The organism is Streptomyces sp. NPDC006551, from assembly GCF_040611675.1.
GTDB lineage: Bacteria > Actinomycetota > Actinomycetes > Streptomycetales > Streptomycetaceae > Streptomyces.
Window position 1 is genome coordinate 1 of record NZ_JBEXOT010000032.1, and the last position, 57,671, is coordinate 57,671.

Annotated in this window: 45 protein-coding genes and 1 pseudogene (1 of these 46 running past the window's edge); 24 read left to right on the forward strand and 22 right to left on the reverse strand. The window is 71.9% G+C overall.

What is annotated here, in order from left to right:
• From ABZY12_RS24635 to ABZY12_RS24660, 6 genes and pseudogenes are all read left to right on the forward strand, one after another.
• Positions 1-197, forward strand: a pseudogene (locus ABZY12_RS24635) (cyclase); the annotation flags it as partial.
• A gap of 177 nt (positions 198-374) precedes the next feature.
• Positions 375-2,129, forward strand: coding sequence for a PP2C family protein-serine/threonine phosphatase (locus tag ABZY12_RS24640; RefSeq protein ID WP_356893834.1), 1,755 nt, complete (start codon positions 375-377; stop codon positions 2,127-2,129).
• A 79-nt stretch (positions 2,130-2,208) separates the two neighbouring features.
• Positions 2,209-2,685 carry a hemerythrin domain-containing protein gene (locus tag ABZY12_RS24645; protein ID WP_356893836.1) on the forward strand — a complete coding sequence of 159 codons (477 nt, stop codon included), beginning with the start codon at positions 2,209-2,211 and terminating at the stop codon, positions 2,683-2,685.
• Positions 2,678-3,229, forward strand: coding sequence for a 2Fe-2S iron-sulfur cluster-binding protein (locus ABZY12_RS24650; RefSeq protein ID WP_356893838.1), 552 nt, complete (start codon positions 2,678-2,680; stop codon positions 3,227-3,229). Before ABZY12_RS24645 ends, ABZY12_RS24650 begins: the two co-directional genes overlap by 8 nt.
• Complete coding sequence (locus ABZY12_RS24655; RefSeq protein WP_356893840.1) at positions 3,226-4,233, forward strand: xanthine dehydrogenase family protein subunit M; 1,008 nt, start codon at positions 3,226-3,228, stop codon at positions 4,231-4,233. The genes ABZY12_RS24650 and ABZY12_RS24655 overlap by 4 nt, the downstream gene beginning before the upstream one ends.
• Entirely contained in the window at positions 4,230-6,356 is a 2,127-nt protein-coding gene (locus ABZY12_RS24660) for a xanthine dehydrogenase family protein molybdopterin-binding subunit (RefSeq protein ID WP_356893842.1), read from the forward strand. Before ABZY12_RS24655 ends, ABZY12_RS24660 begins: the two co-directional genes overlap by 4 nt.
• A gap of 6 nt (positions 6,357-6,362) precedes the next feature.
• Here ABZY12_RS24660 and ABZY12_RS24665 read toward each other — a convergent pair whose 3' ends face one another.
• The 7 genes from ABZY12_RS24665 to ABZY12_RS24695 all read right to left on the reverse strand — a co-directional run bounded on the left by ABZY12_RS24665 (position 6,363) and on the right by ABZY12_RS24695 (position 14,161).
• Positions 6,363-7,430 (reverse strand): PhlD, encoded by a 1,068-nt coding sequence (locus ABZY12_RS24665; RefSeq protein ID WP_356893844.1) that lies wholly within the window; start codon positions 7,428-7,430, stop codon positions 6,363-6,365.
• A gap of 83 nt (positions 7,431-7,513) precedes the next feature.
• Entirely contained in the window at positions 7,514-8,368 is an 855-nt protein-coding gene (locus tag ABZY12_RS24670) for a helix-turn-helix domain-containing protein (RefSeq protein ID WP_356893846.1), read from the reverse strand.
• Positions 8,369-8,947: 579 nt separating this feature from the next.
• A complete protein-coding gene (locus ABZY12_RS24675; protein ID WP_356893848.1) occupies positions 8,948-9,643 on the reverse strand; it encodes a hypothetical protein in 696 nt (231 codons plus the stop codon).
• 184 nt (positions 9,644-9,827) lie between these two features.
• Positions 9,828-10,853, reverse strand: coding sequence for a LacI family DNA-binding transcriptional regulator (locus tag ABZY12_RS24680; RefSeq protein WP_356893850.1), 1,026 nt, complete (start codon positions 10,851-10,853; stop codon positions 9,828-9,830).
• Positions 10,854-10,878: 25 nt separating this feature from the next.
• Positions 10,879-11,808, reverse strand: coding sequence for a carbohydrate ABC transporter permease (locus tag ABZY12_RS24685; protein ID WP_356893852.1), 930 nt, complete (start codon positions 11,806-11,808; stop codon positions 10,879-10,881).
• Positions 11,805-12,839, reverse strand: coding sequence for a sugar ABC transporter permease (locus tag ABZY12_RS24690; RefSeq protein WP_356893854.1), 1,035 nt, complete (start codon positions 12,837-12,839; stop codon positions 11,805-11,807). The genes ABZY12_RS24685 and ABZY12_RS24690 overlap by 4 nt, the downstream gene beginning before the upstream one ends.
• Positions 12,836-14,161 carry an extracellular solute-binding protein gene (locus tag ABZY12_RS24695; protein WP_356893856.1) on the reverse strand — a complete coding sequence of 442 codons (1,326 nt, stop codon included), beginning with the start codon at positions 14,159-14,161 and terminating at the stop codon, positions 12,836-12,838. Before ABZY12_RS24695 ends, ABZY12_RS24690 begins: the two co-directional genes overlap by 4 nt.
• 207 nt (positions 14,162-14,368) lie before the next feature.
• On the opposite strand from ABZY12_RS24695, the gene ABZY12_RS24700 reads away from it, so the two are divergent.
• The 4 genes from ABZY12_RS24700 to ABZY12_RS24715 all read left to right on the forward strand — a co-directional run bounded on the left by ABZY12_RS24700 (position 14,369) and on the right by ABZY12_RS24715 (position 19,686).
• Positions 14,369-16,390, forward strand: a complete 2,022-nt coding sequence (locus ABZY12_RS24700; RefSeq protein ID WP_356893858.1) for a beta-galactosidase — start codon at positions 14,369-14,371, stop codon at positions 16,388-16,390.
• 128 nt (positions 16,391-16,518) lie between these two features.
• On the forward strand, positions 16,519-18,108 hold the full coding sequence (locus ABZY12_RS24705; protein ID WP_356893860.1) for an arabinogalactan endo-1,4-beta-galactosidase: 1,590 nt from the start codon (positions 16,519-16,521) through the stop codon (positions 18,106-18,108).
• Positions 18,109-18,250: 142 nt separating this feature from the next.
• Positions 18,251-18,871, forward strand: coding sequence for an L-threonylcarbamoyladenylate synthase (locus ABZY12_RS24710; RefSeq protein WP_356893862.1), 621 nt, complete (start codon positions 18,251-18,253; stop codon positions 18,869-18,871).
• A 152-nt stretch (positions 18,872-19,023) separates the two neighbouring features.
• Positions 19,024-19,686, forward strand: a complete 663-nt coding sequence (locus tag ABZY12_RS24715) for a lysophospholipid acyltransferase family protein (RefSeq protein WP_356893864.1) — start codon at positions 19,024-19,026, stop codon at positions 19,684-19,686.
• A gap of 51 nt (positions 19,687-19,737) precedes the next feature.
• Here ABZY12_RS24715 and ABZY12_RS24720 read toward each other — a convergent pair whose 3' ends face one another.
• From ABZY12_RS24720 to ABZY12_RS24740, 5 genes are all read right to left on the reverse strand, one after another.
• Positions 19,738-21,534, reverse strand: a complete 1,797-nt coding sequence (locus tag ABZY12_RS24720) for an FG-GAP-like repeat-containing protein (protein ID WP_356893866.1) — start codon at positions 21,532-21,534, stop codon at positions 19,738-19,740.
• 96 nt (positions 21,535-21,630) lie between these two features.
• Positions 21,631-21,849, reverse strand: a complete 219-nt coding sequence (locus ABZY12_RS24725) for a DUF6296 family protein (RefSeq protein WP_356893868.1) — start codon at positions 21,847-21,849, stop codon at positions 21,631-21,633.
• Positions 21,850-21,991: 142 nt separating this feature from the next.
• Positions 21,992-23,008 carry an FAD-dependent monooxygenase gene (locus ABZY12_RS24730; RefSeq protein WP_356893870.1) on the reverse strand — a complete coding sequence of 339 codons (1,017 nt, stop codon included), beginning with the start codon at positions 23,006-23,008 and terminating at the stop codon, positions 21,992-21,994.
• Positions 23,005-23,613: an isoprenylcysteine carboxyl methyltransferase family protein gene (locus tag ABZY12_RS24735; protein WP_356893872.1), complete on the reverse strand. Its 609-nt coding sequence runs from the start codon at positions 23,611-23,613 to the stop codon at positions 23,005-23,007. The genes ABZY12_RS24730 and ABZY12_RS24735 overlap by 4 nt, the downstream gene beginning before the upstream one ends.
• A 12-nt stretch (positions 23,614-23,625) precedes the next feature.
• Positions 23,626-24,690, reverse strand: a complete 1,065-nt coding sequence (locus ABZY12_RS24740; RefSeq protein ID WP_356893874.1) for a 3-oxoacyl-[acyl-carrier-protein] synthase III C-terminal domain-containing protein — start codon at positions 24,688-24,690, stop codon at positions 23,626-23,628.
• A 148-nt stretch (positions 24,691-24,838) separates the two neighbouring features.
• Between ABZY12_RS24740 and ABZY12_RS24745 the strand changes: the two genes are divergently transcribed.
• Positions 24,839-25,702, forward strand: coding sequence for a UbiA family prenyltransferase (locus ABZY12_RS24745; RefSeq protein WP_356893951.1), 864 nt, complete (start codon positions 24,839-24,841; stop codon positions 25,700-25,702).
• 127 nt (positions 25,703-25,829) lie between these two features.
• Here ABZY12_RS24745 and ABZY12_RS24750 read toward each other — a convergent pair whose 3' ends face one another.
• Positions 25,830-26,717: an SDR family oxidoreductase gene (locus ABZY12_RS24750; RefSeq protein WP_356893876.1), complete on the reverse strand. Its 888-nt coding sequence runs from the start codon at positions 26,715-26,717 to the stop codon at positions 25,830-25,832.
• 121 nt (positions 26,718-26,838) lie between these two features.
• Positions 26,839-27,639 (reverse strand): RNA polymerase sigma factor SigF, encoded by an 801-nt coding sequence (locus ABZY12_RS24755; RefSeq protein ID WP_356893953.1) that lies wholly within the window; start codon positions 27,637-27,639, stop codon positions 26,839-26,841.
• Between the two features lie 253 nt (positions 27,640-27,892).
• Here ABZY12_RS24755 and ABZY12_RS24760 point away from each other — a divergent pair, with 253 nt between their 5' ends.
• Together ABZY12_RS24760 and ABZY12_RS24765 are read left to right on the forward strand one after the other, a co-directional pair.
• The gene (locus ABZY12_RS24760; protein ID WP_356893878.1) at positions 27,893-28,642 is read left to right on the forward strand and encodes a 1,4-alpha-glucan branching protein; all 750 of its coding nucleotides are present in this window, start codon (positions 27,893-27,895) and stop codon (positions 28,640-28,642) included.
• Between the two features lie 439 nt (positions 28,643-29,081).
• On the forward strand, positions 29,082-30,608 hold the full coding sequence (locus ABZY12_RS24765; RefSeq protein ID WP_356893880.1) for a SulP family inorganic anion transporter: 1,527 nt from the start codon (positions 29,082-29,084) through the stop codon (positions 30,606-30,608).
• Between the two features lie 57 nt (positions 30,609-30,665).
• On the opposite strand, the gene ABZY12_RS24770 is transcribed toward ABZY12_RS24765, so the two are convergent.
• Together ABZY12_RS24770 and ABZY12_RS24775 are read right to left on the reverse strand one after the other, a co-directional pair.
• Positions 30,666-31,505 (reverse strand): SDR family NAD(P)-dependent oxidoreductase, encoded by an 840-nt coding sequence (locus ABZY12_RS24770; protein ID WP_356893882.1) that lies wholly within the window; start codon positions 31,503-31,505, stop codon positions 30,666-30,668.
• Positions 31,506-31,629: 124 nt separating this feature from the next.
• Complete coding sequence (locus ABZY12_RS24775; protein ID WP_356893955.1) at positions 31,630-32,100, reverse strand: flavin reductase family protein; 471 nt, start codon at positions 32,098-32,100, stop codon at positions 31,630-31,632.
• 347 nt (positions 32,101-32,447) lie between these two features.
• Between ABZY12_RS24775 and ABZY12_RS24780 the strand changes: the two genes are divergently transcribed.
• Positions 32,448-33,842 (forward strand): FAD-dependent oxidoreductase, encoded by a 1,395-nt coding sequence (locus tag ABZY12_RS24780; RefSeq protein WP_356893884.1) that lies wholly within the window; start codon positions 32,448-32,450, stop codon positions 33,840-33,842.
• Positions 33,839-34,060, forward strand: coding sequence for a hypothetical protein (locus ABZY12_RS24785; RefSeq protein ID WP_356893886.1), 222 nt, complete (start codon positions 33,839-33,841; stop codon positions 34,058-34,060). The genes ABZY12_RS24780 and ABZY12_RS24785 overlap by 4 nt, the downstream gene beginning before the upstream one ends.
• A gap of 158 nt (positions 34,061-34,218) precedes the next feature.
• On the opposite strand, the gene ABZY12_RS24790 is transcribed toward ABZY12_RS24785, so the two are convergent.
• The 4 genes from ABZY12_RS24790 to ABZY12_RS24805 form a co-directional block, all read right to left on the reverse strand.
• The gene (locus ABZY12_RS24790) at positions 34,219-35,280 is read right to left on the reverse strand and encodes an enoyl-CoA hydratase/isomerase family protein (RefSeq protein ID WP_356893888.1); all 1,062 of its coding nucleotides are present in this window, start codon (positions 35,278-35,280) and stop codon (positions 34,219-34,221) included.
• A 263-nt stretch (positions 35,281-35,543) separates the two neighbouring features.
• Positions 35,544-37,730, reverse strand: a complete 2,187-nt coding sequence (locus ABZY12_RS24795; RefSeq protein ID WP_356893890.1) for a PAS domain-containing protein — start codon at positions 37,728-37,730, stop codon at positions 35,544-35,546.
• 98 nt (positions 37,731-37,828) lie between these two features.
• Positions 37,829-38,917, reverse strand: a complete 1,089-nt coding sequence (locus tag ABZY12_RS24800) for a magnesium and cobalt transport protein CorA (RefSeq protein ID WP_356893892.1) — start codon at positions 38,915-38,917, stop codon at positions 37,829-37,831.
• Between the two features lie 252 nt (positions 38,918-39,169).
• Positions 39,170-41,437 (reverse strand): collagenase, encoded by a 2,268-nt coding sequence (locus ABZY12_RS24805; RefSeq protein WP_356893957.1) that lies wholly within the window; start codon positions 41,435-41,437, stop codon positions 39,170-39,172.
• A 348-nt stretch (positions 41,438-41,785) separates the two neighbouring features.
• Here ABZY12_RS24805 and ABZY12_RS24810 point away from each other — a divergent pair, with 348 nt between their 5' ends.
• Positions 41,786-43,171: a serine hydrolase domain-containing protein gene (locus ABZY12_RS24810; protein WP_356893894.1), complete on the forward strand. Its 1,386-nt coding sequence runs from the start codon at positions 41,786-41,788 to the stop codon at positions 43,169-43,171.
• Positions 43,172-43,405: 234 nt separating this feature from the next.
• On the opposite strand, the gene ABZY12_RS24815 is transcribed toward ABZY12_RS24810, so the two are convergent.
• A complete protein-coding gene (locus ABZY12_RS24815; protein WP_356893896.1) occupies positions 43,406-44,326 on the reverse strand; it encodes a PfkB family carbohydrate kinase in 921 nt (306 codons plus the stop codon).
• Positions 44,327-44,527: 201 nt separating this feature from the next.
• Here ABZY12_RS24815 and ABZY12_RS24820 point away from each other — a divergent pair, with 201 nt between their 5' ends.
• From ABZY12_RS24820 to ABZY12_RS24850, 7 genes are all read left to right on the forward strand, one after another.
• A complete protein-coding gene (locus tag ABZY12_RS24820; RefSeq protein WP_356893898.1) occupies positions 44,528-45,625 on the forward strand; it encodes a chemotaxis protein in 1,098 nt (365 codons plus the stop codon).
• 60 nt (positions 45,626-45,685) lie between these two features.
• A complete protein-coding gene (locus ABZY12_RS24825) occupies positions 45,686-47,857 on the forward strand; it encodes a hypothetical protein (RefSeq protein ID WP_356893900.1) in 2,172 nt (723 codons plus the stop codon).
• 69 nt (positions 47,858-47,926) lie between these two features.
• Positions 47,927-48,865 (forward strand): universal stress protein, encoded by a 939-nt coding sequence (locus ABZY12_RS24830; protein ID WP_356893902.1) that lies wholly within the window; start codon positions 47,927-47,929, stop codon positions 48,863-48,865.
• Positions 48,866-49,008: 143 nt separating this feature from the next.
• The gene (locus tag ABZY12_RS24835; protein WP_356893904.1) at positions 49,009-50,133 is read left to right on the forward strand and encodes an aminotransferase class I/II-fold pyridoxal phosphate-dependent enzyme; all 1,125 of its coding nucleotides are present in this window, start codon (positions 49,009-49,011) and stop codon (positions 50,131-50,133) included.
• Between the two features lie 221 nt (positions 50,134-50,354).
• On the forward strand, positions 50,355-51,707 hold the full coding sequence (locus tag ABZY12_RS24840; protein WP_356893906.1) for a pectate lyase: 1,353 nt from the start codon (positions 50,355-50,357) through the stop codon (positions 51,705-51,707).
• 52 nt (positions 51,708-51,759) lie between these two features.
• Entirely contained in the window at positions 51,760-53,826 is a 2,067-nt protein-coding gene (locus tag ABZY12_RS24845; RefSeq protein WP_356893908.1) for a pectinesterase family protein, read from the forward strand.
• A 201-nt stretch (positions 53,827-54,027) separates the two neighbouring features.
• The gene (locus ABZY12_RS24850; protein ID WP_356893910.1) at positions 54,028-55,044 is read left to right on the forward strand and encodes a LacI family DNA-binding transcriptional regulator; all 1,017 of its coding nucleotides are present in this window, start codon (positions 54,028-54,030) and stop codon (positions 55,042-55,044) included.
• Here ABZY12_RS24850 and ABZY12_RS24855 read toward each other — a convergent pair.
• Complete coding sequence (locus ABZY12_RS24855) at positions 55,034-57,361, reverse strand: glycoside hydrolase N-terminal domain-containing protein (RefSeq protein WP_356893912.1); 2,328 nt, start codon at positions 57,359-57,361, stop codon at positions 55,034-55,036. The two genes, ABZY12_RS24850 and ABZY12_RS24855, sit on opposite strands and share 11 nt — an antisense overlap.
• Positions 57,362-57,638: 277 nt before the next feature.
• Here ABZY12_RS24855 and ABZY12_RS24860 point away from each other — a divergent pair, with 277 nt between their 5' ends.
• On the forward strand, positions 57,639-57,671 hold the start of the coding sequence (locus ABZY12_RS24860; RefSeq protein WP_356893914.1) for a GntR family transcriptional regulator. The gene runs 609 nt beyond the window's last position; only the first 33 of its 642 coding nucleotides appear in the window; the start codon lies at positions 57,639-57,641; its stop codon lies beyond the right edge, outside the window.

Here is a 57,671-nt window from a genome sequence, read left to right on the forward strand (position 1 = left end):
GCCGGGTCAAGGGCGATCTGAAGCGGTTCAAGGGCTTCATCGAGGAACGCGGGCTCGAGAGCGGCGGCTGGCGCGGCCGCATCACCCCCGGCGACGCCGCCCAGGGCATGTCCGGCTCACAGAGCTCGGGCCCCGGCCGTACCGTGCCCGGTCCCGGTCCTCTGCCGGTCGATCCGGACGACATGCGCCACGGCTGATCGCACCCGCCGCCCGGGACCCCCGTCGACCGTCGCCGACGGGGTCCCGGCGCGGGGAGCGGGGCCACGCGGCGGTCCTCGGGGTCCGGCGCGGCACCAGGACCCACGCTTCCCGGAGGCCCGAGGGCGTCGACGGCCCCGGGCGCCGCACCACCCCCCACCGCCCAGAGGTGCGCCATGAACGTTCCCCTCCCCGACGACGTGACCGAGCTCAAGGCGGTGATCGGGCGCGAGATCGCCGCCCTTCGCGCCGATGTGCGGCGCAAGACCGAGGCGCGCCAGCCCCCGCCGACCGCCCGGGATCGCGCTTCGCCCCTGCAGAGCGCGGCGATCCTGCCGCGCAAGCACGAGGACGCCCTCACCACCCCCTGTCTGTGCGGCACCGCCGACGCGACCGGGAACGCGGCCCTGATCGGGGAGGACCACGACCCGTGGTCGTGCGTCTGTGCCGCCCTGCCCGCCATCCCCGTGTCGGCCGCACTGCTCACGCCCGTGCGGGACGACGACGGCGGGATCGTCGACTTCGTCATCCGGGCCGGGAACCACATCCGGTCGGTCGAGTGGCTGGAGGCGCCGGGCCACCAGGTGGGCCAGCGGTTCATGGAGGCACGGCCCGGCGCGGCCGCGAGCGGACTCCTCGGGGCGCTCGCCGACGTGATGACCTCGGGCCGGCCCATGGACGGCCTGGTCGTGGACTACACGGAGGAGCGGCTGGGCCGGCTTCACCGCGCCCAGCTGTTGTACTGCGCCGCCGCCTGCGGCGGTGAGCTGGTCGCCACCTGGCGCCCGGTCCGCAGCCAGGCCGAGCTGCTCACCCTGGACGCCCAGCACCTCGCGTCCATGGGGTGGGGGCACTGGGACCTGCTGTCGGGGCAGGTGACCTGGTCGGAGGGGCTCAGCCGGATCTTCCGTACGGAAATGCGCATGCCGTGGTCGCTGACGGAGCTGTGCGACGCGCTGCTGCCCGCGGACACGACGGCGTTCGCCGAGTTCATCACGGCCGTCCTCGCGGGTGAGGAACCGGCGTGGACGCGGATCCGGTTCCTGGTGCTCGGCGAGGTACGCACGCTCGACCTGCTCGGGCGGCCGGTCGCGGGCACGGACGGCAGGCCGTGGGCCGTGCATCTGGTCGCCCGGGACCTCACGCCGCAGATGCGCAGCCGCCGCCGGCTGGCGGAGACGGAACGCGAGACGGAGCGGCTGCGCCAGCAGGCGGAGGCGGAACGTCGCGTCGCCGCCTCACTGCGCGAGGCGCTGCTGCCGACGCTCTCGGAGCAGCTGGCGGCCGTGGGGCTGACGGTGGCCGCCACGTACCAGCCGTCCGAACCGGACGCGGCGGTCGGCGGTGACTGGTACAAGTGCCGCCTGCTCCCGGACGGCCGGGTGCTGGTGGCCATGGGCGACGCCTGCGGCCACGGGCTCGACGCGGTGGCCCGCATGGCCCAGCAGCGCCACGCGCTGGCGGGACTCGCGCAGACCGGGTCCCCGGCCGGGGAGATCATGACGTGGCTGAACGAACTCGTCTGCAGCGACCCTTCGGGCCAGACGGCGACGGTGATCGCCGGCCACATCGACGAGGCCCGGGTCCTCCACTGGGCCGACGCGGGGCACCCGGCGCCGCTGGTACGGCGGGAAGGACACGCCTTCGCGCTCACCACCGAGCAACGCGGGCCGCTGCTCGGGGCGTTGCCGGGGTACGCGTACGAGACGTCGGCGTACCAGCTGCTCAAGGGCGATCTGCTGCTCCTGTACACGGACGGCATGGTGGAGCGGCGGGGCGAGGACATCACCGAGGGCATCGACCGGCTCACGAAGGCGCTGGGCGGGTCGGCGGGGCTGACGCCGCAGCAGACGATCGACCAGTTGGTCGCCGACCACGTCCGCTCGGGCCACGAGGACGACGCGTGTCTGCTGGCGATCCGGGTCGACTGACATACGACGGGCGTTCCGGGGGAAGAGAAGATTTCGGCAAATACGTCACAAAAGCGAACGAAAGGGTGAGGCGGGCGCCATGGACGGGATCGTGTTGCTGCGCGAGGACCACAAGACGGTCGAGAAGCTGTTCAAGAAGTTCGAGAAGACCGGTGACGACGCCCACGCGGAGCGACGGAGCATCGCCGACCAGGTGATCGAGGAGCTGACGGTGCACGCCTGGATCGAGGAGCGGATCTTCTATCCGGCGGCCCGCGAGGGAGCGCCCGACACGACCGATCACGTCCTGGAGAGCGTCGAGGAGCATCACGCGGTGGTGTGGATGCTCTCCGAGCTGAAGGACATGGACCCCGCCGACGAACGCTTCAAGGCGAAGATGACCGTCCTGATGGAGAACGTGCGCCACCACGTGGAGGAAGAGGAACAGGACTGGTTCCCCGAGGTCCGCAAGGCGCTGGGACGCAACCGGCTCGTCGAGCTCGGGGAACGGATGCTGGAGGCCAAGAACGCCGCCCCCCGCGATCCGCTCGCCGTCCCGAGCGCCACCGATGCCTGAGTCCGGCCTGCGGCAGGAGGCGGCCTCCGACGTCACCCTCCGCGTCAACGGGACGGAGCGGACGCTGCGGCTCGACAACCGCACCACGCTCCTGGACGCCCTGCGCGAGCACCTGGACCTCGTCGGCGCGAAGAAGGGCTGCGACCACGGGCAGTGCGGTGCCTGCACCGTGCTCGTCGAGGGCCGGCGCGCCAACAGCTGTCTGCTGTTCGCGGTGGCCTGTGACGGCTCGGAGGTCACCACGGTGGAGGGCCTGAGCGAGGGCGAGCGGCTGCATCCGGTGCAGGAGGCGTTCGTCGACCGGGACGCGCTGCAGTGCGGTTACTGCACACCGGGACAGATCTGTTCGGCCGTCGGAATGCTGGGCGAAGCCGCCGCGGGACACCCCTCGTACGTGACCCCGCCGGACGTGGGCCGCCTCTCCGGCGACGGCCCGGCCGCACTCGACGCCCGGGAGATCCGCGAGCGCATGAGTGGCAACCTCTGCCGGTGCGGCGCCTACCCGAACATCGTCGACGCGATCGAGGAGGCCTCGACGCCGTGAGGCCCTTCTCCTACCTACGCGCCGCGACGGCCGAGGAGGCGCTCGAGGCGTTCGCCGGCCACCCGGGCGCCCAGTTCCTGGGCGGCGGGACCAATCTCGTGGACCTGATGAAGCTCGGCGTCGCCGCCCCGGAGTTCCTCATCGACGTCAGCCGGCTTCCGCTGGACGGCATCGAGGAGACTCCCGACGGCGGTCTCCACATCGGGGCCACCGTACGCAACAGCGACCTGGCCGCCCACCCGGTCGTCCGCACGCGCTACACCGCTCTGTCGCAGGCCCTGCTCTCGGGAGCGTCGGGGCAGTTGCGCAACACGGCGACCACCGGCGGGAACCTGCTCCAGCGCACCCGCTGCCCCTACTTCCAGGACCCGGCCAAACCCTGCAACAAGCGGGAGCCGGGTACGGGTTGCCCCGCGCGCGACGGCGCCCATCGCGATCTCGCGGTGCTCGGGCACTCCGCCCACTGCGTCGCCACGCATCCCTCGGACATGGCCGTCGCGCTGGCGGCCCTCGACGCCGTGGTCCATCTGCGTGACGCGAGGGGTGAGCGCACGGTCCCGGTGACGGACTTCCACCGTCTGCCGGGCGACCGGCCCGATCTGGACTCGGTCACGCGCCCGGGCGAGCTGATCACCGGCGTGAGCCTGCCGTCCCGCCCGGCGGCCGCGTCCAGCGGTTACCGCAAGGCCCGTGACCGCGCCTCGTACGCCTTCGCCCTCGCCTCCGTCGCCGCCGTGGTGCGTGTCGAGGACGGTGTCGTCGCGGAGGCGTCGCTCGCCTTCGGAGGGCTCGCGCACCGGCCCTGGCGGGCCCGCGCGGCCGAGGAGGTGCTGCGCGGGGCGCCCGCCACCGCGCGGACGTACGCGCGGGCGGCCGACGCCGAACTCGCCGCGGCCGAACCGCTGCGCGACAACGCCTTCAAGGTGGCGCTCGCCCGGAACCTCGCGGTCAGTGTCCTCAGCGACCTCGCGTCCCGAGCCGAAGGAGGCCGGCCCCCGACATGACCGACGCACCGACCATCCCGGAAGTCCCCCGCGCCCCCACGGCGTCGGGCAGCGCCGTCCCGCGCCTCGAAGCCCGCGAGAAGGTCACGGGCGCGGCCCGTTACGCGGCCGAACACACCCCGCCGGGCTGCGCCTACGCCTGGCCGGTGCCCGCCACGGTCGCGCGCGGCCGGGTGGTGGCCGTCCACACCGACGAGGCGCTGACACTGCCCGGCGTACACACCGTTCTCACGCACACGAACGCGCCGCGGCTGGGCCCGTCCGACGACCCCACGCTCGCGCTGCTCCAGAGCGACCGGGTGCCCCACCGCGGATGGTACGTCGCCCTCGTCGTGGCGGACTCGGCGGAGAACGCCCGCGCCGCCGCCCACGCGCTGCGCGTCACGTACGAGACCGAAGAGCACGATGTGCTGCTGACCGCGGACCATCCACGCCTCTACACCCCGGAGGAGGCCAACGGCGGCCATCCGGCCGTACGCGAACGGGGCGACTTCGACGCGGCCTTCGCCTCCGCCGACGTCCGCGTCGACGCCACGTACACCATGCCGGCGCTGCACAACCATCCGATGGAACCGCACGCCTCCACCGCCTGGTGGGACGACGGCCGACTGACCGTGTACGACTCGAGTCAGGGCTCGACCACCGTACGGGACACCCTGGCGGGCCTCTTCGGGCTGCCGAAGGAGGCGGTGACCGTCACGTCCGAGCACGTCGGCGGGGGTTTCGGCGCCAAGGGCACGCCCCGCCCCCAGGTGGTGCTGGCCGCGATGGCCGCCCGCCACACCGGTCGCCCCGTCAAACTGGCACTCCCCCGCCACCATCTCGCCGCCGTCGTCGGCCATCGTGCCCCCACCGTGCAGCGCGTACGGATCGGGGCGGGCGCCGACGGCGTCATCACGGCGCTCGGCCACGAGGTCGTCACCCAGACGTCCACGGTCAAGGAGTTCGTCGAGCAGGCCGCCGTCCCGGCCCGCACCATGTACACCTCACCGTCCGGCCGCACCGCCCACCGGGTGGTGGCCCTCGACGTGCCGAGCCCCTCGTGGATGCGCGCTCCCGGTGAGGCGTCGGGGATGTACGCGCTGGAGTCCGCGATGGACGAACTCGCCGTCGCCGCCGGGGTCGACCCCGTGGAACTGCGCCTGCGCAACGAACCGGAGACCGAACCGGACAGCGGCCGGCCCTTCAGCAGCAGGCACCTCGCCGACTGCCTCCGGGAGGGGGCGCGGCGCTTCGGCTGGGAGCGACGCGATCCCCGTCCCGGCGTGCGCCGGGAAGGCGACCTGCTGCTCGGTACGGGAGTGGCCTCGGCCACCTACCCCGTCCTCCTCAGTCCCTCCACCGCCACCGCGCACGCCGCGCCCGACGGCACGTACACCGTCCGGCTCAACGCCACCGACATCGGCACGGGCGCGCGCACGGTCCTCGCGCAGATCGCCGCCGAAGCGCTGGGCGCCGGCCCGGAGTCGGTCCGGGTGGAGCTCGGCAGCAGCGCGCTGCCCGACGCGCCGCTCGCCGGCGGCTCCTCGGGCACCGCGTCCTGGGGCTGGTCCGTGCACAAGGCGTGCACCGCCCTCACCGAGAAGGTGCGCGCACACGCCGGTGAGCTGCCGGCCGAGGGCGTGTCCGCCTCGGCGGACACCGAGGAGGAGGCGGGCCGCGACTCCCCCTACGCACGCCACGCCTTCGGCGCGCACTTCGCGGAGGTCCAGGTCGACACCGTGACCGGCGAGGTCCGCGTACGCCGTCTCCTCGGTGTGTACGCCGCCGGCCGCATCCTCAACCCCCGTACGGCGCGCTCCCAGTTCATCGGCGGGATGACCATGGGGATCGGCATGGCTCTGACCGAGGGGAGCGGCATGGACGCGGCCTTCGGGGACTTCACGGAGCGCGACCTCGCCTCCTACCACGTCCCCTCGTGCGCGGACGTGCCCGCGATCGAGGCGCACTGGGTCGAGGAGCACGATCCTCATCTCAACCCGATGGGGAGCAAGGGGATCGGTGAGATCGGCATCGTCGGCACAGCCGCCGCCCTCGCGAACGCGGTCCATCACGCGGTGGGTGTGCGGCTGAGGGATCTGCCCCTGACCCCGGACCGGCTCCTGCCGCACCTCCCTGCCTGAATCCCGTCAGCCGGCGAGGTGGAGAAGGCGTCCGTGCACGGCGGCGAGCGTGAAGCCGGGGCCGAACCCGATCAGGATGCCCTCGGCGTCATGGGCGGGCGGGGCGTCGAACGTACGGGCGAGAACATCGAGGACGGCCGAGCCGCCGAGGTTCCCGTATTCGGCGAGAGAAGCCCAGGAATGCCTCAGGTCGCCGGTGGCCGGGTCGGGGTCCAGGCCGAGGCCCTGGGCGGCGTCGGTCAGGATCCGGGGCCCGCCGGGGTGCACGACGGCGAAGTCGAGCGGGCGTGCGTCGAGCCACTTGACGATCTCGGGCAGGCAGTCGTTCAGGGCGCGGGTCGCGGAGGTGGTGGAGTCGAAGGCGAGGCCCGCCGCGGACAGGCGACCCCGGTAGCGGTCGATGCTGTCGGGCAGGACGTACTCGAGAGCGTCGTCGAGACGGACGCTCGGCCCGGACCAGCGGGGCGTTCCGGTGGCGACGACGGCCCCGGAGCCGTCGCCGAACAGGGTCTTGTAGATCATCGATTCGCGGCTGGCGTCCGCGTGGTTGTACGTGGCCGTGGACAGGCACTCGGCCACGACGACGAGGACGTTGGCCCCGGGGTGGGCGGTGATGTCCCGATGGGCGTGGACCAGCGCCTGTGCCCCGCCGGCGCAGCCCAGGGTCCCCAGGGGGACCCTGCGTATGCCGGGTCTGAGGCCGAGTTCGTGGAGGAGATGGATGTCCAGGGAGGGCACGGTCCAGGAGGTGGTGTGACTGGTGACGACGCAGTCGATGTCCTCCGGCTCCAGTCCGGCGTGGGCCAGGGCCTGGCGGCCGGATGTGATGGCCAGCCGCAGGGCGTCCTCGTAGGCGGCGCGGTTGCGCTCCTCGATCGGCGCGGTACCGGAGACGGTGGGGGCGGACAGGGGGCGGGTGAAACGCCGGGTCCTGACCGTCGTCGCGCGGGCGATCCGCAGATACGACTCGAGCCGTGGCAGATCGGGGTGGGCGCGGCGGATGTCGTCGCACAACTCGTCGGTGCCGACGACGTGTTCGGGCAGCGCGATGGCGGGACGGGCGAGATGGGTCAAGGCTGACTCCCCTGGAGGACGGACACGCGTACGGGAACGGTATGCGAGGCGGGCGCGGCCGATTCCGCGGACGAACGACCGGTTCAGGACCTCAGCGGCGCGGTGAGGACGGGGTGGCGTTCGGTGAGGGACGCGCCGGGGGTGTAGAGCAGGAGCATGACGCGGGCGCCGGGTGAGGTGACGGGCTCGGAGACGCAGGTGGTGACCCAACCGGGGCCGTGGATGGCGTGGTTGATCGGCCGCTCGGATCCGTCGGGGTACGGGACGGGTGCGGTGGCGGTCTCGCGGTAGAGGGGCCCGGCGACCGGGTCCCGGAGCACCTCGGCCTCCAGGCGGGCGAGGGCGGTGTTGTGGGGCCGCATCTCCACGGCGTGGCGGAGCTGGGGCATGACGAGGGGGGCCCAGCGGGTGTCCCAGTCGATGAGGACCTCCGCGCGGGCGCGGGGATCGAGCAGCATCCAGCGCATGGTGTTGGCGGGCGGTCGGCTGCCGGGGAAGAGGTGGCGGTACTCCTGGTTGTGGGCGAGGACGTTCCACTCGGCGTCGTTGATGTAGGCCAGGGCGCCGGTGATCTGGTCGACGACCCGTTGCCACACTCCCGGCACGGACATGCCCGAATCACGGTGCAGGGTGAAGGGCGGGTTCTCGCGGCGGGCCAGCCGCCAGAGGAACGTCCACTCCTGCTCGTTCAGCCGGAGCACCTTGGCGACCGACCTGAGGAAATCGCTGCTGGGATTGGCCAGTTGTCCGTTCTCGAACCGGTTGTAAGTGCCCGGAGCGCGTTCCAGCAGTTCGTCCATCTGCTCCTGGGACAGTCCCGCCGCGCGTCGTCCGGGCCCGGCCATCCGTGGCGGAAAGCCCGCGGAGACCGGATCGATCGCCGCCCGGCGCTCCACGAGAAGTTGCTTCAACGGCTTGCGGGCGGTTGCCACTTTCACGGGACACACCTTCGCTCGTACGGACACCGACGACAGCGGCACGGCGGTGGCTGGACGAACCAATTATCTGCATCGCCACTCCCTGGAAAGCCCACCCCCCGAGCGACGAGACTCTGACCCACGGAACTCGCACCACTCCTCCGCGGCACAGCGCGATGACGGGTGAGGGTACCGGTGAGACCGCGGCCGGTGTCGACAATCGCCATGACGTAGCGTCCTCGGCACCAGCCGTAGCGGGCACACCAGAACGGCATCCCCCTGTCACCTGGCCCCCGCGACCGGCCCCGGGCGGCACCCTCGCCGCCATGGGCCACGGCGGCCCACGCAGCACCCTCGCTGCCGGGTCACCGGCCCGGGCGGCACCCTCGCCCCTGGGCCACCAGCCGGCCCGGGCCGCACCCCCGCCCCCGGGCCGGCCACCGACCGCTCCGGGCGTGTGACGAGGCTGCGGGGCCCGCTGGGGTCACTGGGAGTCCGCGTTCAGTGCCACTTGGCCGCAGCCGCCGCCGTCCTGGACGCATGCGGCGGCCCGGCACCGGCGCGGGGGGCGCGCCGGGGCCGGGCCGGTGAGCGGGAGTGTCAGCTCGTCACGGTGATCTGTTGGCTCGGGTCCGTGGTGTCGGTGATCTGGTAGGTGGCGGTGAAGGTCGCCGACTGGTTGCCCGTCGGGCAGAGGAAGCCGCCCGTGACGGTGGCCGGGACCGGGGCGTTGGTGATCGCCAGTGCGGAGGGCGCGCCGTTGGTCCAGGTGCCGGCGACGGAGGTCGGTCCGCTCGGCGAGGCGGTGATGGTGCAGCCGGCCAGGCCGCTGGTCCTGAGCACGACCCCGCCCTTGGGCATGGTCAGCGCGGCGGAGACGGGGGTGCCGTGCTGGGCGGAGAGCGACCAGGCGCCGTTGGTGGAGTTGCTGGTGACGGTCACGTTCACACCGCTGACGTTGGTCGTGCAGCCGCTGAAGGTCGGCGGGTTGATGGTGGCGCTGACCGGGCCCGCGGCGTTGTGGTTGGCGGGCGCGGCCGGGATCGTGTTGTTGGCTCCGGTCGTCGGCGACGACGCGGAGACCGTGCAGGTCATGGTGGTCGATCCCGCCGTGAAGGTGGCCTTGCCGGTCAGTTTGGCGGCGAACGAGTGCCCCGCGGGGGACACGGTGGTCGAAGAGGCCGACCCCTCCCCGGCGTTGGCGGTGGTGGCGCCGACGAGGGCGAGGGCCGCGGCGGTCGCGAGACCGGTCGCCGCCGCGAACAGCGTGCGCGTGCGTGACGTACCGATGGACATGGGGATCTCCTCGGACGGTAGATCGATGGTGGGGGTGCGAGGAGGTGCGGATGTGTGCGGGTGGTGCGCACGTGCGTGGGGGGGTGGGGGTGTGCAGCGCTGCCGTGCGAAGTGACTAGAGAGTAGGACCGACCGGTAGGGGTGTCCAGGTTCGTTTGCGCCACTCGGGGGACCCGCGCGAGGGTCAGGCCGATTCCCGGCGCACCAGCTCCGTGGGGAGGATGACCGCGGCCGGTTCCTCGCCGCCTATCCGGGCGAGCAGCGTGCGTACCATCTCGGTGCTGATCCGGTCCCACGGCTGACGGATCGTCGTGAGCGCGGGACGGGACGACAGCGCGGCCGGCGAATCGTCGAAGCCGCCCACGGCGACGTCGTCGGGGACCCGGCGTCCCGCTCGGGCCAGGGCGTCGAGCACGCCCTGGGCCATCAGGTCGGACGCCACGAACACGGCGTCGACGTCCGGTGCGCGTTCGAGGAGCAGAGCGCCGGCCGCCTCGCCGCTCGCGCGGCTGTAGTCGCCGGTCACGATCAGCGTCTCGTCGACGGGCAGTCCGCATTCGGCCAGCGTTTCACGGTAGCCCGCGAGCCGCTCGACGCCGCCGGGGGTGTCGGGCGGGCCGGCGACGGTGGCGATCCGGCGGCGCCCGGAGCCGTAGAGGTGGCGCACCATGTCCCGCGCTCCGTCGCGGTCGTCGGCGGCGACGTAGCCGACCTTGGCGGTCTGGCCCAGCGGCTTGCCGCAGGCGACGACCGGGACGCCCGCCTCGTGCAGCCGTGCCACCACGGGGTCGCCGGAGTGGCTGGAGACCAGGAGCACTCCGTCGACGTGCCCGGCCTCGATGTAGCGCAGATTCCGCCGCCGTTCGTCCTCGGTGCCCGCGATCATCAACAGCAGCGGGATGTCCTGGGCGGCGAGCGCCTGGGTGCAGGCCCGCAGCAGCACGTTGAAGTTGGGGTCCTCGAAGAACCGCTCCTGGGGCTCGGTCAGCAGGAAGGCGACCGAGTCGGACTTGCCGGTGATCAGCGAGCGGGCGTGCCGGTTGACGACGTACCCCGTCCTGCGGATCGCGGCGTCGACGGCCGCCTTCGCCGTGGGGCTGACGTAGTGCCCGCCGTTGAGGACGCGGGAGACGGTCCCGCGCGACACCCCGGCCTCGCGCGCCACGTCGTGGATCGTCACGGGGCGACGCCTGCTCGCTGCTGTGCTCATGCCTTTTCCCCTCGTTCCCCTGCTGTCAGGACTTTACGGCGCCCGACAACAGGTCGAGGCTCCAGAACCGTTGGATGACCAGGAACAAGGCGATGAGAGGCACGATCGCGAGGAGCGCGCCGGTGATCACCAGGGTGTAGAGCGAGGGCTGGCCGGCGCCCTGCTTGAGCAGGGTGAACAGGCCCACGGTCATGGGGAACTTCTCGTCGTCGCCGAGCATGATGAACGGCAGGAGGAAGTTGTTCCAGATGGCCACGAACTGGAAGAGGAAGATCGTCACCAGACCGGGGGACATCATCGGGGCGGCGATCCGCAGGAAGATCCGCCACTCCCCCGCGCCGTCCATCCGGCCGGCCTCGACCAGCTCCATGGGAATGGCCGCCTCGGCGTAGATCCGGCCGAGGTAGACGCCGTACGGGGAGAGGATCAGCGGCAGCAGGACGGAGAGGTGGGTGTCCGTCATGCCGGCCTGCGCCATCAGCAGGTACTGCGGGATGGCGAGGATCACCGGCGGCATGAGCACGCCCGTGAGGATCACGTTGAAGAAGGTCTCGCGGCCGGGGAAGCGGTACACCGCGAGGGCGTAGCCGGCGAGCGCGGACACGATCGTGGAGAGCACGGCGCCCAGACCCGCGTAGAGCAGGGAGTTGCCCATCCACCGCCAGTAGATGCCTTCGCGGTACGCGCTCAGGTCGGCGAGGTTGTCGCCGAAGCCGTCGCCCGGCAGGAAGGTGAAGGTGGAGAAGAGGTCGGCACCGGACTTGGTGGAGGCCACCAGGACCCAGGCGACGGGCAGCAGACAGTAGAGCGCGCCGAGGATCAGGGCGGCGGTCGGCAGCAGGGCGACGCGGCGCGGGCGCGCCGGGCCCTGGGAGACGCCGGGGTCGGCGCCGGCGGCACGGTGCGCGGCCGTGGGCGCCTTGCCCGGCTGCGGCGGGGCGGCGAGCCCGCTCATCGGCTTGCTCCTTGCTTCGTACGGCGGTTGGAGGCCCGGAGGAGGGCGAAGGACAGCAGGAAGGTCGCCAGGGCGAGGACCACGGCGGTGGCCGAGGCGGCATGGATGTTCCCGCCGACGAAGGCGTCGTTGAAGACCTTCATCAGGGGGCTCCAGGTGGTGGGGATGCCGTTGGTGAGGGGCTTGAGCGTGGTGGGCTCGTTGAAGACCTGGAGCGTGGCGATGACCGAGAAGAAGAAGGTCAGGACCAGCGAGGGTGCCACCATCGGGATCTTGATGCGCAGCGCGATCTGGAGCTGCGAGCAGCCGTCGAGTCTGGCCGCCTCGTAGACCTCGGCGGGGATGGACCGCAGCGAGGTGTAGATCACGATCATGTTGAAGCCGGTGCCGCCCCAGACCGCGATGTTCGCCATGGCGCCGTAGAGCGGTCCGCCGTCCATCAGGTCGGGCTGCGGCAGTCCGAGGGCGTCGAGCACGTAGAAGAACGGGCTCACGTCCGGCAGGTACAGGAAGCCCCACAGGAGGGCGGCGATCACGCCGGGGATGGCGTACGGCAGGAAGATCGCGAGCCGGGAGAAGGAGCGGGCCCGCACCCGGTCGGTGTCGAGCAGCAGGGCGAACAGCAGGGCGAGGCCGAGCATGACGGGCACGACGATCGCGCCGTAGCCGAGGATGCGCAGGGCGCTCGCACCGAGTTCGGAGTCGGTGAGGGCGGAGGTGTAGTTGTCCAGGCCGGCCCAGACCTCGCTCCTGGCCCCCTTGCCCAGGCCGAGCCCCTTGACCTCGATCTTGTGGAAGCTGAGCCAGATCGCGTACCCGATGGGCAGCGCGAAGAAGAGGAGGAAGAGGACGGCGGCCGGGAGAAGGAAGAGGTAGGGGGCGCCGCGCGTGCGCCCGGCACGGCCGGCGGGCGAGGGAGAGTCGGGGGGTGCGCTTGGCGCTCCGTTGAGGGTGGTGGTGGGCGACGGGTGGGCGTACGGGGCCGGGTCGGCCCCGTACGACCGGCGCACGCCCGTGGTGGGCTGCGTCACCGGGCGACCTCGAAGCCCTGCTTCTTCAGGTCGGCGACGGTGGCGGCCTGCATGGCGGTCAGGGCGTCGCCGAAGCCGGCCTTGGTCCTGGCCTTGGCGGCCTTGCCGAACTCGTCCTTGAAGAAGGTGTAGGCCACGTTCACGTTCGGGCCCCAGGCGGCGGGGGCGGTGGTCTTCGCGATCGACGCGGCCCGCGTGTAGAAGTCGGGCTGGTTGGCGAAGAAGTCCGGGGCCTGGGCGAGCGCGCCGCCGGTCTGGGCGGCGGTGGCGGCCGGGTAGATGCCGGCCTCCTTCACCAGCGCGGCGAGCGCCTCGGGGTCGGTGTTGAGCCACGTGGCGAACTTGGCGGCCGCGGCCTTGTGCTTCGAGTCGGTGGTGACGGCGGTGGTGGAACCGCCCCAGCTGCCGGTGGCGGGCTTGGCGGTGTCCCACTGGGGCAGCGGGGCCATCGCCCACTTGCCCTTGGTGTCGGGGGCGGCGGTGGTGAGGGTGCCCGGCGCCCAGACGGCGCTGACCCAGCCGATCTGCTGCCCGGTGTTGAGGGCCTTGTTCCAGGCGGGGGTGTACATCGGCTGGTTGTCGATGACGCCCTCCTCGACGAGGCCGCCCCAGAAGTCGGCGACCTTCTTGGTGGCCGGGTCGTCGATGCCGACCTTCCACTTCTGGCCCTCGGTGGTCCACCACTGGGCGCCGGCCTGCTGGGCGAGGCCGGCGAAGAGGCCGGAGTCGTTGGAGGAGAAGGTCGTCAGCGCCTTGTCGGGGGCCTTGGCCTTGAGCGCCTTGGCGGTGGCGGCGAACTCGTCCCAGGTGGTGGGCACCTTCAGGCCGTACTGCCGGAAGAGGTCGGTGCGGTAGTAGAACATCATCGGCCCCGAGTCCTGGGGCACGGCGTAGACGGCGTCGCTGCCGAGCGTGGTCTGCTGCCACAGGCCAGGGGCGAACGCGTCCTTGACGTCGCCGACCTCCTTCGAGATGTCGGCGAGCGCGTCGTTGCTGACCAGCGTGGGCAGGGCCTGGAACTCGGCCTGCACGAGGTCGGGGGCCTGGTGGGCCTTGGACGCCGTGATGATCTTCGTCACCAGGTCGTCGCCGGACGCCTGCTTCTGGACCGTGACCTTGATGTCCGGGTTCTTCTGGTTCCAGAGGGCGGCCACCTTGTCCATGTTGGGCGCCCAGGCCCAGTAGGTGAGCGAGACGGGACCGGAATCGGCCTGCTCGGCGTCCTCGGACGAGCCGCAGGCGGTGAGCACGGTCGCGCCGAGGGCGACAGCGGCCGCGGTGGCGGCGACGGTGACAAAGCGGTGGCGCAAAACGATGGGCATGGAGCCTCTCCCCTGACGAGCGGCCCTCCCCCACGGGAAGGCCTGCCATGCATCTGTGAGCGTTCACAGTAGAGAAACGTTCCGGACACTTGTCAATGGTTGTTCCTGTGCGGTTATGTTGCGTTGCGCCATCGAGATGCGGTGTGTGTACGTTCACAGCCCATCGCGTTCCAACACCTTGACGTTCCCATGTTCCAGGAGAGATTCATGCCGGAGACCACTCCCCACGGCCTGCACCGGCTCGCCTTCGGCGGGGACTACAACCCCGAACAGTGGCCGGAAAGCGTCTGGCAGGAGGACGTCCGGCTGATGCGCGAGGCCGGGGTCACCATGGTGAGCGTCGGCATCTTCTCCTGGGCCCTGCTCGAACCGGAACCGGGCTCCTACGACTTCGGCTGGCTCGACCGCGTCCTGGACCTGCTGCACGAGAACGGGATCCGCGTCGACCTCGGAACGCCCACGGTGGCGCCGCCCGCCTGGTTCTACCGCGCCCACCCCGAGGCCCTGCCGGTCACCCGCGAGGGCGTGCGGTACTCCTTCGGCTCACGCGGGGCGATCTGCCACAGCTCTCCGGCGTACCGCGAGGCCGCCGCGCGGATCACCACCGAGCTCGCCCGGCGCTACGGCACGCACCCCGCCCTCGCCCTCTGGCACGTGCACAACGAGTACGGCGTCCCCGTCAGCGCCTGCTACTGCGACACCTGCGCCGCCCACTTCCGTCGCTGGCTCGACACCGCCCACGGGTCCGTCGAGGCCGTCAACGAAGCCTGGGGAACGGCCTTCTGGGGCCAGCGCTACGCCTCGTACGAGGAGATCGACCCGCCCCGCCTCACGCCCACCGTCGGCAACCCGGCCCAACAGCTCGACTACCGGCGCTTCGCCGACGCCACCCTGCGCGAGAACTTCGTCCGGGAGCGGGACATCCTGCACCGGCTCGCCCCCGGCATCCCGGTCACCACCAACTTCATGACCGCGCTCAGCCAGTGCGACTCGCTCGACTACTGGTCCTGGGGCCGCGAGGTCGACCTCGTCACCAACGACCACTATCTGATCACCGACGGGCGCCGCACCCACGTCAATCTGGCCATGGCCGCCGACATCACCCGCTCGGTGGCCGGGGGCGCCCCCTGGCTGCTGCTCGAACACTCCACGTCCGGCGTCAACTGGCAGCCCCGCAACCCCGCCAAGCGCCCCGGCGAGATGGCCCGCAACTCCCTGGCCCACGTCGCCCGCGGCTCCGAGGGCGCCATGTTCTTCCAGTGGCGCCAGTCCCGGCGCGGCGCCGAGAAGTTCCACTCCTCGATGGTGCCGCACGCCGGCACCGACTCACGGATCTGGCGCGAGGTCGTCGCGCTCGGCGCGGACCTCGACGCCCTGGCGGAGGTACGCGGCACACGGACCGTCCCCGACGTCGCCATGGTCTGGGACTGGCACTCCTGGTGGGCGCAGGGCCTGGAGTGGCGCCCGAGCGAGGACCACGACGGGCGGGAGCGCGCCGACAGCTTCTACGAGAGCCTCTACGACCGGCACCTGACCGTCGACTTCGCCCACCCGGAGGCCGATCTGTCGGCCTACCGCCTGGTCGTCGTCCCGGCGCTCTACCTCGCGACCGAGGCGGCCGGCCTCAATCTGCGGTCGTACGTCGAGAACGGCGGCACGCTCGTCGTCTCGTACTTCTCCGGCATCGTCGACGAGCACGACGCCGTGCACCCCGGCGCCTACCCGGGCGCCCTGCGCGACGTCCTCGGTCTGACCGTCGAGGAGTGGTCGCCCCTGGGCGCGGGCGAGTCGGTACGTATCACCGGCCCGGCCGGGGAGTCGCTGTCCGCCGAGGTGTGGACCGAGTTCGTCGTGCCGCGCGGAGCCGAGACCGTATGGACGTACGCGGACGGCCCGGCGGCCGGAGGCCCCGCCGTCACCCGCCACCGCCTCGGCCGGGGCACCGCCTGGTACGTCTCCACCCGGCTCGACGCCGCCTCGCTGGACGCCGTCCTCCACGCCGCCTGCGAGGACGCCGGCATCGAGTCCCGCGACACGCTCCCCCGCGACGTCGAGGTCGTGCGCCGCTCCGGCGAGAGCGGCGACTACCTGTTCGCGCTCAACCACACCGCGGACGACGCCAAGGTGCCGCTGGACGCCCCCGGCACCGAACTCCTCGGCGGCGAGCGCGCCGACGGGCACCTGGCCGTCCCCGCGGGCGCGGTCCGCGTCGTACGGCTCGACGCCTGACCCACCGGACTCCCCGGGCGCGGCCGTGCCACGCGGCCGCCCCCGGGTGCAGGGCACCACCTCCCTTTCCCTCCACCGTCGAAGGGACATCGACGATGCACGTCGCACCACGCACCCTGCGCACACTTATGGCAGGTACACGTAAATCAGGGCACGGCATCCGCCTGCTGAGGGCGGCCGTAGCCGCCTCGCTCGCCTCCCTGCTCCTCGCCGCGCTGCCGGCACCGCAGGCGCGGGCCGCCGCCACGCTCACCAACGCCGGATTCGAGACGGACGGCGTCGGCACCGCGACACCGTCGGGCTGGTCCACGTACTCGGCGGCCGGCCAGAACGCCGCCTCGTTCACCGAGTCCGGCGGGCACGGCGGCGGTTACCGCCTCACCCACTGGTCGTCGTCCGCGTACAAGGTGGAGACGTACCAGTACCTGTCCGGGCTCACCAACGGCAGCTACACGCTGAGCGCCTGGGTGCGTTCGAGCGGCGGTCAGAACTCCGCGTACCTCGCCCTGCGCAACTGCGGCTCGGCCGAACAGCGCACCGATCTCCCGCCCACCCCCAACGGCGCCTGGATTCGGCTGGTGACCTCGGTCGCGGTGACCGGCGGCCAGTGCACGATCAGTGTCAACTCCGACGCCAAGGCGGGGAATTGGCTCAACGTCGACGACCTCGCCTTCACCTCCGGTACGACCGGGCTCGCGGTGAAGGGGGTCGACGTCTCCACGCTGAAGAAGAGCGAGGACCTCGGGGGCACGTACCGCACGAGCGGCGGGACCACCGGTGACGCCCTGTCCATCCTGAAGTCGGCGGGCGCCAACTACGGACGGCTCAAGGTGTGGGTGAACCCTGCCGACGGCTACAACGACAAGGCCCGGGTGCTGTCGACGGCCAAGCGCATCAAGGCCCAGGGCATGAAGCTCCTGGTCGACTTCCACTACTCCGACATCTGGGCCGACCCGGGCGCCCAGGCCAAGCCGGCCGCCTGGGCCGGCCACTCGTACAGCCGGCTCACGACGGACGTGTACCAGCACACGTACGACGTCCTCAACGCCCTCAAGGCCCAGGGCACCACCGCCGACATGGTGCAGATCGGCAACGAGATCAACACCGGCATGCTCTGGCCCGAGGGCTCCACGGACAACTGGACCCAGCTCGCCGGGCTGCTGAAGTCCGGCGCCTCCGCCGCAAAGGCGGTCTCCTCCACCACCCAGATCGCCCTCCACCTGGCTCACGGCGGCGACAACGCCCTGTACCGCTGGTGGTTCGACAACGCGAAGGCGCAGGGCGTCGCGTACGACGTGATCGCCCTGTCCTTCTACGGCTACTGGCACGGGCCGCTGTCCGCTCTGCAGGCCAACCTCGACGACATCTCGGCCCGTTACGGCAAGAAGGTCCTGGTCGTGGAGACCGCGTACCCCTTCCGGCTGGACAGCGAGGACAGCCACGAGAACATCATCGACACCACCGCCGAACTGGTCTCCGGCTACCCGGCGAGCACCGCCGGTCAGGCGGCCTGGCTGCGCGATGTGATGAACGTGGTCGAGGCCGTGCCGAACGGCCGGGGCCTCGGCGTCGTCTACTGGGAACCCACCTGGACCGCGGTCACGGGCAACGGCTGGGACCCGGCCGACCCGTCCTCCGGCAACGGCTGGGAGAACCAGGCCCTCTTCGACTACGACAGCAGGCTGCTGCCGGCCGCGGGCTGGTTGAGCCACCGCTGACGCGCGGGGCGGGGGACGGCGTCGTCCCCCGCCCCCGCTTCGTCGCGAGGTCGCCCTCATGCCCTGCCACACACTGACGTCCCACGTCAACGGGGCGACGCGGCGGGGCGCCCCGTCCGCCGGGAGACTCTAGACTCGACGGATGGCGAAGTACTTCGACGTCCACCCCGACAATCCTCAGCCGCGCACGATCGGCACCGTGGCCGACAGCATCCGCTCCGGCGCGCTCGTCGCCTATCCGACGGACTCCTGCTACGCGCTGGGGTGCCGTGTGGGCAGTCGCGACGGCATCAGCCGGATCAGGTCCATCCGGAACCTCGACGACCGTCACCACTTCACCCTGGTCTGCGAGAGCTTCGCGCAGCTGGGTCAGTACGTGCACATCGACAACAACGTCTTCCGCGCGATCAAGGCGTCCACGCCCGGCAGTTACACCTTCATCCTGCCAGCGACGAAGGAGGTGCCGCGCCAGTTGCTGCATCCGAAGAAGAAGACGGTCGGCGTCCGGATCCCCGACCACGGCGTCGCCCAGGCGCTCCTCGCCGAACTCGGCGAGCCCCTGCTCTCCAGCACCCTGCTGCTGCCCGACGAGACCGAACCGCTGACCCAGGGCTGGGAGATCAAGGAACGGCTCGACCACGTCGTCGACGCCGTCCTCGACTCCGGCGACTGCGGGACGGAACCGACCACCGTCATCGACTTCTCCGGCGACGGGGTGGAGATCGTGCGCCGAGGAGCGGGCGACACGACGCCCTTCGAGTAGGCGCCCCGCCGCTCCCCGCCCGACGGCCCGCCGGGTACGCCGGGCGGGGTGCTGGGTACCCGGGCGGGCCGGTTGAGTACCGGTACTCACGCCCGCTGATCACCCGGGACCGACGATGGACCTCACCACCGCCGAGTCCAGGAGATCCGCCCATGCTCAGCCGCATCGCCGACGTCCTGGTGCCCGCCGTCGGCCGTCTGACCGTCACCACCGACGCCGGTGCCGAATTCGCTCCGGGCAGCGTCATCGCCGCCAACCACACCTCGCTCGCCGATCCGGCCGTCGTCCTCGCGGCGCTGCGCCGCCTCGGCGTCGAACCGGTCGTCCTGGCGACCGCCGGTCTGTGGCGCATCCCGCTGTTCGGGCGGGCGCTGGCCCGGGAGGGGCACATTCCCGTGCACCGCGGGGACCGTCGAGCCGCCGACTCGCTGACCGGCGCTGCGGAGGCCCTCGCCCAGGGACGGCTCGTCCTGATCTACGGCGAGGGCGGGATTCCGCAACGCGGGGACGCGGGGGAAGCCGCCCCCGAGCCGTTCCGCAGCGGGCTTTCCCGGCTCGTGCAGCACACGGGGGCGCCGGTCGTCCCCCTCGGCCAGGCGGGTGCCCGCCGCATCACCTCCGGGAGCCGGCCGAAGCAGCTCGCGGGGCTGATGACCGCCCCGCTGCGCCGCCCCGGCCTCCATGTGCACATCGGGGCTCCCGTCGTGTTGACGGGGGACGGTGCCCAGCGGACCGCGCACGCCCACGCGGCGGTGACGGCGGCCTGGCGGACCGCCGCCGATCGTCTGGGCGAGCCGGTCGCGCTGGCCGCCTGACCCGCGGGGCGTGGCGGCGCGCGGGTCAGGCGGCTGGCGTCACGGTGACGGTCAGCTGATGGACCGGATGGTGTTCCAGCCGCTCAGGCCCACCGTGGTGCGCGCGCCGTCCACCGGGTCTCCCGCCGCACCGGTCGCGCCGGCGTAGAACATCAGGGTGCCGGTGCCCTCGTTCGTCGTGGTCCACAGGTCGGCGACGCCGTTGCCGTCGGCGTCGGCCGCTCCCGCCAGCAGGGGCCGGTTGGTCACACCGTAACCATGGCCGTAGAGCGTGCGGTCCTCGAATCGCCCGCCGTCGCGGCCCCGGTAGAGCCACAGGTCGCCGGTGCTCGTGTGGCGCGCCAGCAGGTCCGGCCGGCCGTCGCGGTCGGCGTCGCCGGGAGCCGTCAGGGTCATGACGTCCCAGCCGCTGTTGCCGACGAGGACGGGCGCGGCGACGGCCGGTACGGCGCCGCGCACGCCCGCGTAGAGCCAGAGGCGGTCGTCGTAGGAGAGGAGCGTGTCGGGGTGACCGTCCCGCGTGAGATCGCCGGCGCTCACGACCTTCGCGTCCACGGGGAGGCCGCCGACCAGCTTGACCGGGGCGGCGAGCGAACCGTCACCCCGGTTGGCGTAGATCCGCAGGTCGCCGCCCACCCGGGCGACGACGTCCTCCTTGCCGTCCCCGGTCCAGTCGCCGCGGTGGGTCACGGACGCGCCCGTCCAGCCGCCCGTACCGATGATGTCGTGTGCTCCGGGAATTCCGCCGGTGCCCTTGCCGTGGTAGAGACGCAGCTTGCCCTCGTCGTCGACCGCGACGAGGTCGGGCTTGCCGTCGCCGGTCATGTCGCCGGGGACGGGGGCGTCGCGGAGATAGGCGATGACCGGGGCGTGGTCGGAGTATCCGTTCGGCGGGTTGGTCGCCTCGGTACCGGTGTTCTGGGTCCTGTCCATACGGGACTGGTCGACCACGCACGAGACGAAGCGGGCGCCGCTGGTCCGCTTGGTGGTGAAGAGGTGGTCCAGCCAGTGGCGGTTGGGGGCCGCGGCGTCGGCGGCCCAGTACTGGTAGGTGTGGTCGCCGTTGACGCAGCGGTCCATCGGGTCGGCGAGGGGGGCCAGTTCCGCGGCCGCGGCGTTGCGGTTGAAGTCGGCGCCGATCACGACGCCGACCGGGATGTCGTCCTTGAGATGCTCGGCGATGATCTCGGACTGGCGCTTGGCGACCGGGGCCTCGCCCGGGATGAGATGGGTGGTGCAGATCTTGTCGGCCCAGCCGGTGACCCGCGCGCACAGCAACGGGAGCTTGCGCTGCGACAGGTCGGCGGGAACCGTCTCGACCCGCTCGATCTCGCCCGCGAACGTGCCCTTGACCGCGAGCAGGACGCCCAGGTCACCGCCGAGGGCCTCGCCCCTGCAGCGTGAGTCCAGGTCCGATTCCCGGTTGCCGGGCGCGTGCGCGAGGGACCAGCCGTCACCGAGGCGGCTCTTCAGGAGCGCCATGTGACTCTTGCGCCAGTTGGCACGGCGGTCCGCCTCGGGCGTCGCCTCGTCGTATCCGCAGACTTCCTGGAGCATCACCACGTTCGCCTGATGCTCGGTCACCAGTTGCGCGACCTGCTCCGCCTTGCGGTCCGGCTCGTTGCGGAAGGCGCAGTAGCCCACCTGGCCGCGGGAGCCTCCCGCCTCGCCACAGATGTTCCAGGTGACGACTCGTATCTCATCGGGGTACGGAGCGGTGGCCTGGGCCGCTGGCGCGGCCTCGACCGCCCCGGCGGCCCGCTCGGTCGGCGCGGCCTGCGCCGGTGCGGCCAGCAGCAGGCCGCCGGCGACGGCCAGCCCCAGCGCGGCCGCGGTGATTCTCTTCAACGTCGTTCCTCCCCTGGTGCCCCGGCCGCGGGTGGCCGTGGGCGACGCCGCTGATCATCTCAGCCGCCCGGCGCTCCGGGAGGGGGCGGCCCACGATCAGGGCAAGGGGGTCGCGCGTGCGGGGACGTCGTGGCTCTGGTGTCCGCCGCTGGCCACCATCCGGACCTGGCCCTCGTCGTTGATCTCGGCCTGGACGATGCCGGTCTCGTCGGCGTACACGGGGTGTCCACCCGCGCCTTTGCGTTCGGTGCGGGTGACCACGATGGAGTCGCCCGAGACCGGAAATGTCAGCTCGTAGCGTTCGACGCTTCCCATGCGCCCTTTATACCGATGCGGGACACGGAACCGCGCACGTGCCAGGAGACTTTGCCGCGCCCGCCCGAGAATCCGGTCATTCGGAGCCTTCCGGCCCGGCCGCAGGGGGGGCGTCGTCCTCGATCGCCGAGGCCGGCGCCGGCTACTGCAGGGCGTGCACCGCCGCCCGGAACACCGCCGGAGCCCGGCGGGCGGCGGGGACGATCAGGCGGGAGACCGCGGCGTACCGGGTCGCGCGCAGGAGGGCCTCGGTGAGCAGCCGGTGGCGTCGCGTCAGGCGGGCCCACTGGGCGGGGTAGTCCTCGGGCCGGCCGGCGGCGAGGCAGGCGACGGCCGCGGTGGCCGTGGCGGTCGCCAGCGCGATGCCCTCTCCGGTCAGCGCGTCGACGTAGCCGGCGGCGTCACCGATCAGCAGGACGCGGCCGGCCCGCCGGCTCCGCGCCCGTGTGCGCAGGGGTCCGGCTCCGCGCACGGGACCGGCCTCCGTGCCCCGGAGTGCGGCGGCGAGGGCGGGAAAGGCGGCAAGGTGCTCCTCGTACGGGCGGCGGTCGTGGCTGAGCACGGCGACTCCCACCAGGCGGTCCGCGACCGGTGTCACGTACGCCTCGCCGTGGCGGGACCAGTGCACCTCCACGAAGTCCGTCCACGGCGCGATCCGGTAGTGGCGGCGCATGCCGTAGCGCCGGGGCGCGCTCGCGGCGAGGTCGAGGCCCAGGGTCCGCCGCACGGGTGAGTGCAGGCCGTCGGCGGCGATCAGCCAGCGCGCCGTCATCCCGGCGGCGGTGACCGTGTCGTGGCCCAGGTGGACCTCGGCCACCTTTCCGGGCACGAGGCGGACTCCGAGTTCCACGGCCCGCCGGTGCAGGGCTGTGTGCAGGGCGGTCCGTCGTACCCCGAGCCCGTGGCTGTCGCGGAAGGCGGCCTCCGCGGCGTGCCTGCCGTCGGTGTACCGGATTCCGCGCAGCTCGCGTCCGGGCGGGCGGGCCACGCCCAGCTCATGGAGCGCCGCCACGCCGCTGGGCATGATCCCCTCGCCGCAGGCCTTGTCGACGGGGAAGGCGCGTGGTTCGACGACGACGGCTTCCATGCCCGCCCGGGCGGCCTGGATCGCGGCCGCCAGGCCGGCGGGGCCGCCGCCCGCCACGAGGACATCGATCACGCCCGTACGTCCGCTCCGTCGGTCGCGCCGGTCGCGCCGGTCGCGCCGGTCGCGCCGGTCGGGCCGGCGGCGTCGGCGTCGGCGGCGTCGGCGGTGTGCCCGGCGCGGGCCAGCGCCGCGTCCTCGCACCGGATACGAACGGCCATGAGCACGGTGTTGAGCAGGGTGAAGGCCGTCGCCGTCACCCACGCGCCGTGGACCAGCGGCAGTGCCAGTCCTTCGGCGGCGACCGCGACGTAGTTGGGGTGGCGCGTCCACCGGTACGGTCCGCCGGTGACGAGGGGCAGCCCGGGAACGACGATGACGCGGGTGTTCCAGCGGTGACCGAGCGTACGAATGCACCACCAGCGCAGCGCCTGCGCCGCGACGACGACGGCCAGCATGGCCCACCCGAGCAAGGGTGCGAACGGGCGGCCTGCCAGGGCGACTTCGGCGAGGCAGCCCGCCAGCAGGCCGGTGTGCAGGGCGACCATCGCGGGGTAGTGGCCCCGGCCGCTCTCCGTGCCGCCCCTGGCCATGCTCCATCGGGTGTTGCGCAGCGCCACGGCGAGTTCGGCGAGGCGTTCCGCCGCGACGGCCAGTACCAGACCGGTGTACCAGATCACGCGTCCTCCGTCCTACCAGCGCAGCAGCACCAGTTCGCAGCAGAATCCCGGGCCCATGGCCATCAGGAGTCCGGGGGTTCCCGGCTCGGGCCGCCGCTGTTCCAGCGTGTCCCTGAGGACGTGCAGCACCGACGAGGAGGAGAGGTTCCCCACCTCGGCGAGTGAGCGCCAGGTGATGTCGAGGGCGCCTTCGGGCAGTTCGAGAACCTCGGTGACGGTTTCCAGGACCTTGGGGCCGCCCGGGTGACACACCCAGTGCGCGATGTCCTTCGGCTTGAGGCCGTGCTCCCCCAGGAACTCCTCCACGTCGTCGGCGAGATACCGGCGGACGACGTCGGGCACCCCCGGGTCGAGGACGACCTTGAAGCCGGAGTCGCGGATGTCCCAGCCCATCACGCCTTCGCTGTCCGGGTACATCCTGCTGCGCGTGGCCACGATCTCCGGTCCGGCGGCCGGGCTCGGCGCGGAGCGGCGGTCGCCGGTGGCGACGACCGCCGCGGCGCCGTCGCCGAAGAGCGCGGTCGCCACCAGGTTGGCGGGCGACGTGTCCTCGCCCTGGAAGGTGAGGGAGCAGAGTTCGACCGAGAGGAGTACGGCCACGTGGTCGGGCCAGCCTCGGAGGTAGTCGTGCAGCCGGGCCACGCCGGCGGCGCCCGCGACACAGCCCAGGCCGAAGACGGGGAGGCGTTTGACGTCGGGGCGCAGGCCGAGGCGCCCGACGAGCCGGGCGTCGACGGATGGCGCGGCCACTCCGGTGACGGAGGTGAACATCAGCAGGTCGACATCGGCGGGCCGCAGTCCGGCGTCCCGCAGCCCGCCGCGCAGCGCCCGCGCCCCGAGGTCGACGGCCGCGTCGATGAACACGTCGTTGGCCGCGCCGAAGCCGTCGAGCGCGCCGTAGCGCTCCAGAGGAAGCACCGTGTGCCGGGTGTTCACCCGTGCGTTGCGGTGGAGCCGGTCCAGGACCCGCCGGTCGGCGCCCGGGGGAAGACAAGTGCGCGCCACCATCTCGGTCACGTCGCGCTGCGGGTGGCGGTGGGGCGGGACGACGCCGTGCACAGCTGCGATCCGGGTCATCCCGACTCCTGGGTGGAAGGCGTCATGGGCGCCATCCTGCCCCCGGGGCCCGGCTGAAGGCCGCATATCGCTCGCGCGTCTGTCGTGTTGATCCGTGTTCGGTCGCGTTCCTCCGCTCCTGTCCCCCTACCATCGGCCGATGGACACCATGGAGCAGCCGAGGACGGGCGACAGGGCGGCGTGGCCGCTCGGCCGGGTGGGGGGTCTGGCGCTGTCGTGCCATCCCGGGCCGGTGGCGGCGGTCTCCGTGCTGGCCGTCGCGCTCTGCGTCGGTACGGGACTGAGTGCCGCACGCTGCTTCCTGGTCGGTTGCGCGGTGCTGACCGGACAGCTCTCGGTCGGCTGGTGCAACGACGCCGTCGACGCCCGGCGTGACGCCGAGGTCGGCCGCCGGGGCAAGCCGGCCGCCGGCGGTGCGGTGTCCCCGCGCGAGGTGTGGGGCGCGGCGTTCACCGCGCTCGCCCTGTGCGTGCCCCTGTCCCTGGCGTGCGGCGCTCTCGCCGGTACGGTGCACCTGACCGCGGTCGCCGCGGCCTGGCTGTACAACGTGCGGCTGAAGGCGACCGCGCTGTCCTGGCTGCCGTACGTGATCGGCTTCGGCGGCCTTCCCGCGGTCGTCACCCTGAGCCTGCCCGGCCGCCCGTGGCCCGCCTGGTGGGCCATGGCCGCCGGGGCCCTGCTGGGCGTCGCGGCCCATCTGGCGGACGCGCTCCCGGACATCGCCGACGACGAGGCGACCGGTGTCCGCGGGCTGCCGCACCGGCTGGGGATCGCCGGCACCCGACTGGTGCTGCCGGTCCCGCTGGTGACGGCGACGGCGGTGCTGCTCCTGGGCCCGGGGGGGACGGCGTTCGACGGCCGGCGGGTGGCGATTCTCGTGGGGGTGGCGCTCGTAGGCTTCGCCGGGCCGCTGCTGGGCCGGTACTGGCGCAAGGCGGCGTTCGCGGCAGCGGTGTGCGTGGCCGCGGCGGACCTGGCGCTGCTCCTGGCACACGGGGACACGCTCGTATGACGTCCCAGGGGGCGGCCCCACCGGAAGGGGGTCGGTGGGGCCGCTCCCGGGGGGCCTTACGGCCTGCCCGTGGGGGGACCACGGTCGCCTTCCCCGGAACCGGCACTTCACACCCGGACGTTTCCCGTCAGGGCAGCGGGGTGCCGCCGGTCGCGTTGACGATCTCGCCGGTGATGTAGCTCGCCTGCGGGGAGGCGAGGAAGACGTAGGCGGGAGCCATCTCCACGGGCTGGGCCGGACGGCCGAGGGGCGACTGCTTGCCGAACTCCACGGTGTCGGGGAGGGTCGCCGGGATCAGCGGGGTCCAGACGGGCCCGGGGGCCACGGCGTTGACCCGGATGCCGTCGGAGGCGAGCATCTGGGCGAGTCCCTGGGTGAACGTCACGATGGCACCCTTCGTCATCGCGTAGTCGAGCAGGTGCGGGCTGGGCTGGTAGGCCTGGACCGAGGTGGAGTTGATGACGACGCCGCCCTTCGGCATGTGGGGCAGGGACATCTTCGTCAGCCAGAACATGCCGTAGAGATTGGTCCGCAGGACCCGGTCGAACTGTTCGGTCGTGATGGCTTGGATGCCGTCGGGCTGGGACATCTGATAGGCCGCGTTGTTGACGAGGATGTCGATGCGCCCCAGTTCCTCGACGGCCCGGGTGACGAGTTCCGCGCACTGCCCCTCTTCGCGGATGTCGCAGGGCACCGCCACCGCCTTGCGGCCCGCGTCCTCGACGAGCCGCCGTGTCTCGTCCGCCTCGGACCGCTCCTCCGGGAGGTGGGTGAAGACGATGTCGGCACCTTCCCGCGCGAAGGCGAGGGCCACGGCCCGGCCGATGCCGGAGTCGGCGCCGGTGATGAGCGCCTTGCGGTCGTAGAGCAGGGCGTGGCCGTGGTAGCTCGTCTCGCCGTGGTCGGGCGGCGGGTCCATCGGCCCGGTCCACCCCGGGTACTCCTGGTCCTGGGCGGGGAAGTCCGGCCGCGGGTAGCGCTCGGCCGGATTCGGTACTGCGTCACGGTGCTCCATCGCCACACCTTCCCGAGAGGGGCATATCAGCTGATACGGGACGCATGCCCGTCGCGGACCGCCCGAATCCTCGGGTTCCTCCGACTGCCTCGGCCGCCCCCACCGGAGAGTGAGCGGGGGTTCAACGGGTCGTGAGCATGCCCGCGCGCAGTCGCTCCAGGTTCCTGGCCAGCAGACGCGAGACATGCATCTGGGAGACGCCGAGCCGCTCGCCGATCTCCGACTGGGTCATCTCCTCGACGAAACGGAGGTAAAGGATCGTCCGGTCCCTCTCGTCCAGCTCGGCGAGGAGCGGGGCGAGCGTGTGGAAGTCCTCGAAGAGTTCCATCGCCGGGTCCTGCACCCCGATGAAGTCGGCGAGCACGGCCTCGTCGTCGTCCGGGTCCGCGCCGATCACCGCGTCCAGCGAGGCCGAGTTGTAGCCGTTGGAGGCCATGCGTGCCTCGATGACCTCGTCGGCGGAGACCTGCATATCCTCGGCCAGCTCCTCCACGCGCGGCGACCGGCCGAGCCGCGAGCTGAGCCGCTCGGTCGCCTTGGCCAGCTCCACACGTGCCTCCTGCATGCGGCGCGGCACGTGGACGGCCCAGGACGTGTCGCGGAAGAACCGCTTGATCTCCCCGACGATGTACGGGATGGCGAAGCTGGTGAACTCCACCCGGCGGGAGACGTCGAACCGGTCGATGGCCTTGATCAGACCGACCATGCCGACCTGGACGATGTCCTCCATCTCGTCCCCGCGCGCCTTGAAACGCCCGGCGGCGTACCGGACCAGCGTCATGTTCATCTCGATGAGGGTGTTACGGACGTACTGGTGGTCCGCGGTGCCCTCCTCCAGCACCGCCAGCTTGTCGAAGAAGACCTTCGACAGCGCACGCGCGTCCTTCGGGGCGACCTCGCGGGGCGCTTCGACGAGCGGCACCTCCTCCCTACCGCCGCTGCGTACCGCGCTCCTCGTCTCCGTCGTCACCGCGGTCGGCACTGTGATGACCTCCCTCGTCCGTCGGCAGCGTTCCTCCCCGTGGGGCGCGCCTACCCCCGCTCCCGCACCGCACGCGCCCGGACTTCGAGCCGCGCCACGCCCACGCCCGGCAACTCCCGGCGAGCGTCAGCGCTTTCCGCATCCCCGACTCCCCGGGAGCGGCGTCCGACCCGCCGCGCAGTAGGTTTTGATCATGGCTGTCATCCACCGCACCACGATGAACCCCACCAAGCTGGAGCTGATCGCCGCCTGGCTTCCCCAACAGCCCTGGTACGTCGGCTCGCTGAGCGCGCCGGAACTGACCAAGGCGGGCGGCTTCCGGCTCGACGACCCGGAGGGGGAGGTGGGCATCGAGTTCATGGCCGTCACGGACACGTCCGGCGATCGGCCGCTCACGTACCACGTACCGCTCACCTACCGCGCCGCGCCGCTCGACGGGGCGGAGCGCTGGCTCGTCGGCACCTCCGAGCACGGTGTGCTGGGGCTGCGCTGGGTGTACGACGGTACGCACGACCCGGTTCTCGTCGCCCAGTTGCCGGCCCTTCTCCAGGGCCGCGCCGAGCCGCAGGCGCAGAACGTCGCCGACACTCCCGATCCCTCCGTCGCGCACTCCTTCTCCGGAACCCGGGCGGAGCTCGTGGTCGAGTCGTCGTCCGTGGCCGACGGCCCGCACGCGACCGACCTCCTCGTACGGACCAGGGGGTGTCCCGTCGATCAGCCGGGCAGGATCGGCGAGACGTCCCCAGGGGCCGAGGACGGCCGGACGGACGGCGCGACGGGCGCTTCGCTCACCCTCCGGGTGACCCGCGTCCTGCACGCCGACGCCCCGTCCCCCGGCACCGCCGCCGATGACGGCGCCCTGGGCGCCGTCGTCGCGGGCTGGCGCCTGCCGACCGGCGAGGAGTGCCGCGGCCGCTTCATCGTCGCCCGTGCGGAGCGCTGATTCCGTAGAAGCGGCCGTGCGTGACGGCGGTGGGGGCGAGCTCGGCGCCCCTCGGTGACGTGCGCCCGGGCGAGGCTCCCGGGCCGACACGGGGTGGGCGCGAGGCGGCACGGTAGGGTGGTGAGGTCGTGGGCGGCTCGCCGCTGCCCCGCCTCCGACGATCGCCGGGTCCGAAGATGTCCCCGGCCAGGATCCGATTCTTCCCGGGAGAGAGCGTGCGCGAGCCGACGCGGCCCCGCGCCGCCGCCTGTCCGCCGTGACGTCGCGCCCGGACGTGAGCCCGGCGCCGTGACACGCCGCCGCCCGCTCCGTCTCCTTTGACCTCCGGCCCGTAGTCGCGGGCCGCTCGCGGGGTGCCGGCCCGGCCTTCCGCGTCTTCCCGTGCGCCCCGGCCTGCCCGGAGCGGGGTGCGCCCGAGCACGACAGGTCCTTTGCCGCTTTGTCATCCTCCGCGTCCCCCGTTTCCCCCGCTTCCGCCCTCTCTCCCCTCGCCCGCCTGCGTGGCCTGCGCCCCGCGTGGCTGAACGATCCGAAGGTCTGGCGTACCGAGGTGCTGGCCGGCCTGGTGGTCGCCCTCGCGCTGATCCCCGAGGCGATCTCGTTCTCGATCATCGCCGGTGTCGACCCGGCGATCGGGATCTTCGCCTCCTTCACCATGGCCGTCGTGATCTCCGTCGTAGGCGGCCGACGGGCGATGATCTCCGCCGCCACCGGTGCCGTCGCCCTCGTCATCGCGCCGCTGAACCGCGAGCACGGCCTGGGCTATCTCATCGCCGCCGTCATCCTCGCCGGTGTCTTCCAGATCGTCCTGGGGGCGCTCGGGGTGGCGAAGCTGATGCGGTTCATCCCCCGCTCGGTGATGGTCGGGTTCGTGAACTCCCTCGCGATCCTGATCTTCATGGCGCAGATCCCCGAGATGCGGGACGTGCCCTGGGCGGTGTATCCGCTGATCGTCGCCGGCCTGGCACTGATGGTGTTCTTCCCGAAGATCAGCACCGTGATCCCCGCGCCGCTGGTCTCCATCGTCGTCCTGACCGTGATCACCCTCGCGGCCGGAATCGCGGTCCCCGCGGTCGGCGACAAGGGCGCCCTGCCGTCGTCCCTGCCGGTGCCGGGGCTGCCCGACGTGCCCTTCACCCTGGACACGCTGACGACGATCGCGCCGTACGCCTTCGCGATGGCGCTGGTCGGCCTGATGGAGTCGCTGATGACGGCGAAGCTGGTCGACGAGATCACCGACTCCCACTCCAGCAAGACCCGGGAGTCCGTCGGGCAGGGCGTCGCCAACATCGTGACCGGCTTCTTCGGCGGCATGGGCGGCTGCGCGATGATCGGCCAGACCATGATCAATGTGAAGGTCTCCGGCGCCCGCACCCGGCTCTCCACCTTCCTCGCCGGCGTGTTCCTGATGATCCTGTGCATCGTCTTCGGCCCGATCGTCTCCGACATCCCGATGGCCGCCCTGGTCGCCGTGATGATCATGGTGTCGGTCGCCACGTTCGACTGGCACTCCATCGCCCCGAAGACGCTGAAGCGGATGCCCGCCGGCGAGATCGTCGTCATGCTGGCCACCGTGGCGGTCGTGGTCGCCACCCACAACCTCGCCATCGGCGTCGTCGTCGGCTCGGTCACCGCCATGGTCATCTTCGCCAAGCGCGTCGCCCATCTCGCCGAGGTCACCTCCGTCACCGACCCGGACGGAACCACCGCCGTCTACCGGGTCACGGGGCAGCTGTTCTTCGCCTCCTCCAACGACCTCGTCGGGCAGTTCGACTACGTGAACGACCCCGACAAGGTCGTCATCGACCTGAGCGCCGCCCGTATCTGGGACGCCTCTTCCGTCGCGGCGCTCGACGCCATCGAGACCAAGTACGCCCAGCGCGGCAAGGCGGTCGAGATCACCGGTCTGGACGACCGCAGCGCGCAGCTGCACGGCAGGCTCAGCGGGGAGCTGACGAGCCACTGACGGGGGGGTGCGGTCGCCGGTGCCGGTGCCGCACCCGCCGCCGGCCTGGCGGCGGTGTCAGTTCTCGTCGCCGGGCCCGTCATGGCCGTCCACGAGCGCGTGCGTGAGACGCATGAGCCGCTTGCGGGCCTCCGTGTCGTAGGCCTGCTCGTGCGCGCGGGCGTCCGTGAACCGGTCGAAGTACCGCCCGGTGGTGCCGGCCAGCTCGGGATCGGTGAGCAGCCGGACGGTGGGGCGTACGCCTTCCTCGATGCCGACCCGCGGGGTGAGGCCGTACGCGCGCACACCGCGGGTGTCCATCAGGTGGGCGGGGTGGAGGGCGTTCACGGTGACGCCGGTGCCCTCGAGCTCGGCGGCCAGGTCGAAGGTCGCCATGATCATCGCCAGTTTGCTGCGGCAGTAGGCGCGCAGCCCTTCGTAGCCCTCGTCCAGCATGATGTCGTCGAAGTCGATGCGCTCCTGTCCGATGGAGGCGACGTTGACCACCCTGGCGGGCGCGGAAGCCGTGAGGAGCGGCAGCAGGGCGCGGATCAGCGCGTAGGGGGCGAGATGGTTGACCGCGAACCGCAGTTCGTGTCCCTGTGCGCTCCATTCCCGGCGGAGCGGCTCGGCGCCGCCGCCCGCGACGGCGTTGTTCACCAGGCCGTCGAGACGGGGCTCGGCGGCGCGGATCCGGGCCGCCATCGCCCGGACCTGGCCCAGGTCGGAGAGATCGGCGTGGTAGGTGCGAACGGTGGCCTCCGGGCCGCTCCCCCGGACCTCGTCCGCGACCGCCGCGAGGCGGGCGCGGTCGCGGCCGTGGAGCAGGACGGTGTGGCCACGGGCGGCGAGGTCGAGGGCGATGCCGTGTCCCAGTCCCTGGGTGGCGCCGGTGATGAGGACGGTACGTCGGTTCATGCCGTCGATCTTGGCCGGGAGGGCGCGGTTCAGGGGAGCGGGAGCTGGTCCTGGTGTCGGCACCACCACCCTGCGATCGCCCCGGGAGGCCGGCGGACGGGCGGTGGCCGGGTGCGGGTCGGTCTCAGGCCGGATGGCCGGGTGAGAAGTGCTCGACGTCGCTCAGGTGCAGGAGACCGGGACGTGCGACGTCGGCGGCGGGATCGGTGGGGTCGGCGGAGCCTTCGGTGACCGGTGCGAGCAGGAACCCGACATGGTCCCCGCCCTCGAACCGGTCCAGCACCCTGCCGACGAACCACGCGCGGGCACCCCGCAGCACGGGCGCTCCGCCGGGGCCGGGCCGCCAGTCGACCTCGGCGAACTTGTCGATGTCGTCCCCCGTCCGCTCACCGAACCACCGCGCCAGGTCACTCCGCGCGCGGCTCAGGACGTGGACCGCCAGGTGAGAGGCGCGGCAGGCGGCCCGGTACGTACGGTTCTCCCGCGACAGCCAGACCACGAACCGCGCGGGTCCGATCGAGCACTGCGAGGCGAAGCCGACGAGGCAGCCGGCCGGCTCGCCGTCCTCCTCCCCCGCTGCCGTCACCACGTACATCGGGTAGTCGAGCAGCGCCGTGAAGGCGTCCAGGTCGGGTGCGGCCGGCGGGCCGGCCTCAGGTCGTGTTTCCACGGAACGCGGATGCCCCGAACCCCGGAGCGTATCCCCGCTCCGGTCCGGTTCTCGGCGGATCGCATGAGGACCACGCTGTGCACGGCGGTGCGCGCCCCGTGAAGGGCGCCGCCGCCGTTCGCGCATAGTCCGGAGCGGCGCGGGAAGGCGCCGGACGCGAGACACCGAGCCACGGACGCGTCACGCCACGGACGACGTCGAAGGACTCACCGCGCGACAAGGGTTTCCCACCATGCCGAGCACGATGACCGACCAGTCCTACTGGACCCTCAGTGCCCGCCGAGGGTCGTCCCACACTTCAGGACGACCTCACGACCGACGTGGTCGTCATCGGCGGCGGCATCGTCGGCCTGTGCACCGCCCACGAACTCGCCCGCGCGGGCCGCACCGTCGTGCTCCTCGAAGCCGACCGCATCGCCCACGGGGTCACGGGCAGCACCACGGGCAAGCTCACCTCGCTGCACGGGTTCACGTACGCCCGGCTCCGCGACACCCACGGCAAGGACGCCGCCGAACTGTACGCGCTCTCCCAGCAGGAGGCGCTCCGCCATGTCGTCGATCTCTGCGACGAGTTGGGCATCGACGGCGAGCTCGAACGCGCGCCCGCGTTCACCTACGTCACCGACGCTCGACAGGCGGACGAGGTCGGGGCGGAGGCGACCGCCGCGCGGGAGGCGGGGCTCGACGCCTCGTACGTCACCGAGACGGATCTCCCCTTCCCCGTCGCCGCCGCCGTCCGCGTGGAGGATCAATTCCTCTTCCACCCCCGCAAGTTCCTCTTGGGCATCGCGGAGGACATCCTCGCGCGGGGCGGTGCGATCCACGAGCACACCCGGGTGACGCGCGTTCGGGAGCGGGCCGACTGTCGGCTCACCACCGACGCGGGTGTCACGATCCATGCCGGCGACGTGGTCGTCGCCACGAACTATCCGGTGACGCTCCACACGTCGCTCATGGCCAGGCTCTCCGTCCGCCGGGAGCTGGTGGTGGCAGCGCCGGTCGACGCGGCGAAGGCGCCCTCGGGCATGTACCTCACCCCGGAGGACCGTACGCGTTCGGTACGCACCGCCCCTTACGGCGACGGTCGCCGGTTGCTCATCGTCACCGGTGAGGCGTTCGAGCCGGGCGCCGGCCATGTCGAGGAGCGGTACGGCCGGCTCACGTCCTGGGCCCGTGAGCACCTGCCCGGGTTCGCCGACGCGGAGACCGGCTACCGATGGGCGGCGCAGGACGTGCGGTCCGGCGACCACCTTCCGTACGTGGGGCATGAACACCCGGACACCCAGCATCTCTACGTGGCCACCGGCTTCGGTGGCTGGGGCATGAGCAACGGCGTGATGGCGGGCCACCTGCTGGCCGCGCACATCCGGGGCGGGCCCCGGCCCGGATGGACCGATCTCTTCGATCCCCGCCGGCACCTCCCCCTGAGGGAGGTGTCCGGTGTCGCCAAGGCCCAGATGTCGGTGGCCCGGCACTTTGCGGCCGGCCGCTCCCACCGGCGCTGTACGCACATGGGCTGCGAACTCGGTTTCAACGACGCCGAGCAGACTTGGGAGTGCCCCTGCCACGGCTCACGTTTCGCGGCCGACGGAAGCGTGCTTCAGGGCCCGGCGACCCGGCCGCTGGAGACGCACGACGAGGAGTACCAGGACGGAGTACCAGGATGAAACGAGGCGACGCCATGACCGACCGGACCACCGACCCGGAACCCGAGACCCCCGGCCCCACACCGTCCCGACCGGACCCGGTCCCCCGCGACCCGCAGCCCGCCGAGCCGACGGAGACGCCCCCGGCACCGTCCCCGGACTCGGCCCCGGAATCGGACCCGGGCCCCGACCCCGGCCCCGGCCCTGGTGACAAGCCGGTGCCGGAACCGCCGGACTAGGCCGTGTCTTTTGGATCAGGCCGGATCAGGGAGCGGCGTCTGGTGCGTGCGATCGCAAGGCGGAGGAGGGAGTCCATGCGGAGCATCGGCGACCGACGACAACGCGGCGAGCGTGCGTGCCAGGCGTCGCGAGCCCGGCAAGATCCGAAAGACACGGCCTAGGGGGTGTGCGCCGCCAGGCCCAGGTCCCCGGTGCTCGGTGGGCCGAAGTAGCGGGCGACGGCTTCGTCGGTCACCGCGGAGAGTTCGGGTGGGGACCAACGGGGATCGCGATCCTTGTCCACCACTTGCGCGCGGATGCCCTCGACGAGGTCATGGGACGAGAGGGCGGCGCAGGAGAGCCGGAACTCCATGTCCAGCACGGACTCCAGGGAGTCGAGCCGCCGGGCGCGGCGGAGGGCGGCGAGGGTCACCTTGAGCGCGGTCGGCGACCTGCCCAGCAGCGTGGTGGCGGCCTCCTTCGCCTCCGGCACCCCGGAGTCGAGGAGCCGGTCGATCACGGTCTCCACCGTGTCCGCCGCGTAGCAGGCGTCGATCCATTCCCGCTGGTCGGCCAGCTCGCCGGGCGTTACCGGCGTCCGCGCGAAGCCCGGCAGTACCTCGTGCGCCGGCGCGCGGGTGAGTTCCGCCGCCAGCCGGGGCAGGTCCACCGACCGAACCACATGGTCCGCCAGGCCGGTCAGCAGCGCGTCCGCCGCACCGACCGGGGTGCCGGTGAGGGCGAGGTGGGTGCCGAGTTCACCCGGAGCGCGGCTGAGCAGATACGTTCCGCCGACGTCGGGCACGAAGCCGATGCCCGTCTCCGGCATGGCCACCCGCGAGCGCTCGGTGACGATACGGACGGATCCGTGGGCCGAGACGCCGACGCCGCCGCCCATCACGATCCCGTCCATGAACGCCACGTACGGCTTGGGGAAGCGGGCGATACGGGCGTTCAGCCGGTACTCGTCGCGCCAGAAGCCGGCCGATGCGGAGCCGCCGGCGCGGGCGTCGTCGTGGATGGCCCGGATGTCGCCGCCCGCGCACAGTCCGCGCTCGCCCGCGCCGTCGATGACGACGGTTTCGACGGCGGGGTCGCGTTCCCACGCGGTCAATGCCTCGTCGATGCCCAGCACCATGGGGTGGGTGAGCGCGTTGATGGCCCGCGGCCGGTTCAGGGTGATGAAGCCGGCACGCCCTTCGGTACGCAGCAGCACGTGCGGCTCGTCGGTCGCCGTCATCGCGAGCGCTTCGTCGGGCGGGGGGCGTCGAAGAGTCCCATGATCCGGTTCTTCCTTTCGAACGATCTTCCGACCACCGTAACCGCTGCGAGGTGTCCGGCGCCGTGAAGGGAACCGGGCGTCTGCCGGAGCAAGGCTGAGGCTGAAGTGGAGGGTGAGGGTGTGGGTGAAGTGGAGGGTGACATGCCGCGCTCCTGATCGTACGAACGACCCGGACCCGCAGGGTCAGCCCCCCGGGGCGCCGCCCCGGCGCCCCCGCCCCGCTACAGCGTCGTGTCCTCGGCGATCTCCGCCCAGACCGTCTTGTCGCCGGCGGAGTACCGGACGCCCCAGCTCTCGGTGAGGCTCGCGCAGATGTGGAGCCCGCGTCCGCCCTCGTCGCTGGCCTTGGCATGGCGCAGGTTCGGGGCCGTCAGGGCGCTGTCGGTCACCTCGCAGGTGAGCGCGTGTTCGCCCCTGATCAGGCGCAGGGTGATGGGTGCGGATCCGTAGCGGATGGCGTTGGTCAGGAGCTCGCTGACCACGAGTTCCACGACAAAGGGATCGACCCGTGTACGCCACTCCTTCAGGCGCCGGTCGACGTCGCGGCGAGCGCGGCCGACGGCCGAGGCGTCGGCGGGGACGTCCCACTGCGCCAGCTCCGACTCGGGAAGGCGCCGCGTCCGGGCGACGAGGAGTACCGCGTCCGGAGGCAGGAGTCTCTCGACGTCGTCGGCCATGCGTTCGGGGCTCCGCTCCGGGTGGGCGAGCGCCTCCGCGAGGAGTTCCGTCGGCCGGCCGGATTCCGGCGCCGCGTCGTCGGAGGCCAGGCACAGCGTGCTGCCGGCCGGGAGCGTGAGCTCGGCGCAGGCGAAAGGAGGGCCGTCGGCGCCCAGCAGAGGGCCGACGGCCACCGGTGCGGGGTCGATCGTTCCGTCCGGGCGGACGACGCCGAGGAGCGACGACCCCGCCCGGGCGATGTCGATCCGTCCCGTGACCGGGTCGTGGACCACGAACGTACAGCGGGCGGTGGGCTCTTCGACACCGGGCACCTTGCCCTGCTCCTGGGCGAGCCGGAGCGTGGTGGTGTGGAGCCTCGCGAGCAGTTCGTGGGGATCGAGGTCGAGCGTGGTCAGGCTGTGCACGGCCGTCCTGAGCTGGCTCATGGTCGCCACGGCGCTGATGCCGGGCTGTTCGACCTGTCCCACGACGAGCGCCACCCGGGCGCCGGGCAGCGGGATGACGTCGAACCACGAACCGGCGCCCGTGCCGCCGGGGCGGTGCCGCTGCGCGACCTCGAGGGCGCTCTGGGTCGCCTTCGCCTGTCTCAGCGGCCAGCCCTGCAGCGCGGTCATGACGATGTGTTCGCGGGTGAAGCGGAGGGCGTTCTCCAGGCAGGTCGCGGTATGGGCGGCGATTCCGTCGGCGAGCGCCAGGTCGTCGTACTCGAACGGCTCCGCGGCGGAGGGCCGCTGGAACGCGACGACGCCGAAGATCTGACCGCGCACGGTGAGCGGGGCCACCAGCGTCCCGTGATCGGGATGGGCGGGCTCGGGGGGCAGCAGGGCCGGCTCCTCGGGCAGGGGGTCGCCGAAGAGCCCCGGAAGCAGGACCGAGCCGACCTTGGGCGTCCCGCCGGCGTACTGTCCCGCTGTCGCCGCACACCGCAGCAGGGGCAGGCCCTCCTTCGGCAGCAGTTCGGGGTCCTCGCCGCGCAGGACGGCATCCGTCAGGGCGACGAGCACCGAGCCGGCGAACGTCGGTACCGTCACGTCGACCAGCTCCCGCGCCGTACGCAGCACGTCCAGGCTGCGGCCGATGCTCTCGTGGGCGGCGTGCAGCAGGCGCAGTCGGGCCTGGGCGCCTTCCCGCTCGGTGACGTCCACGGCGGTCGCCACCACGCCGAGCGGCCGGCCGGAACGGTCCTGGATCCGGTAGGCGGAGGTCGAGAACACGTGCTGGCGGTGCGGGTCGGTGGGGGGACGGCCGCGTACGAGGACCCCACGGTGCGGGCGCCCCGTGGCCAGCACATCGCGCAAGGTGCTCTCGGTGATGTCGGGGCTGTACGGTGCGTACGCCTCGGTGACGGGGCGGCCCAGGATCCGCTCCTCGGGCACGCCGCGCATGCCGACGGCCACACTGTTCACGCGCAGGACCCGGAGGTCCGGGTCGAGTACGTGCAGTCCCACGGAGGACTGGGTGAAGACGGCGTCGAGGACGGCCTCGTCCAGCCCGCCGGAGTCCTCGCCCGGCCCCGTGGTCCACACGCCCCACTCCGGCCCGTCGGACCCTGAGGACAGGGGGCCGACGCGCCAGCTGCCGAGGGACGACGTGCCGGACAGCACCTCCATGGCGGGTCTGCCCACGGCGTCCTGTGCCGGGTACCCGAACAGTCCGGCGGCGCTCGCGCTCCAGCGCAGCACCAGCCCACGACCGTCCATGACGAAAAGCGGCGCCTGGGATCGCGGCATGGACACCTCGTCTCGTCGGATCCCTTCGACTCTGCCATCCCCCCCGACGGGCCGCCATTTCTCCGCGCCCCTCCGGTGCGCGGCGTGACCCGCGTCGCTCAGAGCCAGCCGTTGCGCCGGAAGCTGCGGTGGAGGAGGAAGCACGCCACGGCCGTCACGCACACGACGAACGGGTAGCCGTAGGTCCAGCGCAGTTCCGGCATGTGCTCGAAGTTCATGCCGTACACACCGCACACCATCGTGGGTACGGCGATGATCGCCGCCCAGGCCGTGATCTTGCGCATGTCCTCGTTCTGCGCGACCGTCACCTGCGCGAGGTGGGCCTGGAGGATGGAGTCCAGGAGCGCGTCGAACGACGTGATCTGCTCGGTGACCCGGGACAGGTGGTCGCCGACGTCACGGAAGTACGGCTGGATGTCCGGGCCGACCAGGGGCAGCGGGCGGGCGGCCAGGGCCTGCAGCGGGCGGTCCAACGGGGTCACGGCCCGCTTCAGTTCGAGGAGCTCCCGCTTGAGCTGGTAGACGCGGCCGGCGTCACCGCGTGAGGCCTGTTCGCTGAAGACGGCGGTCTCGACGGCGTCGATGTCGTTCTGTACGGCGTCGGCCACGGCCAGGTAGTCGTCCACCACATGGTCCGCTATGGCGTGCAGGACCGCCGCGGGCCCCTTGGCGAGCTGCTCGGGGTCGGACTCCAGGGCCTCCCTCAGGGGGCCGAGCGAGCCGTGGCCGCCGTGCCGGACCGTGATGACGAAGTCGGCGCCGGTGAAGACCATCAGCTCGCCGGTGTCGACGACCTCGCTGGTGGCGGTGAGCTCCTCGTGCTCGACGTAGCGCACCGTCTTGAACACGGCGAACAACGTCTCGTCGTACCGCTCCAGCTTCGGCCGCTGGTGGGCGTGCACGGCGTCCTCAACGGCCAGGGGGTGCAGACCGAACAACTCCGCGAGCTCGGCGAACTCCTCCACGGACGGCTCGTGCAGTCCGATCCAGACGAATCCGTCGCCCGACTGACGGACCCGTCGCACCGCTTCGGGCGCCGGGCAGGCACCCTTGTGTCGCGCGCCGTCCTCGTACAGGACGCAGTTGACCACCGAGCTGCCCAGCGGCGAGCGCGCGGGGTGGCTGAGGTCGACGGTCCGGCGGTAGGCACGTCGGACGGTGCGCCGGAGGTTGCGAATGAGCGGCACGGTGGAATCTCCTCGGAACGATCGGCGGCCAGTGTGCCATCGAACGGTGGCGGCCCGGCATGCCGCTCCGTCCCGCGATCGGTGGCCACGGACGTGCCGATCCTTCCCCCGATCGGGTGTCCTGGACTCCGCTCGGTGAAGATCGCGGAGTAGATCTCTCCGGGGCGCGGCTCGCGTTGTCAGGACGCGACGGAGGGAGGCGGACGAATCCGCCTCCCCGTCAGTGGTGTCCTGCCTTCGCTTCCGGTCGGCTCAGCTGCGGAGCGGTCCTTCGCAGGTGTACGGAGAGGTGCCGGCGCGACCGTTCTTCCAGATCTCGACGGCGCCGAAGGAGCAGTTCATGTCGGCGAGGTTGGTGGACGCGGTACCGGCCCTGTCGAGCAGGAAGTAGTCGACCGTCTCGGACATGTCCCTGAAGACCTGGTCCGGGCTTCCGGCGTCGGCGAGGTTCGCGGTGATCCTGCCGGTGCAGACGAAGCGCCGCATGGCCGGATCGCCGTTCTCCACACACCGCGGGGTGTTGTACGTGGCCTCGGCGAACGAGGTACGGACCGCGGCGACGGTGGTGTCGCGCAGTCGGTCGTTGGGCGTGTAGGTGGTGTTCGGTACGAACAGCTCGTCGACCTTGGCGATCTGCGCGTCCAGGAACGCGTCGTAGGCCCGCTGGAGCGCGGCGTCGCGTCCCAGCCTCTGACGCCAGGCGTCGAACGCCGCCGGGTCGTCGGCGCGCAGGTACCCGTACATCTCCCGCAGGGTTCCGGGCCGCTGGGTCCAGAGGAACTCGAAGAACGTTCCGGCGTAGGCGTAGAAGCGGAATCCGTCGCCGGCGTAGGTGGCGTGCAGGAGTTGGTCGACCGTCATCCGGGGACCGCCCTGTGCGGTGTCGGCGATGACACTCTGGACCAGGGACTTGCGGACGGCGATTCCGTCGTCGCGGGTGGCTCCGTCGAAGAACTCGGCGGTGCCCTCGTCCATCGCGGTGGTGCGGTCGTCCTCGTACCAGCGGCCCTCTCCGAAGAAGCCGGGCACGGCGAAGCGGCCGTTGAGGTAGTGCACGTACTCGTGGCGGAAGAGCTCCTCGAGCGTGAGCCGGGAGTCCTGCGGAACGCGGCGCTGGTAGGTGTAGAACGTGGCACCGCGCTCGATGTAGATGCCGCCGTTGTCGGTGTCCATGCCGGTGAGGATGGGGTGGTAGTTCTCGTAGTCCGCGCGGGAGGCGTACAGCACGATGTTGAGGCTGCTGTTGGGGTCGCCGGTCAGCGGGACCTCGGTGCCCAGGACGCGGTGGAACTGCGCCTTGACCTGCTTCGAGGCGTAGTAGAGCTGGTCGACGGTGGCCCGGTCCAGGCCGGTGCGCACCTTGATGGCTCCATTGTCGTAGCTGTACGTGTACGGGAAGAGCTGTCGCTCGATGTCCGCCTTGCACACGCCGTACGGCCGGCACGCCTCGTAGAAGTTGAGCCAGGCGACCAGTCCGGCCCAGGGCGCGCTGCCCCGTCCGAAGTCGCGTGCGACGGGGTCGAGGAGCGCCCCGAGGTCCGGGACGATGACGGCCCTGAGCCCCTCGATCTGGCCGAAGCGGCCGTATTCGCCGAGGGCGTCACGGACGACCCAGGCGTTCGGGGTCCCCTTGAGATGGACGTGGCCGGCGAACCGCTTGAAGGCCTCGCGGTACGGGGAGTCCTGTGCCACCGCACGGTGGAACGCCACGTCACCGTTGCCGGGGTACACGCCGAGATAGTTCACGGAGAGCGCGGCGAGGGCGGCGTTGCCCCAGGCGGGATCGCGGTTCTGGGCCGGGTGGGACGAGTCCATGGTGGCCAGGACCCTGCCGATCAGACCGAGTTGGTGATGACGCAGGCCGGGGGCGCTGCCGGTGTAGAGCGCCTCGCGCAGTGTGTCGGCGTTGCTGCCGGTGACGTCGAAGGTCCGGGGGGCTCCGCCGAAGTCGGCGATGGCACGGCGCAGCACCTCGACGGTGGGAGCGTCCGTGATGTCGATCTCGTCGCGGGAGAAGTCGTGGTACGCGACGGCGTGGAGGTAGGTGAACATCTCCAGGAGGTGGCTGCCGTTGCGGCCGTCGTGTGCGGCGGCACCCGCGGATATGCGGCGGCCGACGGCCTGGACGTGGGCGTCGGACATCACCGGCACGAGCCGGGCGTCCCAGGTCCAGATGAGACCGCGCAGACAGCCGTCGGCGGTGACGGCCGGGTCGGCGAGGAAGTCGGCGAACTGCTCGGGACCGAGGGTGGTGACCCGGCCCAGGTCGCAGGGGACGGCACCACGGAGCTGTGGCGCGCGTTCCGTCGCGGCGCGCTGACGGGTCTGCGCGCCCGGGACGCGGGGCTCCGTCAACTCCCCGGGTCCGGTGGCGGGTCGGGGGATCGGGCGAGGCGCCCGGGCGAGCCGTTCGACCTCGTCGTGCGGGCTCGACTGCCGTGCCGGTGCGGCCGCGGCGACGGGCGCCCGTGGGGCCGACGCCTGAGCGAGGGCGCTCGGGGCGACGGAGCCGAGCGTCATCGCGGCGAGGGCGACGGACAGCAGTGATGTGCACGCGGTTCTGAGCTGGAACACCTGCGACTCCTGTGGGGGGTGGGGAGCGGTGCCTATCCGAGGATGAACCGCGTGACGGCGCGGCTCATCAACTCCTCATCAGGCAAAGGGAGTTGATGAACACGAGTCACGCGGGACGGTCAGTAAAATAGTAATGTGAAATGTTACTGACAAGCCCCACGTCCGAACCTCCTGACAAATGTCATGAACTTCCCCTGCGCGAGATCGTGCCGAGGGAGGAGGCGGGACGTCGGCGACGGACGTGAGGATGGCGAGCGGCGCACACCCGTGCGCCAATCGACAAAGGATGCGTTCATGCCCTTGGCCCACCCCAAGCCCCGCCCCTTACAGCGCCGTTCGCGTGCCCGCTGGGCCGCCGTGGCCCCGGTCGCCGTGCTGGCCCTCTCCTTGGGAGCGTTGCCCGCCCAGGCCGTCCCGGTGGACGCCCGTGCCGCCGCCGGCACGGCGGTCACGTCGTCCGGTGCTCCGGCCCTGGACCGCGAGGCGTTGCGCGCGTCGCTGGACGCCTTCCACAAGGCCGGGATGTACGGCGCCTATTCGGCGGTCCGCGACGGGTCCGCCCAGTGGCACGGCGCCACCGGGTTCGCCGACGTCGACACGGAACGGCCGACCCGCCCCGGCTTCGAGCACCGGATCGGCAGCATCACCAAGACCTTCACCTCCGTCGCCGTCCTCCAGCAGGTCGGCGCCGGGCGCGTCGACCTCGACGCCCCCATCGGCCACTACCTGCCCGACCTCGTTCCCGGCGAACGCGGACAGCAGGTCACCGTACGGATGCTGCTCAACCACACCAGCGGGATCGCCGACTACGTCCTGCCCGCCTTCCCGGGCATCCTGGAGAACCCCGGCAAGGTCCTCGACGAGAACCGGTACCGGCATCTGGCCCCGGAGGAACTGGTCCGGCTGGGACTCGCGGCGCCGCCCGTCGTGGAGCGCGGCACCTACTCCTACTCGAACACCAACTACATCCTGGCCGGCCTGCTCCTGAAGCGGGTCACGGGCCAGGAGCCCGAGGCATACATCACCCGCAACGTCATCCGCAAGGCCGGTCTGCGCCACACCTACTTCCCCCGCTCGGCGTACATCCGGGGGCCGCACGCCAAGATGTACGAGTCGATGTTCGGCCTCATCGATCCGCCGCGCGACTACAGCGTGTACGACATGTCATGGGGCGGCACCGCCGGCGCCATGGTCTCCACGATGAGCGACCTCAACGACTTCTACCGCAAGCTGCTCGGCGGCAAGCTGCTCGGCGCCGCCGAACTGCGCGCCATGAAGACGACGGTCCCCACCTACGAGCCGGAACCGGGCCAGGAGGCGCTGATGCGTTACGGCCTCGGCATCTACACCCTGCGGATGCCGAACGGCGGCTGGTACTGGGGCCACGACGGAGGTGTCTTCGGCGCCGGGACGTGGGCACTGTCCACGGAGGACGGACGCCGACAGGTCGCCATCGGCTACAACCTCATGAAGTACCAGCGCTTCGACGATCAGGGCCGTCCCCTGCCCGACCCGATCACCGACGCCCTGTACCAGTACGTGGACGGCGCCCTGGCCGCCTCCGCCGCGCCTGCCGCGTCGGCGCAGCACCTCGCGCCGCGGGCTCCTCACGCCCTCCCCCTGGTCGACGGATTGATCACCCCGGACCAGCTGCACGGCCGGTCCACGGCCGCGCGCTGAGCATCACGACGCGGGCCCGGCCGATCCGGACGGCGTGAGGACGTCGTCGCCGCGTTCACCGGGCCCCGTCGCTCACCGGGGCTGGAGGGCGTCCGGCGCGACGGCCTGGGCTGCCCGCCGGGTGGACCGCGCACTCGGCTCCCACGGTGCCGTCCGTCGCCGGTGACCGGCGGCAAGAGGTTCGCCGTGCCGCCCGGGCCTCCGGGTTGCACGGCGAACGTCGTGAACGAACGCCTACGAAGCGCCGCCCGCCGCCCGGTCCGCTGCCAGGAGGGCGTCCTCGCCGATGAGGGCGGTCGACCCGGGGGCGGTGCAGGCGTGGGCACCCGCGACCGCCCCCAGGCGGGCGCAGTCGAGCACGTCCCGGCCGGCGAGCCTGCCGTACAGGAAGCCCGAGACGAACGCGTCGCCCGCGCCGTTGGAGTCCACCACCGGGGCGGGCGGGACCGTCGCCGGGATGTGGCGTGGTGTGGAGCCGCCGTCCCGGGTGAGGACGTACGAGCCGTCCGCGCCGGCCGTGGCGACCACCGTCCGGGCGCGGCCCTCGCGCAGGATCTCCCGCATGAGCGCCTCGACGCCGTCCCCGGCTCCCGCAGCGCTGAGGAACACGAGGTCGGAGCGGAGGGCGAATTCCCGGTGGTGGTCGGCCAGCCCGTCCCAGTCGTGCAGGTCGGTGGAGACGGGGACGCCGAGGTCCTCGATGTCGTCGAAGAGGAACCGCGTGAAGTTCATGATCGACAGATGGACATGCCGGGTGCGGCGCAGCCGAGGAAGGTAGAACTCCCTCGGCATCCGCAGGTCGGCCGGGTCGCGGGAGTCGTAGAAGGACATCCGGCGCCCTGTCGCGTCGACCAGATTGACCGCGCGGCGGGTGCCCGCGGGCGAGATCAGCGGGGCGAACTCCACATCGCCCTTGGCCAGTCGCTCCCGCACCAGGGCGCCGATCCAGTCGTCGCCGATCCAGTCGAGCAAGGCCACGCGCAAGCCGAGCGCCCGGGCGCCGAGCGCCACGTTGCCGCCGGTGTGGCCGGCCCACTCCTCGATCGGGCCGACGTGGACCGAGTCCGCGAGCGGGACCGGGAGGGAGTCGACGCGGACGATGGTGTCCACACCGCTGCCGCCGACCACGAGGACGTCGTAAGCGTACTGACGCATGACAATCTTCTGCCTCTCTGCTCCCGCCGTCGCCCAGTATGGCGCCCGGCGACGGCACCCGGCACGCGGCGGCACGGGCCCCTCGGGCGCCGTGAAGTTCTGCCCCACGACAGAATCGGACATAGGGTGCTTTTCATTGACGTGCCGCCGCCCCCGTGGCCGATCCGTGGCGGCCGACCACCTCACGTCGGAAGGGACCCGATGCATCCCGAACTCAGTACCGCCGTCCTCGCACGACTGCGCGAGCCGCGACCGTACCCGGCATTGTCGGTCGTCATGCCCACGCACCGTCGCGAACCGGACAAAGCCCAGGACCCCGTCCGTCTGCGCAATCTCGTCGCCGAGGCCAAGGAGCGCCTCCAGGCCGACCCGGCCGTCACCCGCGAACGCCGCCTCGACGTCATCGGGCAGCTGGACGCGGCCCTCGCCGAGGTCGACCTGGCCCACGCCGGGGACGGCCTGGTCCTCTACGCCGCGCCCGGCGAGCACCACGTGTGGTCACTGGACCGTGCCGCACCGGAGCGCGTCGTCCTCTCGGACACGTTCCTGACCCGCAATCTCATCGCGGCGAGAACGCTCAACCGGCCCTACTGGGTCCTGGTCGTGGCGGCCGACCGGGTGTCCCTGTGGAGCGGCGCCGGCGAGCGGCTGACGGAGAGGCGCGACGACACCTTCCCGGTCACACGAAGCCTGGAGGCCTCGGACGTGGAGCGCGAGGAGCGCGTCGGCGACCTTCCGAGCACGTACCAGGACGAGCGGACACGGCAGTTCCTCCGCGACGCGGACGCGGCGACGGTGCTCGCCCTCGACGCCGACCCCCGGCCGCTCTACGTCGTCGGTGACTCCCCCGCCCTCTCGCTCCTCGCCGACGTGGGGACCGTCGCGAAGCACGCTCTGACCACCGTCACCCACGGCGGCCTGGCCGCGGGACCGGCCGCCGCCGTGCGCGAGGCCGTCGCGCCGGCCGTCGAGGAGCAGGCGCGGCACGAGGTCGCGGCCCTGCTGGGCCAGTTGGACCGGGCGCGCAGCCAGAAGACCTTCGCGGGCGGACTCGACGAGGTCTGGCGCGGTGTGTCCGAGGGCCGCGTGGCGCTGCTGGCCGTGGAGGACACCTTCCAGCTGACCGTGCGCGACCGGGACGACCATCTGGAGCCGGCCGCGGCGGGTGACGTGGACGCGCGCGAGGACATCGTGGACGAGATCGTGGAGCGTGCCCTGAGTTCCGGCGCCCGGGTGCGGTTCGTTCCCGACGGCACCCTCACCGGGGAGGGTCGTATCGCGAGCGTGCTCCGCTACTGAAAGCCCCTTCCCGGCCCCGGGGAACTCGCGTCCGCGACCCGGATGGGTCAGGATGAGGGGATGCGTGCGCCTCCGTGGATGCCGGTCCTACGCGGCGTGGCCTATGTCTGCGCCGTGCTGTGCGTGGTGGTCGTCGCCGCCACGGCGACGGCCCGCAGCACCGTCCTGAACGCCGGTTTCCACCGGGACGTCCTCGCCAGGGAGCGGACGTACGAGCGGCTGTACGACGAGGTGCTCGTCGATCCCGAGCTGACTCCCGTCACCCGTGACCTGCTGGGGCGGCTCCCCGTCGACGAGGCGCTGCTGACGTCCAACCTCAAGACGGTGCTGCCGCCCGAGACCCTGCGCGCGCTCACCGACGAGCAGATCAGACATCTGATCGCGTACCTGCGCGGTGACCGGGACGCGCTGACGCTCTCGGCGGACCTGCGGCCCGTCGTCGAGAACCTGGAGAGCCTCACCCAGACGTACTTCGGTGATCTGGTCGCCTCCCTCCAGGAGCGGCCCGCGCCGGACTTCCCGGCCTTCCTCCGCGAACTCGACGTCTCACTCGAACGGGTGGCCGCCGGCGAACCGCCGCGCGGGCTGCCGAAGCTCTCCCTGACCCCTGATCAGGCGGCCATGGCCGCCGACGCCCTGCTGCGGCTGGTCCCCGAAGGACAGCGGGCCGCGCTGCGCCCTGAGGTCGACGTCGCCCTGCGGGAGGGCGACGTGGCCACGGCCCTCGCCGCCGTGGGGCCCGCCGTCTTCTCCGACCGGACCCGTGAGGCCGTCGAGCGGGTGCGTGCCGCCGCCGACGGTGGCGGCTGGAACATCACGGCCGATCTCGAACGCGGTGACGGCTCTCTCGACACGGTCCACCGGATCCGCGGCGCGACGCACCTCACCCTCGGTGTCGTGGAGCCGCTGGCCGCGGTGCTGGGCGCCGCGGCACTCGCCGCGCTGTGGTTCACCGGACCCGAGTCCCTGGCCCGTCGGCTGCGCCGACTGGGCTGGACCCTGGCGGCGGGCGGTGTCCTCACCGCGCTGTGTGTGGCGGTCGCGGGCCTGGTCACCGGCGGCCGGGTCGTCACTCCCCCGGCGTCCTGGCCGGATTCGCTCGTCCGCCTGGTCGACGACGTGCAGGGAACCGCCCTGGACCGTGTCCTCGCCGGAGCGCTGACCGCCGCGTTCGTCACGCTGGCGGCCGGCGCGGTCGCCCTCGCGCTGGGTGTGGCGGCTCAGCGGCGCTCGGTGCTCGAGGTGGCGCGTCGCGCGTCGGTCTGGTCCGCGGCCGGGGTGACGGGCGTGGCGCTCAGCGGTGTGGCCCTCGTCCCGCTCGTGTTCGCCGGAGGCGGTGCGCGGGTCTGCCAGGGCAGCGAACGGCTGTGCGCCCTGCGGTACGACGAGGTCGCCCAGCTCACCTCGCACAACGCCATGTCGACGACCGCGGACCGGTTCATCGGCCCGCTCCAGGACCCGGACATCGTCGGTCAGCTCAACGCGGGCGTACGGGCGCTGCAGATCGACACGTACCGCTGGGAGAGGCCCGAGGAGGTGACCGCCCGGCTGGAGGAGTCGGACTTCCCGCCGGAGACACGGCGGCGGATCACCGATGCCGTGGCCCGCTTCAATCCGCCGAGACCCGGCCTGTGGCTGTGTCACTCCGTCTGCCGGGCGGGGGCGGTGGAGCTGGTGCCGACGCTGCGGGAGATCGGGGACTGGTTGCGCGGCCATCCCACCGAGGTCGTCACCCTCATCGTCCAGGACGCCGTCAGCGGCGCGGACACCGAGGCGGCCTTCCGCGCGGCGGGGCTCGAGGACCTGCTGCACACCCCGCAGCGGGATCCGTCCCGCCCCTGGCCCACGCTCGGTGAGATGACGGACTCCGGACGCCGTCTCGTCGTCTTCGCCGAGACGGCCGACGGGCCCGCGCCGTGGTACCGCAATTTCTACGCGTACGCCATGGAGACGCCGTACGCCTTCCGCAGCCCCGGGGAGATGTCCTGCCTGCCGCACCGCGGGGGCGGGGACAAACGGCTGTTCCTGCTCAACCACTTCGTCACGATCGACGGGGGAAGCCGGCTGGACGCGGCGCGGGTGAACGCACGCGCCAGCATCGTCGACCGGGCGCGCGCCTGTGAACGCGCGCGCGGCAGACCGGTCACCTTCGTGGCCGTCGACTACGTCACCATCGGCGAGGCCCGGTCCGCCGTGGACGCGCTCAACGCCGAGCGGGCCGAGAGGTCTTGAGCGGGAGTTCCGCGGTGCTGTCGGCGTGGCGGTGCGGCACGGTTCTCTCGGCGGGGAAATGATCCCGATATGAGCGAGAAGTCTGTCATCGTCGGTGTGGACGGTTCGGAGCACAGTCTGAGGGCGCTGGCATGGGCGCTGAGCACCGCCCGGGGGCTCGGCGCCCCTCTGGTGGTCGCCCATGTGCGCTCCGAGGCGCTCCAGCTGGGGGCCGCTCGCATCGCTTCGATGGGGGAGGCTCCCGAGATCCCCGACTCCGTCCTCGACGGCATCCGTTCCTGGATCGAGGAGCGGACGAAGGCGCCAGGCGGGGACGGGGACGTTTCCGTACGGTACGAGTCCCTGGACGGCGCCGTGACCGACGCGCTCCTCGACCTGGCCCGGTCCGGCCGGCTCCTGGTGGTCGGCTCGCGCGGGCGCGGCGGCTTCGCGAGCCTGCTGCTCGGTTCCACCAGCCGCGCGCTGGCGTCCGCGGCACTCTGCCCGGTCGTCGTCGTCCCGCACGAGGCCCGCACCCTCTCCCTGGAGAGCGGCGCGGAGGCGGGCCGGGTCCTGGTCGGGCTGCATCCCGACGAGAGCTCCGACGAGGTGCTCGACTTCGCCTTCGGGGCGGCCCGGCAGCGGGGCGTGACACTCGAAGCGGTGACCGCCTACCGGTTGCCCCCCTCGCCCGTGATGCTGATCGGCCCGCCGGCCCCCGCCCTGCAGGTGCCGCCCCCGCTGCCCGTGGAGGAGCTCCCCGAGCTCGTGCGTGACACGGTCCGCCGGCAGGAGGAGCGGTTGCGACCTTTCACCGAGCGGTTTCCCGACGTCGAGGTCGCGCCCTCCGTCGTCCCGTCGGACGCGGCGGGGCGGCTCGTCGAGGGGTCGCGGAGCGCGGGTCTCGTCGTCGTGGGGCGTCATCGCAGGCACCGGGTGGAGTCCCTGTTGATGGGCTCCGTCGCCCACGCCGTTCTGCATCACGCGCACTGTCCGGTGGCGGTCGTCCCTCCGGCGCCGTCACGCTGATGGCGAGAACTCGCCATCGCATGCACGGAGTCGCCGTCCCGCTCCGGTGAACTGGGTACGTTCGAGCCCCGGCGTTCCCGATCTTGAGGAGTGTGGACGTGCCGCCCGAGTCCGCCCGTTGTCCGGTGTCCACGGACGACCCTGTGTTCTCGTTCATCGACCGTGAGCAGGACCTGGCCGAGCGGACCGGGCATCCGCCGGTCCCGCTCGATGTCGACGACTGCGATCTGCCGACTCCCCCGCACGTCGTCGAGGCGATGCGGAGGGCGGAGAGGGAGCCCGCCCTGCACCGCCATCCGCTCCATCAGGGCGCCTCGCTCCTGCGGGAGGCGGCGAGCGGGTTCCTGGCCCGCCGCTTCGGGGTCGCGACCGACCCGGAGACCGAGGTCCTGGTGACGCCGGGCGGCCGAGAGTCCATGGCCCATCTGGCGCTCGCTCGTCTGGACTGGGACGACGTGGTGCTCGTACCGGATCCGGCCCCTCCGTCGTACGCGACCTGGGCGAGGTTCTGCGGGGCGGAGGTGGTGCGGGTTCCGTTGCGCGAGGAGAACGGATTCCTGCCGGATCTGGACGCCATCCCGGCGGACGTGGCCCGTCGGGCCAAGCTGTTCTGGATCTGTTACCCCCACGACCCCACCGGCGCGGTGGCGCCGCGTGCGTTCTACGACGAGCTGGTCCGGTTCGCGCTGCGCCACGACATCCTGGTGGCGTCCGACGCGGCCTACAGCGAGATCTACTACGACACCGAGCCTCCGCCGTCCTTTCTGGAATCTCCCGGGGCGATGGCGTGCGGGATCGAGTTCCACTCGCTCTCCAAGGCGTACAACATTCCGGGGGCGGGGGTCGGATTCGCGGCCGGTGATCCGCAGGCCGTCGGTGCCCTGCGGGCCGTCAAGACGCATATGGATCCCGGTACGTTCGGCGCGGTCCAGCATGCCGCGATGGCGGCGTTCACCGACACCACGGGATACCCGGACCGACTCCGGGCCACCTTCCGCGCGCGCGTGAAGCTGCTGTGCGACGGCCTGGAGGAGGCCGGCCTGGAGGTGCTGCGCCCCCGCGCGACCTTCCACACCCTCGTCCGCACGCCCGCGGGCACGACGAGCGAGCGGTTCGCCGACGAGCTCCTCCGCAGGGCGGGGGTGTCCTCCGTGCCGGGGACCGGCTTCGGGCCGGGCGGGGAGGGATACGTACGTCTCACGGTGTGCGCGGACACCGAGCGACTGACGGAGGCGGTACGGAGGATCAAAGCGGCGCGCCTCGTCTGACCGTTCGGCCGGACGGCGGTGGCCCTGGGCGGCCCGCCACGCCATGACCGTACACATATGTGTTCGACGTTCACTCAACAGGTAGAAGGAGACGCGCGCCTGACGCTCTGCCGACCGCCGAATCCCGCCAACAACCGGTTTTTGTTAGAGGCGTTGACTAATCCCTCTGCCGATCGTACGTTCAGCGCGTTGAACACAGTCTGGTGGACTGAGAGGGACGCATGAGCCAGATTCGCCGCGCCTCGCGCCTCACCGTCACGCTCGGCCTGCTCGCGGTCTTGAGCGTGCCCGCCATCGCCGAGGGGCATGGCTCCGTCCGGCACAGCGGCGGGGACCCGGGCGAGGGCATCGGCCGGGACATCAGCCGTGAGACCCTGCCGGCCGACGACGGCTGGGCCGCCGCCGACGGCGGCACCACGGGAGGAGCCGCCGCGGACGACGCCCATGTCTTCACCGTCCGCGACCGCGCCGGGCTCGCCCGCGCGCTCGACGGCGGCAGCGACACCCCGAAGATCATCCGGATCGTCGGCACGATCGACGCCAACACCGACGACCGGGGTAACCGCCTGGACTGCGCCGACTACGCCACCGACGGCTACGACCTGAAGAAGTACCTGTCCGCCTACGACCCCCGCACGTGGGGCTCCGCCAAGCCCTCCGGCCCGCAGGAGACGGCGCGTCAGGCGTCGGCTCGGCGCCAGGCCGAACGCGTCGAGCTGCCGGTGGGCTCGAACACCACACTCGTCGGCGTCGGCGCGAGGGCGGTGCTGAAGGGTGCGGGCCTGAAGGTGGACAACGCCGAGAACGTCATCATCCGGAATCTCGAACTGCGCGACGCCTACGACTGCTTCCCCGTCTGGCAGCCCAACACCGGCGGGCTCGGGGACTGGAAGGCGGCGTACGACAACCTGTGGCTGCGTGGGGCGCGCCATGTGTGGATCGACCACGTCACCGCGTCCGACGCCGGCCATCCCGACGCGGACGAGCCGACGTACTTCGGCCGGAACTTCCTGCGGCACGACGGGCTCCTGGACATCACCAACGGTTCCGATCTCGTCACCGTGTCCTGGAGCCGGTTCGCCGACCACGACAAGGCGATGCTCATCGGCAACGGCGACACGGCCGTCTCGGACCGCGGGAAGCTGCGTGTCACGCTCCACCACAACGAGTTCGACTCGATCGTGCAGCGCGCCCCGCGCGTCCGCTTCGGGCAGGTCCACCTCTACAACAACCGCTACGTCGTGCCGCCCGACGCGCACGACTACCGCTACTCGCTCGGCGTCTCCACCGAGTCCGCCGTGTACGCGGAGAACAACGCGTTCACCACACCGGGCCATGTGGAGGCCGCGGACCTGGTCAAGAGCTGGAACGGCACCGCGCTGCACGCGACGGGCACCCTCTTCAACGGTTTCCCCGTCGACCTGCTCGCGATCAACAACAGCTACAACTCCGGCAGCGAACGCGATCTCACGCCGGACGTCGGCTGGATCCCCACGCTGCACGGACCGGTCGACAGCGCCCGCGAGGCCGATCGTGCCGTGGCACGCGGCGCGGGCGCCGGCAAGGCCCTCTGAGCAGGGCACCCATCGGACAGAAGTCGCCTGCGGAACTGTGGAGAGCACTGTGATGCTGTACGTCAGAAACCGCCGCCGCCGCGGCGTCCGGGCCCTGGTGGCCGCGAGCCTCCTGATCGGCGGCCTCACGGCCGCGACCCCGGCCACCGCCGAAGAGGCCGGCACCGGGGACGCCTCGGCCACCACCGCCAGGGACACCACGGCCACCGCCGCCGGAGCCACCGCCACCGAGGAAGCCGGCACGGCCGCCGCCACGCCGTGGGCCGACACCGCCCACGGCTTCGCGTCTCTCGCCGGAGGGACGACGGGCGGTGCCGGCGGAAAGGTCGTCACCGTCACCGACCAGGCGTCGCTGAAGCGGTACGCGAGCGCCCCCGAGCCATATGTCATCCGGGTCGAGGGAGCCGTCTCCGTCGATCCGTTCGGCTCCGACATCGACGTGACCTCGAACAAGACGATCATCGGGGTCGGCGCGACGGGTGAGATCGTCCACGGCGAACTGCATCTCGCGCCCGGCACCAGCAACGTCATCATCCGCAACCTCACCATCCGCGACTCCTACGTGGAGGGCGACTGGGACGGCAAGACGAACGACTTCGACGCGATCCAGATGGACGGCGTCGACCACGTCTGGATCGACCACAACCGCCTCACCCACATGGGCGACGGCCTGATCGATCTGCGCAAGGACAGCCAGTACATCACCGTCTCGTACAACCGCTTCGAGAACCACAACAAGGCGTTCGGCATCGGCTGGACCGGCAACCTCACGACGCAGGTCACCATCGATCACAACTGGTTCTCCGGCACCAAGCAGCGCAACCCGTCCGCCGACAACTGCGCCTACGCCCACCTCTACAACAACTACCTGTCGGCGCTGGTGGACGACGGCGACCCCGTCTGGTCGTACGGGAACTACTCCCGCGGCAGGACCCGGATGGTCATCGAGAACGGCTACTACGAGAACGTCCAGCACCCCTACCAGGCCGACGCCACGGCCGAACTGGTCCAGCGCGGCTCCATCCTGAAGAACACCCGGGGCCGCCACGACACGTGGGGGGCCGCCTTCGAGCCCCGGGACTTCTACCCCTACCGTCTCGATCCGGCCGCCGCCGTGCCCGCGCTGGTACGGAAGTTCTCCGGACCGCAGAAGACCCTCGGTGTGAACACCGTGCTCGACGTGCCCGGCACGTACCCGACCGTCCAAGCGGCGGTCGACGCGGTGCCGACGGGCAACGACGGACGGATCACCGTACGTCTCGCGCCGGGAACGTACCGCGAGAAGGTACGGGTGGGCCGTGACCGTGACCACGTGTCCTTCGTCGGTACCGGGCGGACACGCTCGGACACGGTCGTCGTCTTCGACACCCCCGCCGGCGAGCCCAAGCCGGGCGGCGGCACCCAGGGCTCCTGGGGCAGCGCCACCGTCGTGATCGAGGGCGACGACTTCAGCGCCCGTAACCTCACCTTCGCCAACGACTTCGACGAGGCCGCCGTCGAGATCAACGGCGAGCAGGCTCTCGCGGTGAAGACCACCGGCGACAGGCTGCTCTTCGAGAACACCGCGTTCCTGGGAAACCAGGACACGCTGATGGTCGACACCCCCCAGCTGACCGTGCGCAGTCGCGTCTACATCAGGGACTCCTTCCTCGAGGGCGATGTCGACTTCCTCTACGGACGCGCCACCGCCGTCGTGGAACGCTCCCTCATCAAGGCGCTGAGCCGTGGGTCGGCCACCAACAACGGTTACATCACCGCCGCTTCGACGTGGAACGGCAACCCGTACGGGTTTCTGATCACCGGCTCGAAGATCGTCAGCGACGCGCCCGCCGGCTCCTTCCACCTCGGCCGCCCCTGGCACCCGGGAGGCGAACCGAACGCCGTCGGGCAGGTGCTGATCCGCGAGACGGAACTGCCCGCCGCGATCAAGACGTCGCCGTGGACGGACATGAGCGGCTTCTCCTGGAGGGACGCCCGTTTCGCCGAGTACCGCAACACCGGGCCGGGAGCCGTGGTCACCCCCGACCGGCCGCAGATGAGTGATTCCGAAGCGGCCGCGCACACCGTCGCCGCCTATCTGGCCGGTTCCGACGGCTGGGCTCCGCACCGAACGCGCTGACTCAGCTCTCCCCCAGCCGTTTGGCTACTTGCCGCCCACCCATCGGTTTCGCTACCCCATCGAAGCGCTTCGACCTCAGGATCTGAGCCTCTGGACACGCCGTAACCGCCGGGTTACCGTCTCACTGGTCTGCTGTGCAGGGGATCACAGCAGTAGTCGTCGAAGCGATTCACCCCCTTTCACAGGCTGCCGGGAGTGCGGATGGTCACCCTTGCCGAGGTCGCCCGGCACGCCGGAGTCTCCGCCAGCACCGTGAGCTACGTCCTGAGCGGCAAGCGGTCCATCTCGGCCGCGACCCGGCAGCGGGTCCTCGACAGCATCGAGCGGCTGGGCTACCAGCCCCACGCCGGTGCCCGCGCGCTGGCCAGCAGCCGGTCCCGCGTCATCGCCCTCATGGTGCCGCTGCGGACCGACATGTACGTCCCCGTGATGATGGAGATCGCGGTCGCCGTCGCCACCACCGCGCGGACACACGGGTACGACGTGCTCCTGCTGACCGGCGAGGAGGGCCCGTCCGCCATGCGTCGGGTGATGGGCAGCGGACTCGCCGAGGCGACGATCCTGATGGACGTCCAGCTCGACGACGAGCGCCTCCCCCTGCTGCGGACGAGCGGCCGGCCCTCGGTGCTCCTCGGACTGCCGGCCGACCCGTCGGGGCTGAGCTGCGTCGATCTGGACTTCGCGGCGGCCGGTGCGCTGTGCGTGGACCATCTGGCGGACCTGGGGCACCGCCAGGTCGCCGTCATCGGTGAGTCCCCCGGCGTCTACGCCCGGCACACGGGCTTCGCCGAGCGGACTCTGCAGGGGCTGCGCGCCGGCGCCGCCGCCCGCGGACTCGACCTGCTCCACCGGCCGTGCGAAGGGGGTTACGACACCCTCGCCGGCACCCTCGCCCGCATCTTCGACGAACGTCCCGGCACCACCGGCTTCGTGGTCCAGAACGAGTCCGCCGTCGAGTCGCTGCTCACGCTGCTCCGCCGGACCGGCCGGGCCGTGCCCGAGGACGTGTCGGTGGTCGCGGTCTGCCCCGAACAGCTCGCGGCCCAGGCGTCCGTCCGCCTCACCTCCGTGGCGATTCCCGCGCAGGAGCTGGGGCGGCGGGCCGTGGAACGTCTGGTCGCCCAGTTGGACGGCGCCGGTGACGACGGGGTCGAGCTCCTCACGCCCGTACTGACGGCACGTGACAGCTCCGGCCCCGCACCCCGGCTCAGGCGCTGAGGACACGCTTCCGGCCCGCGCGGAGGTCGAGCGGGTCGGAGGCTCCCTCGGGGGTCCGCAGCTCGACGCGCACCGTCCGCGTGGGATGGACGACCGCCGTGTACGTCCCCGGGGCCCAGGTCAGGTCGACCCGCGCACCGAACCGGGTCCTGACGCCGGTCAGCCGCCCGGCCGGGCAGGCGGCGGGAGGCGCGGGGAGCAGGACGAGGCGCTCGGGCGTCGACTGCACCAGGGCCTCGATCAGCAGCGCGGGCAGCGCGTGGGCGGCGTCCGCGTTGTAGACGTCACGGCCCGGGTAGTGGGCGCTCATCAGCGAGTCGTGGAAGTAGTCGCCCGAGAGCACTCTGCCGAGGGACCCCTGCACACGCGCGGCGTCCCGCAACCGGGCGGCGATCAGGCCGTGGTGGAGGTGCCCGTGGGCCGATTCGTTCTCACTCCCGCGCAGTTCGAGGGCGCGCGCCGCGGCGCGGGCGAGAGCCGGGGTGTCGTACGGATTGATCTCCTCCAGCGGCCAGACGGCGTAGAGGTGGCTCAGGTGCCGGTGGTCGTAACGGTCGTCGAGCCCGGGCCAGGCCCATTCGGCGAGCGCCCCGTCGTCGTTGACGCGGTAGGGCGGCAGACGCTCCGCGAGGGCGCGCAGGCGTGCCGCCCGGGGGTCGGGGACCCGGGCGGCGGCGGCGAGGAGGGCGTGCCGGGCGGCGGTGATGTCCATCGTGGCGTTGACCGCGCCCCAGCTCGCGTTCGCGGGGCGGTTCTCGGGCGAGTAGGAGGGGACGACGACGAGGTGGCCGTCCGGGCCCGTGCGGGTCAGGAAGTCCTGGTAGAAGTCGGCCACTTCGGTGAGGACGCGGGTCAGCCACGGCCGTCTCGCTCCGGCGGCCTCCTCTTCGTCGAGGAGCGGCTTGAGAAGCCAGTCGGCACCGGCCGTCCACAGATGGAGGGGGTACTCACGGCTGAAGTGGTACGAGTGTCCGCTCTCGCCGTCGGTGTGGGAGGGCGCCACGATGCCACGGGCGCCGAAGATGGCGCGGGCGTTGTCGCGCCAGTCCGCCAACTGCCCGTCGACCAGTGCCTTCTGGGCTTCCGTGGCCTCGGGGAGGTCGGCGGCGACCGCCGAGGCCGTCTGCAGATTGAGGTTGGCGTTGGTGGTGAACGCGCCGGACCAGGCGGTGGCCCAGTCACCGGACCACAGGCCGGTCAGGCGTGGCGGGAGCATGCCGGAGGAGGACAGCAGGTGATAGCGGCCCGCGGCGAAGAGGCGTTCCAGGAGCGCGGGGCTGCTCGGCCGGCGCAGCAGTTCCGAACCGGGGAGGGCACGCTCGGCCGGGTCGGCTCGCAGGTCGAGGCTGACGCGCTGGTAGGCGGGGGTGTGCAGGTCGGTGTGGCGGGCGAGCAGCCGGGCCCAGGCGCCGCCGGGGTCGAGGGCCGGGGCCAGGGCCGGGGCAGGGGCCGGGGCAGGGGCCGGGACTCCACCGACGCCCACGTCGCCGTCCGCGCCGTCCGCGCCGTCGCCCTCAGCACCGTCGCCCTCCGCGCCGTCGCCGTCCGCGTGCTGCCGGAGCAGGGTGCGCAGGGCCTCGGCCTCCCGGGTGAGGTCGAGTTCGCCGGCGTGACGGCGTACACGGGTGAGGGTCAGGAGGTCCCGGGCGCCCTCGATCCGTACGCCTGACGCGGTGATGGAGACACGACCGCCCGACGTGAGGAGCAGGACGACTCCCGTGTATCCGCGCGCGCTTCCGGGGTAGCGGGCCCGCAGAGCGAGCACGGTGTCGTGCTCGGTCAGGGTCGCGACACGGCCGATCCCCAGGTCGGCGGGGACGCCGGGGAGCCGGTGGTCGAGACCGAACTCGACCACCTGGCCGGGGTGGGTCACGTACTGGGCGACGACGTCGTCGGCGCGCGAGACGACGACCTGGCCGCGTCGGCGGCCCCGCTCGGTGCGAACGACCCCCGTGGTGAAGTCGACGCTCCGGCGGACATCGGGGGCGGCACGTCCGTCCGGCACGCGCGTCAGCCGTGTCTGGAAGGCGGGATGGAAGGGCCGCACCCAGCGCAAGGGGCGTCCGTCCGTGAGCCCTTCGGCCGCCGTCCGGTCCCCGGCGAGCAGCCGGTCCCGGACGTCGGCCAGTGCGGCGGCGAGCTCCGGCGGCCGTGCGTCCCGGGGGTCGCCGTTCGGCCGGACGAGCGTGTGGTGCGTGATGACCACCCGGTCGTCGTCCGGGTCGCCGAAGACCATGGCACCGTGTCTGCCGTTGCCGGAGAGGAAGGCGTCCTCCCAGCGCCGGGCGGCCCCCCGCTCCCATGTTCCGTGGATCACTCCGTCACTCCGGCTCCTCGACGAGCGGGTCGCGCGCGATGCCCTATAAGTTATGACAGAAAACAAATCCCGTGACCAGGCCCGGCCGTGACATTTCCCCCCGGTCGGCAACAGCTGCGCGGCAACCGCTCCGGGACACCCGCGCAGCCGTCGCAGCAAGCGCTTTCTAAAAGTCCTGCGCGAAGCATTGACGAAACATGAACGCCCCCCTAGCTTCATCGCATTGCACTTCGTACGTCATATATGAGACGCGATACATGAGATCTGAGAGTGCGTCATGGCCTTCGCCCCCAGCCCGATCCCGTCCCGC

Excerpts from the sequence above, each read along its gene's own strand:
- ABZY12_RS24640 (WP_356893834.1), top strand. The coding sequence starts at position 375 with ATGAACGTTCCCCTCCCCGACGACGTGACCGAGCTCAAGGCGGTGATC.
- ABZY12_RS24645 (WP_356893836.1), top strand. The coding sequence starts at position 2,209 with ATGGACGGGATCGTGTTGCTGCGCGAGGACCACAAGACGGTCGAGAAG.
- ABZY12_RS24650 (WP_356893838.1), top strand. The coding sequence starts at position 2,678 with ATGCCTGAGTCCGGCCTGCGGCAGGAGGCGGCCTCCGACGTCACCCTC.
- ABZY12_RS24660 (WP_356893842.1), top strand. The coding sequence starts at position 4,230 with ATGACCGACGCACCGACCATCCCGGAAGTCCCCCGCGCCCCCACGGCG.
- ABZY12_RS24675 (WP_356893848.1), bottom strand. The coding sequence starts at position 9,643 with ATGTCCATCGGTACGTCACGCACGCGCACGCTGTTCGCGGCGGCGACC.
- ABZY12_RS24680 (WP_356893850.1), bottom strand. The coding sequence starts at position 10,853 with ATGAGCACAGCAGCGAGCAGGCGTCGCCCCGTGACGATCCACGACGTG.
- ABZY12_RS24685 (WP_356893852.1), bottom strand. The coding sequence starts at position 11,808 with ATGAGCGGGCTCGCCGCCCCGCCGCAGCCGGGCAAGGCGCCCACGGCC.
- ABZY12_RS24695 (WP_356893856.1), bottom strand. The coding sequence starts at position 14,161 with ATGCCCATCGTTTTGCGCCACCGCTTTGTCACCGTCGCCGCCACCGCG.
- ABZY12_RS24700 (WP_356893858.1), top strand. The coding sequence starts at position 14,369 with ATGCCGGAGACCACTCCCCACGGCCTGCACCGGCTCGCCTTCGGCGGG.
- ABZY12_RS24705 (WP_356893860.1), top strand. The coding sequence starts at position 16,519 with ATGGCAGGTACACGTAAATCAGGGCACGGCATCCGCCTGCTGAGGGCG.
- ABZY12_RS24710 (WP_356893862.1), top strand. The coding sequence starts at position 18,251 with ATGGCGAAGTACTTCGACGTCCACCCCGACAATCCTCAGCCGCGCACG.
- ABZY12_RS24715 (WP_356893864.1), top strand. The coding sequence starts at position 19,024 with ATGCTCAGCCGCATCGCCGACGTCCTGGTGCCCGCCGTCGGCCGTCTG.
- ABZY12_RS24725 (WP_356893868.1), bottom strand. The coding sequence starts at position 21,849 with ATGGGAAGCGTCGAACGCTACGAGCTGACATTTCCGGTCTCGGGCGAC.
- ABZY12_RS24740 (WP_356893874.1), bottom strand. The coding sequence starts at position 24,690 with ATGACCCGGATCGCAGCTGTGCACGGCGTCGTCCCGCCCCACCGCCAC.
- ABZY12_RS24745 (WP_356893951.1), top strand. The coding sequence starts at position 24,839 with ATGGAGCAGCCGAGGACGGGCGACAGGGCGGCGTGGCCGCTCGGCCGG.
- ABZY12_RS24750 (WP_356893876.1), bottom strand. The coding sequence starts at position 26,717 with ATGGAGCACCGTGACGCAGTACCGAATCCGGCCGAGCGCTACCCGCGG.
- ABZY12_RS24760 (WP_356893878.1), top strand. The coding sequence starts at position 27,893 with ATGGCTGTCATCCACCGCACCACGATGAACCCCACCAAGCTGGAGCTG.
- ABZY12_RS24770 (WP_356893882.1), bottom strand. The coding sequence starts at position 31,505 with ATGAACCGACGTACCGTCCTCATCACCGGCGCCACCCAGGGACTGGGA.
- ABZY12_RS24775 (WP_356893955.1), bottom strand. The coding sequence starts at position 32,100 with ATGTACGTGGTGACGGCAGCGGGGGAGGAGGACGGCGAGCCGGCCGGC.
- ABZY12_RS24785 (WP_356893886.1), top strand. The coding sequence starts at position 33,839 with ATGAAACGAGGCGACGCCATGACCGACCGGACCACCGACCCGGAACCC.
- ABZY12_RS24790 (WP_356893888.1), bottom strand. The coding sequence starts at position 35,280 with ATGACGGCGACCGACGAGCCGCACGTGCTGCTGCGTACCGAAGGGCGT.
- ABZY12_RS24795 (WP_356893890.1), bottom strand. The coding sequence starts at position 37,730 with ATGCCGCGATCCCAGGCGCCGCTTTTCGTCATGGACGGTCGTGGGCTG.
- ABZY12_RS24805 (WP_356893957.1), bottom strand. The coding sequence starts at position 41,437 with ATGACGCTCGGCTCCGTCGCCCCGAGCGCCCTCGCTCAGGCGTCGGCC.
- ABZY12_RS24810 (WP_356893894.1), top strand. The coding sequence starts at position 41,786 with ATGCCCTTGGCCCACCCCAAGCCCCGCCCCTTACAGCGCCGTTCGCGT.
- ABZY12_RS24815 (WP_356893896.1), bottom strand. The coding sequence starts at position 44,326 with ATGCGTCAGTACGCTTACGACGTCCTCGTGGTCGGCGGCAGCGGTGTG.
- ABZY12_RS24820 (WP_356893898.1), top strand. The coding sequence starts at position 44,528 with ATGCATCCCGAACTCAGTACCGCCGTCCTCGCACGACTGCGCGAGCCG.
- ABZY12_RS24825 (WP_356893900.1), top strand. The coding sequence starts at position 45,686 with ATGCGTGCGCCTCCGTGGATGCCGGTCCTACGCGGCGTGGCCTATGTC.
- ABZY12_RS24830 (WP_356893902.1), top strand. The coding sequence starts at position 47,927 with ATGAGCGAGAAGTCTGTCATCGTCGGTGTGGACGGTTCGGAGCACAGT.
- ABZY12_RS24840 (WP_356893906.1), top strand. The coding sequence starts at position 50,355 with ATGAGCCAGATTCGCCGCGCCTCGCGCCTCACCGTCACGCTCGGCCTG.
- ABZY12_RS24845 (WP_356893908.1), top strand. The coding sequence starts at position 51,760 with ATGCTGTACGTCAGAAACCGCCGCCGCCGCGGCGTCCGGGCCCTGGTG.
- ABZY12_RS24850 (WP_356893910.1), top strand. The coding sequence starts at position 54,028 with ATGGTCACCCTTGCCGAGGTCGCCCGGCACGCCGGAGTCTCCGCCAGC.